The sequence below is a fragment of the Shewanella gelidimarina genome (assembly GCF_023283945.1).
GTDB lineage: Bacteria > Pseudomonadota > Gammaproteobacteria > Enterobacterales > Shewanellaceae > Shewanella > Shewanella gelidimarina.
In genome coordinates, this window is sequence record NZ_JAKIKW010000020.1 from 1 (window position 1) to 57,671 (window position 57,671).

Sequence of the window (57,671 nt, forward strand, 5' to 3'; positions counted from 1 at the left end):
ACCATCTTTCATGTGTCGCCGAAGACGCTAGGTCGTTGGCTTGAGGAGGCGTATTCTACACTCTCCAGTGTCAGCGTCAAGTGCTTATTTTAAGAAGTTTTTCGAGTGATGATTTCTTAATCAGAAGTCAAACTCGAAGCCCTTAAAGCGCTTGTCACCTGAATCAAATCTCCGAAGAGTTTTAACTCTCTAACACTGCTGCAAGTCCCGTGCTACCTAAGTAGTTGGCCTGCTGTGCCGTGTCAGTGGGTGCGAATTATAGGGAATTCCTCAGCAAGCGCAAGGGCCTTTCTTAATAAAAGTGAAACAATCACGCCAACCGCATGGTTATCAAACGATACGTACAAAAAAGGGGCTGAAAGCCCCTTTTTTACCATTTATATCACTAGATTAGTTACCAAAGAAGCGGGATTCTTGTTTAGCTTCTATAGCACCATCATTAGTTTCTACTTCAAAGTTGATATGCGTCATCGCTCTGGTGAGATCAACAGGGTCAACAGCGATACTGATCGGAAGCGTTAATACCTCCCCGCCATTTAAAGTCACTTGTTGTGGGCCAATCCATTCATAGTTAGTTAAGCCTTCCACTGTCATATTATAGATATGAGTACTTTCGGTCTTATTAAGGATCTTTAGCGTAAAGGTGTTCTCAATTAAACCTTGGTCAGTTTCTCTAAACAATAGGTTACGGTCACGGATAACATCAATGCGGATCGGAGCAATTGTCGCTGTGGCATATATAAAGACTAAAATCATCACCGATAGGATGACACCGTAGCCAACAAGCTTAGGACGTAAGACTTTCTCTTTTACCCCTTCTAACTTGTTCTCAGTGGTATAACTGATTAAACCTTTGTCGTATCCCATGCGTTGCATCGTGGTATCGCAAGCATCAATACATGCACCACAGTTAATGCACTCGTACTGTAGACCGTTACGTATATCGATACCTGTTGGGCAAACCTGCACACATAAGTCACAATCAATGCAGTCACCTAAGCCCATCGCTTTATGGTCCGCTTTGCGTGATCTTGGCCCTCGCGTTTCACCGCGCTGAGTATCGTAGCCCACTATATAGGTATTTTTATCAAACATAGCAGCTTGAAAACGGGCATAGGGGCACATATGGATACACATGATCTCGCGCATCCAACCCGCGTTACCGTAAGTCGCGAAGGTAAAGAAGATCACCCAGAAATAGATCCCACCACTGGCACTTAAGCTGAATACTTCTAAGTAGACTTCTCGTGTAGGCACAAAGTAGGAAACAAACGTCATTGCGGTTAATAACGATACCAGCAACCAAGCCGCATGTTTTGCCGTTTTACGCCAAAGCTTATTAAAGCTCCATGGCATCTGGTCTAGCTTAATACGTTTATTACGTGCGCCTTCGAGCTTCTCTTCAAACCAAATAAAGATAAAGGTCCAAACCGTTTGGGGGCAGGTATAACCGCACCAAACCCGCCCTAGATAGGTGGTAATAAAGAACAATCCAAAGGCTGCTATCATCAATAGCGCGGCGAGCAAAGTGAGGTCTTGTGGCCATATAGTTAAGCCAAACACATGAAACTTTTGCTCTGCTAAGTTAAACCATACCGCTTGCCTATCTCCCCAAGGGATCCATGGCAGCAGTAAAAAGAACAGCATCGCGACCCAACCTAAGCGTCGACGCAGTGTGCTCCATAAGCCTTCTACAGCCCTTACATAGATTCGATTTCGAGGATTAAACCTATCTGCTTTACTAGCATCTGGTTGATGGATTTTGATTCTTTCTACTTTTGAAAAATCTTTTTTATTTTGCTCTTCGTTCATTTTGTAGCCTTACAGCTTTAATATTGCTAGAAAACTAGCTTATTATAACGCTTATAATACAAGTTATTCACCTATATAGGACTAATTGATGAAAGGCTGGATTTTAATAGCGTTAATTGGCGGTATCCTTTATTACCTCTATACCGAAACAGACACACTTGATGAACCGGTTGCCGAGGTTCAGGCTATTTATCAACAAGCTGAGGACAAACTTGATAGCATGACTGGCACACAAATGAAGCGTATTGACGATAAAGTTAACCTCTTAACGACTGATATAACAGAACGACTATCGGTTACAGAGCAACAAGCCCTAAAACTCATTAGCCAGTCACAGGTAAAACTAGATGACTATAAAGAGCGCTATTGTGGCAACGGTGCAGATAGGCACAGTAGCTTTAGTAAAGAAAACCAAACTTATCTATGCGACAAATTGAATTAGACTGCTATAGCCTAACCAATAAGCCATTGCGATAGATCTCAGTTCACGCATTAGCGATTAATGTTAATTGACCTGAGATCTGATTCCGCCTAGCCTTTACTCATTACTGTTATATAACGAAATGAAAAGGCTAGCTGCTCATGACTGAAAAAGTATCTGATATTTTTGACCCCGCATTATGGGATGTCGTTCCTGGATTTGATTTCGAAGATATTACCTACCACAGAGCTAAAGCTCAGGGAACCGTTCGCGTTGCGATAAACCGTCCTGATTGCCTAAACTCGTTCCGACCAAAAACGGTAGATGAACTTTACACAGCACTCAACCATGCTCGCCAATGGTCTGATGTAGGCTGCGTGTTAATTACCGGCAACGGCCCATCAGCTAAAGGGCAACACTCTTTCTGTGCTGGCGGCGATCAACGGATCCGTGGCAAAGATGGTTACAAATACGAAGGAGCTGAAGAGGGTACGCCAGATGTCGCTCGAATGGGCCGCCTCCATATTCTTGAAGTACAGCGCCTAATACGCTTTATGCCTAAAGTGGTTATTGCTGTTGTACCTGGTTGGGCTGTGGGCGGAGGGCATAGTTTGCACGTGGTCTGTGACTTAACTTTAGCGTCAAAAGAGCACGCGGTATTCAAACAGACAGATCCTGATGTTGGTAGCTTTGACTCTGGCTACGGCAGCGCTTATTTAGCCAAGATGATTGGCCAAAAACGTGCTCGAGAAATCTTCTTCCTTGGTTTTAACTACACAGCAGAAGAAGCCTTCGATATGGGTATGGTTAACCGGGCTATTCCTCATGCAGAGCTTGAGACCGAAGCGTTAAACTGGGGGAAAGAGATAAACTCCAAGTCGCCAACGGCTATGCGCATGCTTAAATATGGGTTTAACTTACCTGATGATGGTTTAGTGGGGCAGCAACTTTTTGCTGGTGAAGCAACACGTTTGGCTTACGGTACAGCTGAAGCCCAAGAGGGACGTGACGCATTCTTAGAAAAGCGTGAGAAAGACTTCTCATCATTCCCATGGCACTACTAATTGACAGATTGAGCAATTAATCAGAGATGATGTAAACCCATCAATACATTAAGAATGTTGATGGGTTTATACCTAAAAAGACTTTCCAATCGAATATTCCGATCAAACTTATCTATATAAACCCCCTTCAATTGCAAATGATAACCATTATCATTTAGTTAACTTTTAAAGGAGTCCCCTCATGATCAAGACTATGACCTTTGCAATTATTCACTTTAGCGTCGCTTTCACAGTGACTTATTTGCTAACCGGCAGCGTTATCATTGGTGGTGCAATAGCCTTAATAGAGCCCGCTATTAATACCGTAGTGTTCTATTTCCATGAAAAATATGGAAAAGTATTGAGTCTAAAAATACCTTACAAAGCGCCACGGCATAATCGAGTGCGACATAAATGCTTTTTAGTTTTTATCTGAATTGTTCAAACCCAATTTATTTGCCAAAGGTGCTATCGCCCCACCTTGGATAAACACAGAGAACAGCACGATAAAGAACACCATATGCACGATGTCGAGCGAGCCTGGAACACCCGCCGCGGCAGGAATTAATGCAAATACGATCGGGGTAGCCCCTTTTAAACCAATGGCCGAAATAAACAATCGCTTCTTCCAGCTCGCTTTTACAAATGGCAGATAACAAAGCTGTACAGCCAATGGCCTTGCAACCAACATCAGCAATATTGCAGGTAATAATGAACTCACAAATACCGCTGCGAGCGACTGCGGGAAGATCTGTAAGCCCAACACAATAAACATCAGTGCTTGAGCTAACCAAGACAAGCTATTAAGGAAGTGTTGATTAACCGATTGCCCACGCTTAATACCATTGCCTATCACTACACCCGCGATATAAGACGCTAATAGAATATTACCGCCGAGCATTTCAGCGCCATAAGTTGCCACCACAAAGCTTGCGAGCACAAAAACAGGGATAAGACCGAACTCGGAAAGATGAATTCGATTAAGTAACGTAACAGCCACCTTAGCCACCAGCCCACCGACGATTATCGCCACCGATATCTGTGTTACTAATTCAAGCGCAATTTCAGAGGCTACTACCGTTTTACTCGCAGAAAGAGCCATATCGGTTAAGAAGATCACCAGTAACATAGCGACCGGGTCATTAGTTGCAGATTCAAATTCCAATATGGTGTCAGTTTGCTCTTTCAGCTTTAACTTTTTAGATTCTAAAATAGAGAATACGGCGGCGGCATCTGTCGATGACACGATGGCCGCAAATAGCAGGCAGGTGATAATATCGAAATCAAGCAGCCAATATAAAATGACCGCAAAAAATATTGTGGTAAACAATACTCCAAAAGAAGCCAACACACCGCCTTCTTTATAGGCCACTTTGATCTTATCGGTTGATGTATTGATGCCACCAACAAAGACAATAATATTCAGCGCCAGCCCACCAATCCAAGCCGTTTTACCTAAGTCATCATAAACAAAGTTGAACTCACCATTGCCTAACACTAAGCCCACGCCCATAAAAATAAGCAGTGATGGGATCCCCAATGTTCTTGAAGGGTGATGCAGTAATATTCCGACTAAGATCAAAATAGACATACCAATCATGATCATTTCAGTCGTCATAAAACGTCCTTAAGTAAGTCGAGCTAATGAGAGTGTTAAAACCCAGCGCGTGCGGTGAGCGAAATATAAATCCGCTTTATAACCATTTATGTAGCTTAGTAGACGAACTTGCAATAACCGAATAGGTTGCAAATATCTGCTAATAATTAATGCGGCCAACCGAGTACTGTCATAAAAGTTTAACAATAAATTTATCAAGCATTCTTCAACGCTAAATATACTACAAAACACTGGGTTAACCCTTAAATTAAGCTTAACGCTAAGTGAACCCCATGAAGCACACCAGTAAGTTAAGTCACCAAAACCAACAGCAACACATACCAAGCCCTCAAAAGTGGTTTTAAAATAGCATTTAAGAAAAGTCGTCTTAAATGTTATCAATCTAATAAAGCCCCTGCATTTTACTCAAGTAAAGCTCATTTACATTTTCAATTCAGCTTTTACATCCATAAAACACTGTCACCTAACTGTCATATATCTCTGTCTTAATGCAATCGCCTTCAGTGAGGCACTAATTTAGTTTCGTATTTAGACTATACCAATTGCATTAAGTATCTGTTCATTCAGTGGGAATTCAAAGCGCTGAAGGCAAGCCGGAAACATGAAGCTAATAGTTATTCTATATCGAGAGTTTTCGACGCAGCATGCGGCGCTTTGAAACCCACCCTAAGGGAAGCGCTCACGCATTCCACTTCTGCTTTGCATTGGCTCACAAGGGAATAACCATTCTCTCGTCAATGCGCTTTGAATTGAAAAGCGTGAGCGTTTCTGAATTGACTAAATACCAAATGCAATTGGTATTACAACAGAGTAGGAAAAGTAATGAAAAAAGTTATTAGCTTATTAACCGCTGTCGGTTTGATGGTATCGCCACTGGTTCAAGCTGGCACTGTTACCGTATCGGGTTCAACTTCAGTAGCACATGTAATGGAAGTGCTAGCAGAGAATTACCAAATTACCACGAAGAACAATGTTGAAGTGCAGAGCACAGGATCTTCAGCGGGGATTCGCGCCGCTAAAGATGGCACCAGCATGATAGGCATGTCATCACGCAACGTAAAACAAAGTGAGCTTAGCAGTGACACCAAGAAAATTGTTATCGCACGAGATGGCATCGCAGCGGCGGTTAACAACGCCAACCTAGTAACCAGTTTAACCCAAGCTCAAATTTCTAAAATCTATCGCGGTGAAATTAAAAACTGGAGTGAAGTTGGCGGTGAGTCACGCCCTATTGTGGTCGTTACTCGTGAAAATGGATCAGGAACTCGCGGGGCCTTCGAAGAGATAATGAAGCTACAACGTAACGTCAACGGTCATAAAGTTACCGCTATCACCCCTAAAGCCCAAGTCGGCAATGGTAACGGCATGATCAAGACCATTGTGGCTAACAATCCATATGCCATAGGTTATATCTCATTAGGCAGCGTCGATGACAGCCTACGTGCAATCGATGTGGATGGTATTGCCGCAACAGATGACAACATAGCTAAGGGTGACTATCAAATCGCTCGTCCCTTCATTGTGTTAATGGATAAGAACGCACCGAGTAATGCGCAAGACTTTATTAAATACATCTTGTCTGATGACGGACAGAACATTGTCGCGAACGAAGGTTATATCCGCGTTCAATAAGCTTACAAGGTCATAAAAAAGAGCAGCTTTGCTGCTCTCTATTTAGTTAATTGATCAGCCAATTATTTATAAGCCGTAAGATATCGAGGCCAAGTGATGAGCACTGCCAGTAAAGCCCGAGCGCAAGGACTGCAACTCGCCCCAGCAAAAAAACATGATTGGAAAGAGCTCTTTTTTCATCTGTTATTTCTAGCCAGTGCCATGATTGGCGTGGTGTCCGTCGCCACCATTGGTTGGTTTGTATTCCAAGAGGGACTGCCTGCCTTTAAAGAAGCTGGCGTACTCAACTTAGTATTTGGTCGTGAATGGTTGCCACCAGCCCTTTACGGCATTTTTCCGATGATAGTTTCGACCCTCATATCAACAACGGGTGCGGTAATCATTGGTGTACCCATTGCGATTCTAACAGCGGTTTTCTTAGCGGAGCTCGCCCCTAAGTGGTTGGCTGATATTGTGCGTCCCGCTGTCGAACTATTAGCTGGTATTCCTTCAGTTGTATACGGGTTTTTCGGCCTCGTTATTATCGTTCCTGCTATCGAAGTCATCTTTAACATTCCAGCGGGTAATACCATTCTTGCCGGGATCATTGTATTAGCTATCATGATTTTGCCCACCGTAATCACCATCTCAGAAACCTCGCTACGCGCGCTACCTCCTGTGTATAAAGAGAGTGCATTAGCGCTTGGCGCATCGCATATTTACAGTATTTTCAAAGTGCTTATACCTGCGGCACGCAGCGGTATATTCACTGGCGTAGCGCTCGGTGTTGCCCGCGCAATTGGCGAGACGATGGCCATTATTATGGTGATGGGTAACGCGCCAGCCATGCCAGGGTCGATACTTGAGCCCGCGAGAACATTAACGGCCAATATCGCGATGGAGATGTCTTATGCCACAGGCATTCACTCCAGCGCCCTTTACTCAACAGGTATCGTGTTATTGGTGTTTATCGTTTTACTTAACGCTAGTTTGTTATATCTAAACCGAAAGAGGAGCGACTAATGCTTCAAGATAAGCGTATGTTTAACAGAGGCGTGCAAGACAAATTGCTGTTTGCCGCAATTTGGGCTGCAGCAGCCATCACGATTTTGTTCCTACTCTGGGTTGTTTGGCACATTTTAAGTAATGGCTTGGCCTATGTTAGCTGGGAGTTCATCACTGGCTCCTACACCCGTATTGGTGAAGCTTCGGGTATTTGGGCAATGATAGTATCAACCGTATATATGGTGGGTCTGTCACTCAGCATCGCCGCGCCTATCGGCATTATGACGGCCATATACTTAACCGAATATGCAGCTCCGGGCAGTAAAGTGGTTAAAACCATTCGTTTCTGTACTGAATCACTTGCTGGGATCCCATCCATCGTTTATGGCTTATTTGGTATGACTTTCTTCGTCACGACTTTGGGGCTGGGCTTCTCTATTCTTTCAGGCTCCTTAACACTGGCGATGTTGATATTGCCTGTGATTATCCGTACCACAGAAGAAGCACTCCTCGCGGTCCCTATGAGCTACCGTGAAGGCGGCTATGCTCTTGGTAGCTCAAAAATCTACACCATCTGGCGCCTAATTCTCCCCAGTGCCTTACCCGGTATTGTCACCGCAGTAATCTTAAGCACAGGCCGAGTTATCGGTGAGTCTGCTCCGGTATTTTTAACGGCGGGAATGGTGACGCAAATACCCGAATCGGTTCTTGATTCGGGCCGAACCTTAACCGTTCACCTGTATAAGCTCACGCAAGAACTCTTTACCCAACATGAGTGGGATCAGGCTTATGCCACCGCAACAGTGCTGATTGTATTAGTGCTGCTGCTCAACATGACCACCAAATTCATTGCTACACGTCTAAGCAAATCTTAAAAGGCTATCCCTATGAATAAGCTAGAAGTGAACAACTTAAACCTATTTTACGGCGATAACCATGCGCTAAAAAATATCTCAATGGCAATACCATCACGCCAAGTGACCGCGCTTATTGGTCCCTCTGGCTGCGGAAAATCAACACTGCTTCGCACTCTAAATCGCATGAATGACTTGGTCGCTGGCGTGAAGATTGACGGTGACGTGATGTTTGAGGGAAACAATATCTATAAAGATGTTGATGTAAAACAGCTTAGAATGCGCGTGGGTATGGTTTTTCAAAAACCAAACCCATTTCCAATGAGCATTTTTGAGAATGTCGCTTTTGGACTAAAAGCCCAAGGTGTCAGAGATAAACGGGTATTAAATGAAGCAGTAGAGGAATCGCTTCGTAGCGCGGCCCTTTGGGATGAAGTCAAAGACAGACTCGACTCACCAGGCCAAGGTTTATCTGGTGGTCAGCAACAAAGACTGTGTATTGCCCGAGCCATAGCAATGAAGCCAGAAGTGATCTTGATGGATGAACCCACCAGCGCACTAGACCCAATTGCAACTCATAAAATTGAAGAGTTAATGGATGAACTGCGTAAAAAATTCACCATAGTGATAGTGACCCATTCTATGAACCAAGCAAAACGCATCTCAGATAAAACCGCTTTCTTCTGGATGGGTGAGTTAGTCGAACACGGTGAAACAAGCCAGATATTTAATCATCCGCTAGACAAACGGACTCAGGGTTATGTCAGTGGAGAGTTTGGTTAAGCTCGAATTTTAAATTTAGACGCCCACTTTCTTACGTGGGCGCAGCAATTCCTCGCTTTATCCCCACTGAACAGATTATTTATCATTAGATAAGGATCTACTTAACGTACTAAAAAGCTAACACTTGATAAATTAAACCATTATTGTAAATTCTGTCATTCCGCTTGTGACCAACGTCAGCAAGCACTTCTTTTCAGCCATAAGTTGATATCGACAGAGTCAACACAGTGTTTTTAGGGTGTATATGCAGGTCGAAATCTATAACAATAAATCACTTTGTTCAGAAACCAAGCACCTTTCTCAAGCATTACTCATCTTACTCTCTAAAGGGCTCCCTCTGGATCAGCTCCCGCAAGTAAAGGAGTCTATATTGGCAGGCAACGAGTTCGAATTTAAGAACTCTTATATTATTCGCTTATATAAGAAGCCCCTTAAACCGTAAAAACGAGTACAAAAGGGTCATCTACAAAAACCTACCCCCCCTCTAACGGGTTAACTTTTGCCGAGTAACTTGTTTAAATTTTGTTAATAAGTTAGCTTCGAGTTATGGGTTAATCATATACAGGGGTTAGAACTTATATGGAAAGAATCAGAGAAGCTCAAGAACACTTAAAAAGTGAGTTCGAAATCTATAATAATGCGGCAGCTAAAAAGCTCCCTCCTCTCGATATTGATTGCCCAGAAAAACTCGAAACCATGCTTGAGTTTGTCACTCGCAGAGAGTCATTAAAACAAGCTAAAAAACTCAGCTCTCCACCCGCTGGAAAACTCAAAGCGGCAATCGCTGACACCTTGTTACTGCTGGACAATTTCGATATAAAAATAGCAAAAGAGAAAGGGGCTGCTGAAAAGTAGCTCAAAGCGTTTTATCTACATTAAAAAAGCCTCCTAAATTTAGGAGGCTTTTTTTGTTTATGAGTATTTAACCGGGCTTACTCTACGGTGACGGACTTAGCCAAGTTACGTGGCTGGTCAACGTCAGTCCCTTTGATTAATGCCACATGATATGACAATAACTGCAAAGGAATAGTGTAGATAAGCGGTGCCATAAACTCATCGCAATGAGGTACCGGGATCACCTTCATAGTATCGTCTGACTCAAACTCAGCGTCTTTATCAGCAAACACATACATTAAACCGCCACGAGCACGGACCTCTTCAACGTTAGACTTTAGCTTTTCAAGTAGCTCGTTGTTGGGTGCCACGACGATAACCGGCATATCAGCATCAATCAGCGCAAGAGGACCATGTTTAAGCTCACCCGATGCATACGCTTCGGCGTGAATATAAGAGATCTCTTTCAGCTTCAACGCACCTTCCATCGCAATCGGGTATTGATCGCCGCGACCTAAGAAGAGTGCATGGTGCTTATCTGCAAAATCTTCAGCCAGTTCCGCAATAGCATCATCTAAACTTAATGCTTGTTCGACTTTAGCCGGCATAGATTGCAAGCTTTGTGTAATATCTGCTTCCATCTGCTCAGACATACCGTTATGGCGGCCAATCACGGTGGTTAGCATTAACAAGCCTGCGAGTTGCACCGTAAACGCTTTAGTAGATGCGACACCAATTTCGACGCCCGCTTTCATCATGTAAGCCATATCAGACTCACGCACTAAAGAGGAACCGGCTGCATTACAGATAGTCAGTGTGGCTTTGTAGCCCATCTCTTTGGCTAAACGCATTGCCGCTAATGTGTCAGCTGTTTCACCAGACTGTGAAATAGTCACTAATAAACTATTCGGGAACAAATGCGATTTACGGTAACGGAATTCAGAAGCAATTTCGACGTTACAAGAAACACCCGCCCAATCTTCTAACCAATAACGCGCCGCCATACCCGCATGGTAGCTGGTACCACAGGCAATGATCTGTACGTGCTTAATATCTTTTAAGAATTCAGCGGCATTTTCACCAAATGCTGAATCTAGAACTTTACCACCTGCAATACGGCCTTCAAGCGTATGGGCAATTGCTGTTGGCTGCTCATAGATCTCTTTTAGCATGTAGTGACGATATTCACCTTTATCACCCGCATCATGGGTAACTTCAGACTCTTTCATTTCACGCTCAACGGCGTTGCCATCAACATCAAAGATATTAACTTCACGACGAGTCACTTCAGCAACATCACCCTCTTCAAGGAACGCAAACGAGCGAGTCACTGGCAGTAACGCTAGCTGATCAGAAGCGACAAAGTTTTCGCCTAAGCCATAACCAATTACCAATGGGCTGCCACTGCGTGCCACAACCATGCGCTGGCTGTCACGACGGTCGATAACCACAGTACCGTAAGCACCTTCTAACTGTTTAACTGTTACTTGAACCGCAGCAAGTAAAGTGTCATGAGTTTTAAGTTCATGGTGAACTAAGTGACAAATAACTTCGGTGTCGGTATCAGATGCAAAGGTATAACCTAAGCCTTTAAGCATGACGCGCAGTTTATTGTGATTTTCGATAATACCGTTATGAACCACGGCAATATCACCTTCTGACTCATGTGGATGCGCATTACGCTCACTTGGCTCACCATGAGTAGCCCAACGCGTATGAGCAATACCAGTACCGCCTGTCAGCGGCTGCTCTTCCAGTGCTGATGATAATTCCTGCACCTTACCAACACGACGAGTACGGCTTAATTCACCATTATGAAGTACAGCAACACCTGCTGAATCATAACCGCGGTATTCAAGTCGTCTTAATCCTTCAACTAGAATTTCTGCAACATCCCTTTGCGCTACTGCGCCTACTATTCCACACATATTGATTACCTAGACTCTCTAACGAAGAGTTAATTTGAGATTAAAAACTAAAAATTGAATTCGAAAATGGATAACCTCAGTTATCCCACATATGGCGCAAGAATCACTCGCACGCCATGTTTTGAAATACTTTCAACCGCATCGCTTGGTAGCTTGTCATCCGATACAAGCACACTAATATTGCTCCAAGGCAGTTCTAAATTGGGGATACGTCGACCCAGTTTTTCAGATTCAAGCATCACTACCACTTCGCGTGAAACTTCAGCCATCACCTTACTAAGGCCGGTTAACTCATTGAAGGTGGTAGTGCCACGCTCAAGGTCAATACCATCTGCACCAATGAACAGTTGGTCAAAATTATAGGAGCGTAAAACCTGTTCCGCTATTTGGCCTTGAAATGATTCTGAATGCGGATCCCAAGTACCGCCAGTCATTAACAGCGTAGGCTCATTTTCGAGATCGTGTATCGCATTGGCGAGAGTGAGAGAGTTAGTCATGACTAACAATCCACGCTTAGCATTTAACTGCGCAATTAAGCCTGAAGTGGTACTGCCGCTATCGATGATAATGCGGTTATGATCTCTTATCAGTTCAGCTGCAACCCTAGCGATAGATAGCTTATTCGGTGCGATTTTGGCACTAAATTGCTGAGTCACTTCATCAGGTACAGCTACCGCGCCGCCATAACGCCGAAGCAAGAGGCCTGTTTTTTCTAACGTGCCGAGATCTTTACGAATGGTGACTTCAGAAGTTTCAAAACGTAAGGATAACTCTTCAACACTCACCTCGCCTTGCTCATTAAGCAGGCTAATAATGCTGTGACGTCGTTGTTGAGTGTTACGTTTATTCATAATTTGGCATTTAAGTTTCGTTTCGAAAGGTGGATTATAGACAAACGAAACTTAAAAGCCAGTTTTGAAACTTATAAAATCTATATAAGCTGAATTTTAGTCAAAAAAAAGCCCCTATCTTTCGATGGGGGCTTTTATTGTTATAAGAGAGCTTAGAACTTAGCTTCTAATGCCAAGCTAAAGTTACGACCTTCACCCACAGTGACATCAGTGTTAGTGCCACCGGCTAGATAATCAACATCGAATAGGTTTTTCACGTTCATACGTACGCTAACATCGCTACCCATTATATCCATGGTATATGCCGCGCCCATATCGAAACGAACATAACCGTCTTTACTGATGGTGTTGCTGGTATTAGCAAAACGCTCACCCACATAGATAGCACCAAAGTTAAGGGCTAATGCTTCTGTCATCTCATAACGCGTCCATACGTTGGCTGACCACTCTGGTGCATCAACAGGTGTCATGCCATCTAAATTCTCTTTATCGCTGGCACCAGTTTCATACTGTGCGTCTAAATACATCATAGAGCCGGTCATAAACCACTTATCACTCACTTGGCCTTGAGCACCCATTTCAAAACCTTTATGACGTTGCTCACCTTCTTGAGTGGTCATATAGATATTGCCATCAGCATCTGGCGTTTCTAGCTCTTGCTGAACAGTCACATTTGAAACAGTAATATCAAATATGGCACCGGTTAATAGCAAGCTGCCATCAAACAGTTCCCACTTAGTGCCAATCTCATATTGCTCACCGTATTCAGGGTCAAGATTCATGCCGTTGCTAGCATCTTCATCGTTATTCACAATCCCTTGCGGAGTGAAGCTCTTAGAGTAGTTTACGTAGATACTGCCATTTTCAGCAGGTGAATAAATAACACCAAATTTAGGTGAAACGGCGTAACTGTCGCCACCGTCACCATCTTTCTTTTGTTCGTCATAACGCATACCGGCAAGGACTTGCCATTCATCGTTAATCGTCACGAGATCTTGAACATAGAAGCCATAATGCTTATAGCTACTCTCGTATAACGTTTCATCGCGATTATAATCAAGATCAGGCTTAGGTAACGGCTGACCAGGCATCACAGTTTGTTTTTTCGTGCCTGACTCTTTTAACTGACCATAGTAGTAATCAAGCATGTTGGCGCCAATAAGCAATTGATGCTCAACATCACCTGTATATAAGTTACCAGTGAAATCGACATAACCTGTTTTATGTTGCCAATCATCATAGCGATCGAATGGACTAACAGTGTAACCATCAGTAAATGGGTCTTCTGAACCACTCATCAGTGATGGAGATGAATCTAAACGTTGGCGATTAAACTGTTGGTCGTTATAGCCGGCCTTAACTTGCCAATCATCAGTTAGATAATAAGTTAAATCAGCCCCCATATTAGAGATGGTATTATCGGTGAACGCCCACGGCTGATCCCAAATAATGTCACTGCCACCAATCAAATCACCGCTACTGTCTAACCAGCCACCGCGATCAATCCCCGTTTTGTCTTGGGTATGGTCATATTTAACCGACAGCATTAAGTCATCAGTAATATCAAACTCTAGGTTTAGATAGCCTAACCAACGATCACGTTCCTGATTAGTACCATCTTGGTATTCACGCCAGTATTGAGTGTCCTGCTTAACAAGCACAGTACGATAACGAATCGTTTCTGATTCATTTAAGCTGCCACCGGCATCAATTTGAAAACGGGTAGAACCGTGTTCATCAGTGTCAAAACCAACGTCTAGCATCGTTTCCGTTGTTGGCTTCTTGCTCACCATGTTAATCAGTCCACCAGGGCCTGATTGACCATAAAGCATGCTTGAAGGGCCTTTAAGTACTTCAACTTGTTGCAAGGTTTCAATGGGCTGTACGTAGTGAGACCATTGCTGTTGACCGTTGATCAAATAACCTGAACCTGACGACAACTCAAAACCACGGATGCTAAATACTTGGCGGTTCCACTTTTCACTGCCTCCCGTCACACTAGAATCGTTAACCAGTACTTCACCTAGGTTCGTCGCTAACTGCTCATCGGTAACAAAATCTGGAATAACGGTTACCGATTGCGGAGTGTCAAGAATATCGATATCACCACGCATTGCGCCTGAAGATGAGCCCACTTTATAGTCGTTAAAACTACGTCCAGTAACCGTAATACGCTCGATGTTGCTCTCCACAACAACGTTAGATTCTGCTGTAACTTCTTCAGCAAAAGTAGTTGATGATGCTAAAGCAGCAACAACGGCAAGACCGATACGAGAAAACTTAAAAGACGTCTGAAAAGACATAGCCAACCCCAAAAATGAAACCTAAATGTAATAATTGGGCGTAATATAAATGAGAATTGTTTTTATTTAAGCTTCTTTACACTCCTTTACAAAGGCAAGTGACACCCATCAAGCAAAGGTCGAAAAACAACCAGGTAAAAACAAAGTGCACAACATAAGTAACCAAGCGTTACAGAGGCTTAAACCAATGACTAGGGGAATAGACTTATAGCGTATAACGAAGTAAAGAGGATTTTAGGATGCAGCCCCTAAGTAAAAAGCGACCTTGATGGTCGCTTTTTGGCAGGAGATGTTTAGTTACTTCTTCGAGCGTTTTACTGGTCGTGCCCAATCCGATATATGACGCTGCTTAACACGGGTGATAACAAGCTCACCAGCAGCAACATCTTTGGTAATGGTTGAACCTGCACCCAAGGTCGCGCCTTTACCAATAGTCACCGGTGCAATAAGTTGGGTATCGCTGCCAACAAAGACGTTGTCTTCGATAACCGTTAAGAACTTATTAGCGCCATCATAATTACAAGTAATAGTACCTGCGCCAATATTTACGCCACTGCCTATCTGCGCATCACCAATATAAGCCAAATGACCCGCTTTAGAGCCTTTACCTAATACGGCTTTCTTGATCTCAACGAAGTTACCTACATGGGCATCTTCTTTTAGTTCAGCACCTGGGCGTAAACGAGCAAAAGGCCCCGCACTCGCACTAACACCTACTTTGGCATTCTCGATAATAGAATAAGGTTTAATAACAGCATTATCACTAATGTCACAATTGATAAGAATTGCACCAGCACCAATAGTCACGTTATTACCAATAGTCACTTTGCCTTCGATAATCACGTTGATATCAATCATGACATCCATACCAACAGTAACATCACCACGGATATCAATGCGGGCAGGATCACGCAGGTTAGCGCCTTCAAGCATGAGTTTTTCAGCAGCACGTACTTGGTAAGCACGTTCTAGTTGTGCCAGCTGCACGCGGTTATTAGCGCCTTCGACTTCTACCGCAGATTCAGGCTGAGCGGTCGTAATTGCCACACCGTCTTTATGTGCCATAGCAACTATATCAGTAAGATAGTATTCACCCTGTGCATTGTCTGATGACAATTGGCTCAACCAAGATTTAAGTTGCTTACCGGGAGCTGCCATAATGCCGGTATTGATCTCATTGATAGCTAACTGTTCTGCAGTAGCATCTTTCTGCTCAATAATGCCAACCACTTTATCCGCTTCGCGTACGATGCGACCATACCCCATTGGATTGGGTAGGTTAACGGTCAGAATAGCGAGACCACCGTCTTCTCGCGCTGCGAGCAACGAATCAAGCGTAGCGGCTTGTATTAATGGCACGTCACCGTAAAGGATTAACACAGTGTCATCATCAGCTATATTGTCATTGGCCTGTGCCACAGCGTGGCCTGTACCCAATTGCTCTGCTTGTAAAATCCAATTAAGCTGTTGTTCGCCAAGCTTAGCTTGTAGCTTATCCGCACCATAGCCATAAACAAGCTGAATAGCGTCACTGCCAACGTCATGAGCGGTATCAATCACATGTTGAACCATACTCTTATGAGCAATTGGGTGAAGAACTTTGGGAAGATCTGAACGCATGCGGGTTCCCTTGCCTGCGGCCAAAATCACGACATTCAGTGTCATTACTAAATCCTTGAGCTGATGCTTGTTTAAAAAATTTGGAACGCTAATTTTAAGCTAAATACCCGCTAAAAGCGACTCTGTCTTAGGGACTGTTGATCTTTCACGGTTGTTTTTGCCGCCGTTTATTGGCAATTTTGACAAGGCGGAGGCGATGTCGTTTAGTCATTCTCCACAAATTGCCTACAACACCGTAAAAAATAGCCAAGAAGCGCGGCCCTTAGAGTTCGTTTCAATGCTTTTAGTCTTTTATGACTAGAGTGCGTTACGCGCTATGACACTTAGCCAGCTAAGCGTCATAGCTCAAGCCTTGTATTAAAATCATTCTTCTTTACGGGAAAGAGTAGAACAAAAACTAAGCTCGAAAGATCAACAGCCTCTAATACCGTAATAATTAAAAGGTCAGCGTTTTGTCAGCCGTTAACACCCACTGAGCAAGATCATCCATAGTCGCCACTTCACAGCCATCAATCACCGTTAATTCAGTTAATCCACGCGCATGCATACATGAACCACAAAACTTAACTTCCGTTTTTTGTGCAATGATAATCTCAAGCATTTGCTGAATGTTATAACCTTCGGCTGGATTCTGTTTTGGCAGTACAGCTGTAATAGCATCTGACAATAAAAACAGACTCACCTTCGCTGTAGGACTCTCTTGCTCATTGAGTTGTATCGCCAAACGCAGTGCGTTAAATAGCTTCTCTGAACCATAAGGGGCGTCATTGACAATAATGAGTACGTGTTGCATAGATAGATTCTCTAGCATTAAATTAATCGCCAGAGGGTAGCATTCAAACGGGAGAGAGGGTTTTACTTGGATCACGTTCTAATATTATCAGATATGAGACGGCATAAATGACGACCTACAACGAAGGTTCTAGCCTTCGTTTCGATTTTTTATATGCTCTGATCTTTTCGTTTTTTCCGAGAGTGAGCTTGCGAGCGTTCCGTTATCCGTCAGCGAAGGGTTCGCCTTTGCTTCTCCTAGAATCTGCTTTTAACCTTTTTTAAAAACAACGTCAATTTTTTTCCATCCATGGAAAATTTACATAAGTGTTCTGACCTCCAAGGACGGAGGGAATACCTATAAATGTATGGAACATTTATGGCCAAACACAAATCCCCTCCTTTGGCTATCCATGCCAACCGGGGATAAGTACATTCCATGTACAAAAAAGGCGCCCTTAGGCGCCTTTTTTCATCAAACAATAACCTTATCTGGCAATGTTTTTCTTGATGGTTTCAACAACGCGCAATTGAGCAATAGCCTGAGCTAGTTCAATCGCAGCGGCTGCATAGTTGAAGTCAGCGCCAGCATCTGCCATAGCAGATTCTGCACGACGCTTGGCTTCTTCAGCAGCCTTCTCGTCAATTTCATCGGCACGCAATACCACGTCAGCCAATACTGAAACAGAAAAAGGTTGAACTTCCAGGATTCCACCCGAAAGATAAAACACCTCTTCTTTCCCATCTTGCTTGACGATGCGTGCCATGCCAGGTTTGATATGTGTCAGTAGTGGCGCGTGACCAGGCATAACACCTAGATCACCTTCTGAACCAGTCACTTGTAGATGTGCTACAAGGCCAGAATAGATGCTACTTTCTGCACTTACTATATCAAGTTGTACTGTCATGGCTGCCATCAGTTCTCCTTAAACTAGTGTTCTTCACCAACGTTTTCACATCAGTACAGAATACTCAGTTATTTTTTGTTGGCTTTCTCAACGGCTTCGTCGATTGAACCAACCATGTAGAACGCTTGCTCTGGAAGGCTGTCAAACTCACCTGCTAGAATACCCTTAAAGCCACGAATAGTGTCTTTAAGAGAAACGTACTTACCTGGAGAACCAGTGAATACTTCGGCTACGAAGAAAGGCTGAGAAAGATATTTTTCAATCTTACGAGCACGAGATACAGTTGTCTTATCTTCATCAGATAATTCATCCATACCAAGAATCGCAATAATATCTTTCAGCTCTTTATAGCGCTGAAGTACAGTCTGCACACCGTTAGCAACATCATAATGCTCTTGACCAACAACCAAAGGATCTAATTGACGTGAAGTCGAATCCAATGGGTCAACCGCTGGGTAAATACCCATAGAAGCGATGTTACGTGACAATACAACAGTCGCATCTAAGTGAGCGAAGGTTGTTGCTGGTGACGGATCCGTTAAATCATCCGCAGGTACGTAAACGGCTTGAACAGAGGTAATAGACCCTGTTTTAGTCGATGTAATACGCTCCTGAAGTACACCCATCTCTTCAGCCAATGTTGGCTGGTAACCTACTGCTGATGGCATACGGCCTAGCAGTGCAGATACTTCAGTACCTGCTAAGGTGTAACGATAGATGTTATCAACGAAGAAAAGAACATCTTTCCCTTCGTCACGGAATCTTTCGGCCATAGTCAGACCAGTAAGTGCCACACGTAGACGGTTTCCTGGAGGCTCGTTCATCTGACCATAAACCATGGCCACTTTGTCGAGAACACCAGAATCTTTCATCTCGTAGTAGAAATCGTTACCCTCACGAGTACGCTCACCTACACCAGCGAAAACTGATAAACCTGAGTGTGCTTTAGCGATGTTGTTAATAAGTTCCATCATGTTGACGGTCTTACCTACACCAGCACCACCAAACAAGCCAACTTTACCACCTTTAGCAAACGGACAAACAAGGTCAATAACCTTGATACCCGTCTCTAAAAGTTCAGTAGAGCTTGATTGATCTTCGTATGAAGGAGCTTCACGGTGGATCACATAGCGATCTTCTTCACCGATTTCACCACATTCATCAATAGGCTCGCCCAATACATTCATAATACGGCCAAGGGTTTTATCCCCAACCGGAACAGAAATTGGTGAACCAGAGTTTACGACCTCAAGACCACGACGCAGACCATCTGAAGTACCCATAGCGATGGTACGAACTACACCACCACCAAGTTGTTGCTGAACTTCCAGCACCAAGCCTTCACTTTCGATCTTTAGAGCGTCATATATCTGAGGTACGGCATCTTGTGGAAACTCAACGTCCACAACCGCGCCAATGACTTGGACAACAGTACCTGTGCTCATGATAAATCCTCTAAAACTTGTATTCGTTACCTAGCCTAAACGGCTGCAGCGCCAGCAACAATTTCCGACAGTTCCTGCGTAATCGCAGCCTGACGAGCCTTGTTATAAACTAACTGCAAGTCACTAATAAGATCACCAGCATTGTCGGTAGCAGACTTCATAGCAACCATACGGGCTGCTTGTTCAGACGCAATATTCTCAACAACACCTTGGTAAACTTGCGACTCCACATAACGAACCAATAAAGTATCCAAAAGTTCTTTTGGATCTGGCTCGTATAGGTAGTCCCAATGATGAGAAATCTCATCCTCTTCTGACTTTGGCAAAGGTAGCAGCTGCTCGATCACTGGCGTTTGGGACATAGTATTAACGAATTTGTTAAATACTACATACAAACGGTCCAGCTTGCCTTCGTTGTATTCTTCTAGCATCACACGTACTGTTCCGATCAGGTCAGCGAGCTTTGGAGCGTCGCCTAAACCAGATGCTTGAGCAGGTACTATTCCGCCAAAATTAGTGAAGAACTGTACGCTACGAGCGCCGATTGGGCAGAATTCAACTTCTACACCAGCTGCACGTTGCTTCTTCACGTCTGCGACAACCTTTTTGAAAAGGTTAACGTTCAGACCACCACAAAGACCACGGTCGGTTGACACTACAATGTAACCAACACGCTTAGTCTCTCTCACCTCTAAATAGGGGTGTTTATACTCGAGAGAACCTTGCGCTACGTGACCGATCACCTTACGCATATTTTCTGCATATGGACGACTTGCAGCCATGCGTTCCTGCGCTCTGCGCATTTTGCTGGCGGCAACCATTTCCATAGCAGACGTGATCTTCTGAGTGTTTTGAACACTCGCGATCTTGGTTTTAATCTCTTTAGCGTTGGCCATCTTAACTCTCCAATCTGGACCTGAGGTGCCTTACGACACCTCTTTCGATTACCAGGTTTGGGTTTCGACGAACTTGTCCAAGCTAGCCTTTAACTCACCTTCGATATCGGCATTATAGTTGCCAGTATCGTTAATGGTCTTCATAAGGTCAGCATGTTCGCTGTTCATGAAAGAGAGCAAAGACGCTTCGAAATCACCAATCTTATTAAGCTCAACGCTCTTTAAGTAACCTTTTTCAGCTGCGAAAATAGACACAGACTGATCAGCGATACTCATAGGGGCATATTGCTTTTGCTTCATAAGTTCAGTAACACGCTCACCATGCTCAAGCTGAGCACGTGTTGCATCATCTAAGTCAGATGCAAACTGTGAGAACGCTGCAAGCTCTCGATACTGTGCAAGTGCGCTACGAATACCGCCTGACAGTTTCTTGATGATCTTAGTCTGAGCCGCACCACCAACACGAGAAACAGAAATACCAGGGTTAACAGCAGGACGTAGTCCAGAGTTAAACAGGTCTGTTTCAAGGAAGATCTGACCATCAGTAATCGAAATTACGTTAGTCGGTACGAATGCAGATACGTCACCCGCTTGAGTTTCGATAATCGGCAATGCTGTCAAAGAACCTGTTTGGCCTTTAACTTCGCCTTTAGTGAACTTCTCAACATACTCAGCGTTAACACGTGAAGCACGTTCTAACAGACGAGAGTGAAGATAGAATACATCACCTGGGTATGCTTCACGTCCTGGTGGACGCTTAAGTAGCAATGAGATCTGACGGTAAGCAACTGCTTGCTTAGAAAGATCATCATAGACAATCAGTGCATCTTCACCGCGGTCGCGGAAATACTCACCCATTGAACAACCAGAGTATGGAGCCAAATATTGCAGAGCAGCAGCTTCAGAAGCTGTAGCAACAACAACAATGGTGTTCGCCAAAGCGCCATGTTCTTCTAGCTTGCGTACCACGTTAGCGATTGTAGAAGCCTTTTGGCCTACAGCTACGTATACACACTTAATGCCAGTATTTTTTTGATTAATGATTGAATCGATCGCTAGAGCGGTTTTACCGATCTGACGGTCACCAATAATCAATTCACGTTGTCCACGACCGATTGGGATCATAGAGTCAACGGCTTTATAACCAGTTTGCACTGGTTGATCTACTGACTGACGTTCAATAACACCTGGTGCGATAACTTCAACAGGAGAGAAACCATCGTTGTCGATAGGTCCTTTTCCGTCGATTGGCTCACCCAATGTGTTGACTACGCGGCCTAATAGACCACGGCCAACTGGGACTTCCAAAATACGACCAGTTGTTTTAACTTTATCGCCTTCTGCCAAAGTGGCATAAGGACCCATTACTACGGCACCGACAGAATCGCGTTCTAAGTTCAACGCGATTGCGAAACGGTTACCAGGCAGCTCGATCATTTCACCTTGCATCACATCGGCTAGGCCGTGGATGCGGATGATGCCGTCACTTACTGCAACGATTGTACCTTCGTTGCGAGCTTCACTAACGACTTCGAACTGCTCGATCCGCTGTTTAATCAGATCGCTGATTTCAGTGGAATTCAGTTGCATGCTCAAACTCCCAATTACGACTGCAGCGTATCAGACAGACGCGAAATTTTTCCGCGGACCGAGCCATCAATGACTAAGTCTCCTGCCGTGATAATTACGCCAGCAATAAGGCTGGCATCTATGCTGCAATTCAGCTTAACTTTGCGTGCTAGACGTTTCTCTAAAGAAGCGCTCATGGCCTGTTGTTGCTCAGAGGTTAGCTCTGTAGCTGAAACGACGAACGCTTCAACTTCTTTCGCATGCTCATGTTGCATCTCAACAAATAGTTGAGCAACAGCTGGTAGCACTACTAAACGACCGTTTTCAGCCATTACCTTTAACAGATTATGAGCTTGCTCATTGACCTGCTCACCACAAACTCCAATAAAGAGTTCTGCAAGCTGGTTACTGGCTAAAGAGCCAGCCAATAGAGACTGCATAGTTTCGTTTTCACTAACTTGTGCGGCAAAATTAAGCATTTCTGCCCAATTCTCTATTGCATCTTTTTCAAGAGCAAATTCAAAAGCTGCCTTTGCGTAAGGACGAGCGATGGTGGTTTGTTCAGCCATAACTCCAACTCCTTATTTAAAGTTCAGCAACTAGTTTATTAACTATGTCACTGTGGGCGGCTTCATCAATCGAACGTTCAAGAATTTTTTCAGCGCCGGCAATAGCCAGTACAGCGACTTGCTTACGCAGGTCTTCTTTTACGCGATTACGTTCAGCTTCAATTTCTGCATAACCTTGCGCGATAATCTTAGCGCGCTCAGTATCAGCTTCGGCTTTAGCTTCATCAACGATTTGAGCTTTACGCTTATTAGCTTGCTCAATAATTTCGTTAGCAGTCGCTTTTGCATCTTTGAGTTGATCAGTGGCTTTCGCCTGTGCCAACTCAAGGTCTTTCACGGCACGGTCAGCATCAGCTAAACCGTCGGCAATCCTTTTTTGACGTTCTTCGATGGCATTCATCAAAGGAGGCCAAACAAACTTCATGCAAAACCACACGAAGAGTAAAAAGGCAACCGTCTGACCGAGTAGGGTAGCGTTGATATTCACAACAGCCTCCTATTAAGTTTAAAGACAGAAGCGTTTATTAAAGCATTGCACCAAGAGGGTTAGTAAAGAGCATAAATAATGCAATACCAACACCGATCATAGTTACGGCGTCTAAAAGACCCGCTACGATGAACATTTTAACTTGTAGCATAGGAGCCATTTCTGGTTGACGCGCAGCGCCTTCCAAGAACTTACCACCTAGTAGGCCGAAACCGATAGCAGTACCTAATGCACCCATACCAATCAACAGAGCAACAGCAATAGCTGTCATGCCTAATACAGTTTCCATCTCTATCTCCAATATTCTAAATCGTTGTTATTAATGATTTAGTTTAAAAATTTTACAGCATTCCTTAATGATCTTCATGCGCCATGCTTAAGTAAACAACGGTCAACATCATGAAGATAAACGCCTGTAAAGTGATAACCATAATATGGAAAATTAACCAACCTAGCTGTAATGTTACACCTAGAGTAGATAATGCCCAGTTAGCACCGTACATCAACGCAATAAGGATGAAAATCAACTCACCCGCATACAAGTTACCAAACAAACGCAGTGCCAATGAAATTGGCTTAGCGATCAAAGTAACTGTTTCTAGCAGAAAGTTGACGGGTATCATTGCCCAATGGTTAAAAGGCTGCATGGTCAGTTCTTTAACAAACCCTGAAATACCCTTGACCTTAATGCTGTAATAAATAATCAGCACAAACACACCTAAAGCCATACTAAAGGTTATGTTTAAGTCAGTCGTTGGTACAACTTTCATGTAAGGGATACCAGCAGCAAGTGCTAGTGATGGGATCCAGTCAACTGGAACCATATCCATGAAGTTCATCATGAATACCCATACAAAAATCGTTAATGCCAACGGAGCAATAACAGGATTGCGGCCATGGAAGGTTTCCTTAACGCTACTGTCAACGAACTCAACTATCATCTCGACAAAACACTGAAGTTTGCCGGGAACACCGGTAGTTGCTTTCTTGCCAACGCTACGGAATAGCCACAAGAACAAAACACCAAGCCCAACCGAAAAGAACAACGAATCAATGTGCCATGTCCAGAAGCCTTCACCAACACTTAAGTTGGTAAGGTGGTGCTGGATATAGCCCTGCGGTGTTAACGCTTCACCAGTTGCAGCCATGATTCATCCCACTTAACTTTGCTTGAAATATAAAGGAGCTGTCCAATGCATCACTAACGCCAGGGTGTAACATACAAAAAGAGGCATAAAACCAATTTCAATATTGATAAACACAAACGAAAACATTGCTATGGTTAACAGCATCTTTACCGCTTCCCCCCAGTAAAAAGTCTTAACAACTTTAGCTGCGGAGCTTGCTCCCGTATGGGAAAAAGCGAGGGTTGCGAATACAAAATTAGGGAGTACAGCAATAGCACCACCTGCTAATGCAGATATACCATACTGAGCTCCCCACATGGCGAAAAAGAAAACAGAAACACTTCCAGCCACCGCCGCCTGTATCAAAACTAATTTATAGGCTGACCAACGGCCACGACGTGCTAAAACCTTGCTCAATTTATCTTCTCCGCATTATAACTTCCTGTTTCGATGACCGGACGACATATATCCGTATAAACCCGAGGTACAAAAAGCTTGCGAAAGTATACCGTTTCGGGGTTTCAAAGCAAGTTTAACCGCTAGAAAAAGGAGACTTTTAGCGTGATCTACGCCAAAAGTCTAAAAGTGGAGGATTAACAGATGTCACAAAATTACATAATATTGTCGTAACGTCGGTTTTTTAGCGGATTTTACTGATAATACCCTCTAATTCAGCCAAATTTTGATAGTTAATTACCATTTTTCCTTTACCTTTCTTATTATGGGTAAGAGAAACCTTGGCACCTAGCCTTTCAATTAATTGACTCTCTAGACGGACTACATCGTGATCTTTAGGTGCTTTTTCGACGATTTCAGTTTGATTTAAGGTTTGGTTAACTAATCGTTCGGTTTCGCGAACAGTCAGTTCTTTAGAAACGACCAATCGAGCCAAATTTGTCTGCTCATCACCTTCAATAGCCAGCAAAGCACGACCATGGCCCATATCAATATCGCCATACTCCAACATACGCTTAACATGCTCATTGAGACCGTTTAAACGCAGTAAATTGGATACTGTGGCACGTGACTTTCCTACAGCATCAGCAATTTGTTGATGTGTAAGATTGAACTCTTCAATCAAACGATTTAATGCAATAGCTTCTTCCATCGCATTCAAATCTTCACGTTGAATATTTTCAATCAAGGCTATCGCGACTGCAGCTTCGTCAGCGACTTGTTTAACAATACAGGGTATCTTTGCCAGTCCAGCAAGCTGTGAAGCGCGCCAGCGACGCTCACCCGCTATAATTTCAAAGTTTTCAGCAGAGACTTTACGTACCACAATCGGTTGGATAATCCCTTGAGCACGAATAGACTCAGCAAGTTCTTCAAGCGCTTCGGCCGACATGTCTTTTCGAGGCTGATATTTGCCAGGTTGAAGCCTATCAATATCTAAGGTGATCAGATCATTATTTTTAATATCTTGCTCACCTTCAAACGTTCTAGGTTCAAGTCGCTTGCTGGCAGCATGGCTAGTACTCAATAAAGCATCAAGCCCTTTGCCTAAACCTCTTTTCTTCACTGTCATTTCTCTTCCTTAATCCTGCTCAGCCAGTTCCAATTGCTCTGCTCGGCGAATAATTTCACCCGCCAATGCCAGATAGGCTTTTGCTCCTGCGCTCGATTTATCGTAATACATTGCTGGGGCACCAAAACTAGGCGCTTCAGCAAGACGCACATTTCTTGGGATCACAGTGCGATAAACTTTATCACCAAAATGCTGTTTGAGTTGATCGGATACATCGTTAGACAAACGGTTACGAGGATCATACATAGTTCGTAAAATCCCTTCGATGTGCAAACCATTGTTTACCATAGAACCTAACTTAGTGATGGTATCCATCAACGCGGTTAAGCCTTCTAATGCGTAATACTCACACTGCATAGGGACCAATACAGAATCAGCCGCAGACATGGCATTAACGGTCAGCATGTTGAGTGAAGGGGGGCAGTCGATAAAGATATAATCGTAATCATCTTTAATCGGCGCAATAGCATTACGCAAGCGAACTTCTCTGGCGAAAAACTCCATCAGCTTAATTTCAGCGGCAGTTACATCGCCATTGCCTGCAATAAGATCATATTTTCCGCTAGTGTTTCGGCAAACAACTTCTTCGAATGACTTCTCTTCAACCAATAATTCATAGGCGGTATTTTCGACGGTATATTTGTCGATACCACTGCCCATGGTTGCGTTACCTTGCGGATCGAGATCGATCAGCAGCACACGACGTTTAGTTGCAGCTAGAGAAGCCGCTAAATTAACACAAGTTGTTGTCTTTCCGACGCCACCTTTTTGGTTGGCTACGGCAATCACTTTACCCACAATATCACCCTGTAAGTCACTGTTATTATATTCCGGCCCTCTCTCATTGGCTGTCTAAAAATGAGGGGGAATTAATGCGCATATTTTATATAATTGCTTGAAGCGCTGAAAGATTGCAACCGTTCAGTACGTTTTATCGCTAATGGTTCAAAAAACCATCGTTAAAGATGGTCTAAACCACGACATCAAGCGAGTATATTTCCAGTTTGGAGAGGCAGCTTAGATTAACTAACCTTGACTACACGCAGCAAATGACGCTGCTCATCAAGCTTAGGAACAACAAGTTCAATCGTCTCAGCAACCGCAAATCCTGCGGGCAAGTTTGCCAACTCATCCTGACTTAACTGGCCCTTTAACGCATAGAAACAGCCATCAGCTTTTGGCAAATGGTGGCACCATTGCAACATGTCTTGAATCGAGGCAAATGCACGGCTCAATACACCATCAAATAACTCTTCAGGTTGATACGCTTCTACGCGGCTCTCAATCGATGAAATATTATTGATCCCAAGTTCAAATTGAACCTGCTTTTGAAAACGAATGCGTTTGCCTAAACTATCAAGCAATACAAATTCTTTATCAGGATTTAAGATCGCCAACGGGATCCCCGGTAAACCAGGGCCGGTACCTACATCAATAAAACGCGATCCTTGCAGGTGTGGCGAAACCACTAAGCTGTCCATGATATGTCGAATGAGCATCTGCTCCGGATCACGTACAGAAGTCAGGTTAAATGCCTTATTCCATTTATTGAGCATGCCAACAAAGTCAACAAGTTGCTTTTTTTGCTGCTCGGTAGCCTCTAGGCCAACTTCAGCCATGTATTCGTTTAACTGGGCAAATAACACTGGTAGTGTCCTCAAAACAATTTAAATCAGATATTCATCGGTATGATGAAGCGCAGAAAAGATGAAAGGAAGCCTCAGAGCTTCCTTTCATCGTGCATAACAAGGTTATTTAGGCGCTTTTTCTCAGTAAACCGCGTTTTTTCAAATGAACTAACAATATTGAGATTGCAGCTGGCGTCATACCTGGGATACGTGACGCTTGGCCAACCGTTTCAGGTTTGTACTCATTCATCTTTGCAATGACCTCGTTAGACAAGCCCGGGATCTCTTGATAATCGAGATCCAGCGGCAACCCCGTCGTTTCGTTACGGATCGCTTTATCAATCTCGTCTTGCTGTCGCTGAATGTAACCAGAATACTTAACTTGGATCTGTACCTGTTCAGCAGCACGTTGATCTTCGATACCTGGACCAAATCCGTCAATGGACATCAATGTTGGGTAATCTAGCTCTGGACGACGCAGTAGATCTTCAAACGTGGCTTCGCGTGCAATCGGGGTTTTTAAATGTGGATTTAACACATCAACAAGCGGTGATTTAGGGTGGATCCACTGACCACGTAAACGCTGTAGTTCCGTTTCTATCGATTCCACTTTTTCACTAAATAGCGCCCAACGATTGTCGTCAACTAAACCGAGTTCACGGCCTTTTTCCGTTAAACGAATATCGGCATTGTCTTCACGTAGCAGCAAGCGGTATTCCGCACGGCTAGTGAACATGCGATAAGGTTCTTTAGTGCCTAATGTCGACAGATCGTCAACCAACACCCCAAGGTAAGCTTGGTCACGACGAGGGCACCAAGTGTCTTTGCCTTGAACTTGCAATGATGCGTTCATGCCGGCTAATAAGCCTTGTGCACCCGCTTCTTCATAGCCTGTGGTGCCGTTAATTTGTCCCGCAAAGAATAAACCATTGATGGTTTTGGTCTCTAATGAATTTTTAAGATCGCGTGGATCAAAATAATCATATTCGATTGCGTAGCCAGGACGCATGATATCTGCGTTTTCCATGCCTTTTATCGAACGAACCAAGTTGAGTTGCACGTCAAAAGGTAAGCTTGTTGAAATACCATTAGGATAAATTTCAGTGGTATTTAATCCCTCTGGCTCAATAAATATTTGATGCGAATCTTTATCAGCAAAACGATTAATTTTGTCTTCGATGGAAGGGCAGTAACGTGGGCCAATACCTTCGATAACTCCCGAATACATTGGGCTACGATCCAGTCCTGCACGAATAATATCGTGGGTTCGCTCATTGGTATGAGTGATATGACATGAGACTTGTTCTGGATGCTGGCTAACGTCACCCACAAACGACATAACCGGTAAAGGATTATCACCTTTTTGCTCTGTCATTTGAGAAAAATCAATGGTGTTTGAGTCTATCCGTGGTGGTGTTCCGGTTTTTAAACGACCCACTCGAATAGGTAACTCACGCAGACGATGAGCCAGAGCAATCGCCGGAGGATCGCCAGCTCGGCCGCCGCTGTAATTTTCTAATCCTATGTGGATCTTGCCGCTCAAAAAAGTGCCCGTCGTTAACACGACTGCAGGCGCTTCGAACGCTAAACCCATTTGAGTAACGACACCCACCACGGTTTCATTTTCAACAACAAGATCGTCTACCGCTTGTTGAAAAATACGTAGGTTGGATTGGTGCTGTAAAATCTCTTGGATCTTGTGTCGATAAAGGGCTCTATCCGCTTGAGCACGAGTTGCTCGTACTGCTGGGCCTTTGCTCGAATTTAATGTTCTAAATTGAATGCCCGCAAAATCCGTGGCAATTGCCATGGCTCCGCCAAGCGCATCAATTTCTTTAACCAGGTGTCCCTTTCCGATGCCGCCGATAGCTGGATTACAGGACATCTGTCCCAAGGTATCTATGTTGTGGGTTAGCAAAAGTGTTTTGGAACCCATTCTGGCAGAAGCTAACGCAGCTTCTGTTCCAGCATGACCACCACCAACAACGATTACATCAAACCGTTCATGAAAATGCATTCGACAGCCTTCGATTGTTAAAAGGATAAAATTCTGTTTCTGAGCGGATCATTTTAGCATTTGCTTTGCCTAAGGTGAACGATCAATTTTGCTTGTTTTGATCAACACCGATCTGCTTAATAGATCTTAAGATCTTTAGATAGATCTCTTATTATGTTTATTATTAAGGGCGGCTTTTTCGGTGGATAACCCGAATTCCTTATTAGAATCATGAGTTAATGAGCGATCAAACCTGTGATTAGATCGCGATCAAACTCACTTAAGCTTGGGGATAGATCGGCTACTTATCCACAGGGTGGATCATTGACCAGATCGGGGGTGAATTAATACAGAGGTTAATCAGATCTAAATAATAGGTTATCCACATATTTGTTATTTTTTAACTTAATATGTGGATAAGTATGATCTAAACTGTGAGTGGTTTAAAAGTTAATAGGTAAAAGCGATCAAGAAAAGGATCTTAAAGTTGATCTTGCCAGCCGCTTAGCCAAGCTAGGGCGGGTTCTTCTGGAATTGGATCGTACTGTACATCGATCTGGATCTTATCCACAAAAACTTGTGCACCGCATAAGGCCAGTGCTTCCACTAATTTTTCGGGGCCTTGGCAAAAAGTATCGTAACTTGAATCACCAATCGCACATAACGCAAACTGGGTGGTCAGCAGATCCGGTTTTTTAGCTAAGATCTCGTCCATAAACGGCACTATATTGTCTGGAAGATCGCCTGCTCCATGTGTTGAACAGGCGATCAACCATAGCGATTTTGGGTCCAGATCATCCAAATTAGGAGCCAAATGTACGATAGTTTCATGGCCTAGATCGTTCAATTGTGCCGACATTTCATCAGCAACATACTCTGCACTTCCTAGTGTTGTGCCTACTAATAGTTCTACTTTTGCCATATATGTTCCTGATCTCATCTTCAACTGAGCTATTTAGTACGTATTTAACGCATAAGATCGCCACTAATCTATCTCATTTATCGTTACGATCTGCGTTATGTTTGCGCTAATCATAAGGTATAAGCCGATTTTTACTAAGCAGATTACCGTTTAATATGTGTAAATGGAGACTGAGGCATTGTCAGTTAACTAAAGTGAAAACGATATAATAGGGTCTATTAAAGTGTGCGCATCGACTAGGATAGGTGAGTACTGGCTTGATTTTAATGGAATTGAAGCACTCAATCTGGGTTTATATGAGTTGCCTAGCAAGAGAAATAGCAGTGCTAATAATTGGGTTCATAGAGTGAACGTATTAGCTTTTTATCGCATATAGCAGCTAGTTTACGTCAGTGTTATTGGTCACTTTCCACAGGGTTAAAGCTCATTATTTCTGCTTTTACGGTGCGTAAACGTAGGGCGTTATCATGCTATCTATCTCTTTAGGTGTAACTAAAAAAACGCCAATCGCGAGTCCCTATGGGTAGGTAACGCATCAGATATTCGGCGCCGATATGGCTGTCAGGTATGATTTTATTGTGCGGTTCAATGTCGGATGATCAGTAATCCACTCGGCTTAAGTCATTGGCAGCAGGTATTAATCAATGCTTCTTGGCTGTCTACCTGTTCGATGAGCTCAGTGTTGAGCACAACATCATACTGATTAGCTCTTTCTCTCCAGTAGTTAATAGTGATTCAGCTAAACAATACCGATAGTCTACCGTCACCGAGTTACTGTGAGCATGGCAGATCCGAGGAGCAATAGAGGGCCTTGCCTCTAAAATACTAGATTCTCGCTGAGCGTTTATATTTTTATAATGATTGGTATGGAATTGATTTTAATGAATAAAAATCTGTCGAGTCACGAATAACATCGACAGCTTACATTAATATTAGACGTTAAGATCTTAGACCTTGAGATCTTTCATCAGATTTTCTAGCACATCGGCTTGGCTGTTTAAGGTTTCTATTTCGCTGGCTGTCTGAGTCACCATTAAGGCAACACTTTCTGAACCTGTTCGCACCAGATCCACATCGGAGGCGATATTGTCTGCCACGGCGCCTTGTTCTTCGGCTGCTGCGGCAATTTCAACACTGCGATCGGCGATATATTGGTTCTGACTCGTTATTTGGCTGATGTTCTTACTCACCGACTCCATGAGGGACTCACTGGTTTCGGCTTCCGCGACCGTCTGCTTCATCACTGTAATAAGGCCCTGACTGTTACTCTGCAGTGCCTCGATCATCTTCTGAATTTCTACCGTGGCAGTTTGTGTTCGACCGGCCAGGGTGCGTACTTCATCCGCGACAACAGCAAAACCTCGTCCCTGTTCACCCGCTCGAGCGGCTTCGATAGCGGCATTGAGTGCGAGTAAGTTTGTCTGCTGAGAGATGGCATTAATAGTGGAAACTACATCATCTATCTGTGAGGCACTCGAGTCCAAATCTGCCACGGCACCGGATGCGGCATTAATTTCTGAGGTCAGTTTTTTAATTGCTCTCTGAGTCGACTCTACCTGAGATAGTCCTAATGTTGCGGTTTGGGTAGCATCACTGGTTTGAGTTGAAGAATCATGGGCATGACTCGCCACTTCACGAATAGAGGAGGCCATCTGTTCGGTTGCACTGGCCAGCGAATCGATACGTTCTTGCTGTTGACTGGTTAATGTGGCGTTTTCATTACTACGTTGACGCAACTGAGAACTGATCTGTTGAATAAGGGCGATGGCTTCCTGAGTGGTTTTTACCAATACATGTTCACGTTCCGAAACTCTATCGATCGTCTGAGCAATAATGTTGAATTCATTACGCGCTGGCGCATAAGCAATACGGGATGCGAGATCGCCATCGGCCAGACGCTTAACAGCATCGTAGATATTAAAGAGGGCACCCCCCATAAATGATCTAATATAATAATAACTGATGATAATAAAGCCGATACAAAACAGGATGATGGCGTAATGGCCAAGACCTAAGGTAGAGAAAATTCCTGGTAGCGCTTTGGCGCTTATAGACACGTTTGTATTGGGAACTTTAGTGGCGTATGCCCCCTGATTTCCAAGCTTGAGGTTACTGTTAGCGAGAATACCCGACAGCTCATTTTGACTTAATTCTGTTTTAGATATCAGATTAGATACCAAGTGAATTTCTTGCTGTAATTGTTTATTTTTCTGATCTTGTTCGGCACTGATTAAAGTGAGGCTAACGATAAGTATTGCCAGCAGCGAAGAGAAAAACAGGATTAAAAAATTTTCCTGTAATTTGATATTTACCAGAAACTTGTCTATCCAACGGAAAGCGACTTCTTTCATTATGATCATCCTAAATTTGGCGTGATAGTTGGCTGGCCATCCGGGCTCAAATTATATTGCTTAACAGTAAGCAGCACTTTGTCTACTTGTTGTTACAGCTTATTAAAATAATTTGAAGGTATTTATCTGGCCATCTCTTTTATCACTTTCGAAAACACTAAGGCTGGGGGAATGAGGTCATCGCTGCCCTCAGCGTATGTTCTTTATCGACCAAACTCGCCAAATATTGAGGGAGTGTTCGCTAATAAAAAAAATAGTTATAGGTGAGTCTTCAGTAAAACGGGTGGGAAAATTTTATAGTTTTGTTTTTGTGGGAGTTGTATCTGAGGATCATGACGGCAAAAAACGAGAATTGACTACGAGAGATTCACTTCCGTAGTCATCTACAACCGGCTGTGCCGGTTTATCAATAATATTACTTAGCTCATGGTTTGAACTTGAGAGGCCAACAACCAGATAGCGAGGGCAAAGAATATAAAGCCCATAAACTTATTCTGATTCGCCCTGAATTTCTCATTTTTCAATAGTGGTTTACCCAGGCTTCCAACCATAGCCACAAGCAGTAGGTTAAACAGTAATCCCATCACATTGAGCAATAAGCCCAATGCTAGCATCTGCTCACCCGAGCTTGCGCTCAACTGAGTTGAAACAAACTGTGGTAGAAACAATACAAAGAAGATCAGCGCTTTGGGGTTTAACAAATTACTCATCACCGCGCGGCGATATAACTGTTTAGCCAGATTATGTTGTTGTTCTATCTCTGGTGCTTCAGCAGCAGAACTGCGCATGCAATCCCAACCCATCTTCAGTAGATAGGCGGCACCTAAAATGCGTAATAACTCTAGTGCCATGGGGTTCATAGCCACTAAAGCTGACACGCCCATAGCCGCAAGAAAAGTCAAAATAAGGCCCGATGTGGCATTACCTAAACTGGCATACACGCCCACTTTTTTACCATAGCTCAAGCTTGAGCTGGCGATGAGTAACATGTCAGGCCCAGGAATTAACAGCAGGGCGACTACGGTGGTTAAATAAAGAGGAAGTAAAGCCAGATCGATCATCATTAATGCACTATATAAAAGGAAAGAATCAAACAAGGCGCGGATTCTACAGTTATCCAACATGAATGAAAGTCATGCAGTGTTTAAATGAGAGGTACAGTTGGCAGGCTTTGTTTACGGGAGTACAAGCCGCTATAGGCCTGGCGCGACTCTGGTCGATATTTTTAATAGGATTGAGGCTGTATTTATTCTTTTTTGCATCACTTTAGTCAGCTAACCATTTGCGAATTACCTTTTTAAAATGGAGAGTATTCAATATAATAGTGTTCCACTTTTGTTTAATAAAATGAAGTTTTCAATGCGTAAAAATGGTTTTACTCTTATAGAGTTAGTTGTAACTATTATTATTTTAGGCATACTTTCAGTGATCGCAGTACCACGTTTCATTGAACTACAATCAGACGCCCGAATTTCATCTTTAAAAGGCTTAAAAGCCGAGATGAATGGCGCTATGAGTGTGCTATATGCCAAGTCAGTTTTACAAGGCTTAGAGAGCAAGCCTAAACCCGCTCCAGGTGAAGATAACTTTATTATTATCGATGGTGATCAAATTGATTTGGTTTACGGTTATCCAGCCGCTGATGCTGCTAATAGCTGGAGTAAACTGATCATGGCTAAGTTTGAAGACTCGGTTTTTAACTCCGAACGACCAGCTGATTGGTATTTTAATAATAATCCAGCCAAGCCATTTATCCGCTTTATGCCACAAACTAAGAAATTCAGTGGTGATAATTGCTACCTCAAGTATACCGAGGCACAAAGTCCTACCACGCCACCAGTATTTGAGATTGTCGATTCCGGTTGTTAATACGACTCACGTCAATTAGTCACTAATGTTGCTGCATCTTTCCAAAGGGAACTGGGTAGAGTTGTGCCGTTCCCAGGTTATATTTACAGCGTGGGCACCGCTGGTTTCGATTCAGTTATGCCAATCTAATTTAAGTTTACAAATCCCATGGTATTTATCTTATCGCCTCTATTGGACTCTCGCAGCCACAGCATGAGTTGTTTCCCCATTTCTTTATGCTCAATATAGGCCAATCCGTTGCTATAGCCATTTTACTTGGGGCTTTAGCGTCCTCTTTTGCTACTCTATGAGGCAACATCACCTTTTACCTTGAATGTAATATGAAATTAGATGAGATAATGACCACTCTGAGTCGTGGCGACTTAACAAAACTCCCTATTGATGCTTTGCAGGCGGCTAGGCTGCAGTGGTCTGAGTTGCTGCCGGTTATCGATGAATTGATGCAGAGGTTTATCGTTAAAGAGGAGCTGACCGATCCTGAGTCCAACCTTCTTTTCTTCGGGTTATGCCTTATTGTCGATCGTAAGCAATATAGTTGTTTTGATTCGCTGATCAATCTCACTAACAAGGACGACTGTAATAGTCCGTTAGAAGTGCTACTCGGTGACTTTATCGCTTCAGATCTTTCCACTGCTTACTACATTTTGGCCGAGGGTAAGCCTGAGCAACTTTGTTTCTTAGTTAATTCAGATCAAGCGGGCGAAATCGTTAAGATGTCTGCCTTAAGTGCACTCTTTTCTCAACTGCATACCGGCCAAATTGATAGAGAGTCACTTAATCAAAGTGTTCCTGGCTTTATCGAAAATCTGCTCAAAAGTAATCACTCAATAGCACTTTTTGAATTGATTAATCTGTTAATTTCTAATGAGTTTAATCAATACCATAGCCAGTTTGTTGGTTATGTTAAAAGCAAAGTGATAGACGAAGGCCCTGCAGAGAATCAGTGCATCATCGATTGGGATAATCAGTCTATCGGTTATTCAGAGTGGGAAAGTGGTCTAATTAGCGGGGATTATGATGTTATCGACTCCCTAAGTCAGTGGGCGGGTTTCAACTCAGAATCTGATATGAATGATGATGACCTCATGGCGGTTTTTGATGACTTGATGAACACGCCAAAGGAACTCGACGAGAGCTATTTTGAAAACCTTGAGCCTAAAGAACCCTTTATTGCCGATATTCAAGCTGGTCGCAATGACCCTTGTCCCTGTGGCAGTGGTAAGAAATACAAGAAGTGTTGTTTGAATTAGACCGCTGATAAACAAAGAGTTGGTTGTTGGTTTAATTTATCGGGTAAGCGTTTGATAGGCTATGGTGAACCGTGGCCTCATTGGTATTATCCGAATGTGCAGATGCTTCTGCGAGATGCCGGTTTTTTATTTAATAAGAGTCTTCCCTGTGGGCTCTGCCAAAACATCTGATGTGAATGGATTTACAAATGCCGTGGTGACAGGGATGTCATAGAACGGCCCTGTTTTGGAAGCTCGCAGCCGCATCTGCACTTGCTATCTAAAAGCGGTGTTTCTTCCAATTAGTTAACTATTTGCTAGTTTTGCAGCATCTTTCCATAGATAGCTAGGCATAGGTTCATGCAACTCCCAAGTTATATTCATAGGTTGTGAGCCGCTAGTTTCTGCCAAATTAACCCAACCTAAGTTTACAAATCCCATCGTATTTCCATTCTCGTCCTTATTGGACTCTCGTACCCAGAGCATGAGTCTTTTACCTATTTTTTTATGCTGAATATAGGCCAGTCCTTTGCCTTTATCTGGTCTGGCTGAGTTCTGAGTTTGCCAATGGAAGTGAGTAGGGCTCATTGCATAATCGTGATAAAGCGTTGTTGGTGAAAAATGTTGATCCGACTTTTGCAAAGTAACAAACAAGAGTTCGACATTGAGCTCTTGTAAATTGAATACTCCTTCGCGACTCACCGCTTGTTTTTCGAAACTTGAACCTCCTAATCCCGTAATAATTTGCTCTCGTGTATAGCGAGCATTAAGCTGAATTGGGCAGGGAAAGTCTGCTTCAAGTTTTTGAATTCTGGTATCGTTATTATCAAGTAAATAATTGATAACCTGTATTAATTCACTTTGATATTCAGGATGATAAAGTGCAGATAAGCTTTCAGATAAGGATTTATAACCTAGTTTATCACCTGCACAATTCCAAAAATCATAGTGACACATCAAAGCCATTTTTTGCTCTATTGGATCGTCATTATCTATCCACTTAAAGTTATTTATTGCTAGTGAACGAATAAAAATTAGGTAAGTTCTAGCATCACAGCTCATTAAGCTGTTGCTAATGGCTTTGTGATAATTTTCGGCGATTGGGGTTTCATCTACTTTTTCTATTAATTTTAGATCGCTTAACAAACGAGTCCACCCTCCACCATCTTTAGGCTTTTTCTTATAAATATCATTAAGCTGAATATTAGGATTAAATTTTAACAAATTACTCAACGTTAGCTTTTGATTTGTATGATGTTGAAAATTATTAATATATGATTTTAATCTTTGCTGGTTTAATGTTGCTTTCCTAATATTTTCTAAGATTATCTCTTTGGTTTTTTTCTGCAGTTCAATGTGGCATCCAAGTGGAAGGTGCGGAAAACCGTGCTCTATTTCGTTGCTTATGGCGGTATGTGTCTTTCCTATTAGGGCTCTGAACTTCTGTGAAAAATCATATTCGGCTCTAGCATTACCGACAAAATCCAATACAGTGACACATTCTTTGCCATCGCTATGGCGTAAGCCTCGGCCTAGCTGTTGCAAAAATATAGTTAAGCTTTCTGTTGGCCGTAAGAAGAGTAGGGTATCTATTTCTGGAATATCGACGCCTTCGTTGAATATATCGACAACACAGAGAATATTAATATTTCCTAATTGCAGATCTTGTCTTACAGCATGCCTTTCAGAAGCATTTTTGCTGGTAAGTACCGCGCTCGGTATTCCTTTAAGGCAAAACTTTTCAGCCATATATCGAGCATGATCTTGGTTGACACAAAAAGCCAATGCACGCATTTCTAAAGGCTTAGTTACAAGCTCATCAATATTTTGAAGTATTTTCTGTAGCCGTTGATCATTTTGGGTATAGAGCTGAGTCAACTCACTTGGGTTGTAACGGCCATTTTCCCACTTAACCTGTCGTAGATCGGTATTATCGTCTATGCCAAAATATTGAAAAGGGCATAAATGCCTTAGATTTATTGCTTCAGGTAATCTGAGTTCTGCTGCTATAACACCACCAAAATCATCCAATATACTTTTGCCATCATGACGTTCGGGTGTAGCGGTGAGTCCGAGCAAAATAGTGGGGGTAAAATGGTTGATGAATTTTCGATAACTATCAGCTGATACATGATGAACTTCATCAATCACAATAAAATCATAATAATCTGAATGTAGCTTTATAGTGTCTATTTGATTATTAAAGCTCTGAATTGATGCAAAAAGTTGATTGTATGAATCTGGTTTATATTGTCCTACCCATAACTCGCCAAAATTAGGCTGTTTTAGTACAGCTCTAAAACTTTCGATTGCTTGTTTTAATATCTCTTCTCTATGAGCAATAAATAGAATTTTTGCTGTAGGGTTATTTTGATAGAAACGTTTGAAATCAAAAGCTGATATCAGCGTTTTTCCGGTACCTGTAGCGGCGACTATCAGGTTCCTATTTCGACCATGAATATTCCGCTCAGCATCTAATCGTTCTAATATTTCAATTTGATGTTGATGAGGGGCTAAATCGAAAAATACGGTACTTGAAAGATCTTTATCTCCACGACCAACACTAAGTGAACGCTTTAGCTTGCTACTCGCTTTATCTGAACCATCGAAAAACTCAAATTCAGGTTGCTGCCAGTATGTTTCAAATGTACTGAATGTCTTCTCAATTATGTGTGGGATTTCTTGATTGGTTATCTTTAAGTTCCACTCGAGTCCATTAGTGAGTGCTGAACGTGAAAGGTTAGATGATCCAATATAGCCAGTATGAAATCCTGAATTTCGCATGAATAGATAGGATTTAGCATGAAGACGTTCTTGGTTATGGTTATAGCTTAATTTAACTTCGGTGTTAGGTAACTTAGCTAGCCATTGAACGGCTTTAAGATCCGTTGCCCCCATATACGATGTCGTAATAATTTGAAGTTTATGTTTGTTATTACTCGTAAAAGTTCGAAGTTCATCCATGAAAATTCTGAGACCGGTCCATTTAATAAATGAAACAATCCAACAGATTCTATTGGAAGATAATATTTCACGCTTTATTTCACTTTCCAGTGAAATTCCTTGGTTACTACCGCAGAATAACTCGCTTTGTGTGAGGCCGGTAAGTGGAGTTATTTTATCAATATGTGCGGATAATTTGGCAGCAACAGGATCTTGTTTATCAAAGATGGCAGTAAGCAGCTTTGCCGGTTGGGCTACGGTGTAATCTGATAAATCTAAATTATCGACCTTTTCCTGAAGCCAATAGATAAGCTCATTAGCAAGCTCTATTTGGGCTAATGGTGAGTCTTTTGTATGTTTTGATTCAGATATTGCGAGATGAAAAACATGAACTAATGCGCGAGTTAACCAAAGAGTTTGCTCGGTTGTATCCATCTTTCTGTCTGACACGTAAAAATTTTCTTTATCCAACTTATCACTGATCACTTTAGTTATAAGTTGCTCATAAATACCTGTTTGCATTGGAAAACTCTAACTACCTCAATTGATATTAACTATGCCAGGAAAGCAATTGATTGCAAGTTGTTCTTAGCAAGGTAAATTTAATATTTACTAATGCTCAATTTATAAGTTAATTGCCAAATTTAGTTAACTACGCGCTATCATAGTTTTTACTCTTACCGTTTAGAATTCATCTATGCCCACTCCTCAAAATCTCAAGTTACCTATCGACTCTCTCTATCAAGAGTTTAAATCTGCCATTAAAGACCATCACTTAGTGGTTGAGTCTGACACCGGTTCGGGTAAATCGACGCGTTTACCGCTTTGGTGTGCTGAACCCGAGAGTGACGGCAGTAGAAGGCGAGTGTTGGTGGTGGAACCTAGGCGAGTGGCGTGCTTGGCGTTGGCTAGTTTTGTCGGCGAGTTAGCTAAAGGCTCTTTATCAAAAGGTACTAGTCCGCTAAACGTCGGTTATGCCATCCGTTTTGATTCAACCGTGGATGAAAATACCGATATTGCCTTTGTGACGCCGGGCATCGCGTTGCGTTGGCTGTCTATGGACGGGTCGTCACTGCAACACAATGGTATAGATGAGAAAGCGGGGTTGGCTTGTTTCGATACCATTATGATTGATGAGTTTCATGAGCGCCGTTGGGATACCGATTTACTGTTAGCATTACTTAAAAAGCGGGATCAACATCGTTTAATTCTCACTTCTGCGACGATTGACGGTGCAAGGTTGAATGACTACTTGTCTGATTCTATTGGAATAAATTCAAAAAGATTGTTGGCTAAAGGTAGAATGTTTCACGTGGAACTATCGTACCAGTCGGCAACGGATAGTCAGCAGTTACCGGATATATCGAGTTTAGAGCAAAAGGTCAAAACCGCAGTGACATCATTGTTGGGTAAAACTACGGGTGACATTTTGGTGTTTTTACCCGGTAAACGTGAAATCCAATCTTGTTTACAGGCTTGCCAATCCTTACTGCCATCTCTATCGGCTTCATCAACGTCATTAAGTAGTGGCTCAGCTAATATTGATTTGGTCGCCCTACATGGTGGTATTTCTGCTACTGAGCAACAGTCGCTATTAGCCAGTGCGCTTACACAGCGAGTTATTTTTGCCACCAATATCGCTGAAACCTCTTTGACTATTCCTGGCGTGACCGCAGTGATTGATTCAGGTCTTGAGCGGCGTACACATCAACGTAATGGTCGAACGGTGTTGTCGTTGGCCCGAATATCAAGAGCCAGTACTGAGCAACGAAAAGGGCGTGCAGGTCGAACACAAGCAGGCCTATGTGTGCGTTTATGGGGTGAGCACGCGCCATTAGAGGCGATGACACCACCAGAACTACAACGCGAAGAGTTGGTTGAACCTATGTTGGCTGCTGCATGCAGTGGTGTGCGCTTAGCTGAATTAACCTTTGTTGATGCGATTAACAGTAAACCGCTAGCGATAGCAGAAAGCCGTCTACTTGCGATGGGCGCGATTGATCAACAGGGTAAAGTCACCGCTCATGGCAGAAAATTATTTCCGTTGCCGATAGATACTCAGTTTGCGCATTTGATTAGTGCCATGCCAGATGATGAATGCACCGAGTTAATGGTTGATTTGGCCGCCGCGATTAGTGTGCCGCAACGTTTATATCAGCCACCCGTCACTGAATACGATATTAAGTCGCTGCATGACTGGGAGCCTCTGGGGTGTGATGCCTTAACTCTGGTTAAAATCGTGCGAGAGCCTGCCGTCGATTTCCTTAATATCGAGCATCATGCGGTTAAAGAGGCGCGCAGGCTGGCGAGTCAGATTCGGCAGGGGCTAGATCTGCCAAAGCTGAACAAGGCCGCGGTGTTAAATCGTCAGTCAGATGCGCTGCGAACGCGGTGGTTGTTGGCGGTTATCAAGGCGCTGCCAGAGTTAGCTTTTATTCGACGTATTAAACGGGTGCAAGCGTTAGGGAATGGTTTTAGTGAAGTACAAATTGGTCGTGATAGCCGCTTTAGTGCTGAACTTAAAGATTTTGCCGGTAAAGATGCTGCAATCGCGGCGGCGGTGGTGTTTGATCAACACTCTATCGCGGGTAAAGGGGTTAAGCAGACATTGAACTTGGGGTCTGTAATGGCACCCATTTCGACACAGTTACTCTACCAAGCTGGATTAGGCGAAGATAAGTTGGCCGAAAATAAAGAACGCTCAGCGACGCGTAAAGTGCTTATAGAGCGTCTCTATGCTGGCAGAGTGATAGATTCTCGTTTTGAGCGGGCATCGGGTGAACAGGCTACTGAGGCTATTGCCCGCAGCATTATACAAGGGCGTGAATTGTCTGGTGTTGCTAAGCGCTTAACGGCTGATATTGCGGCATGGAATATATGGTTTGCTCTGGGAAAAACGGCAGAATTTGAAAATGAGATTAAACAGCCTTTAGTGTTGGATACTTACCTTAAAGATAAGCTGGTTCAATTAGGGGTTGAGAATTTTGAAGATTTAGGTCTGCTTGAGGATGATGATTTACTGTTTGACGGTATCCCAGATTGGCAGCGTGAAGAGTTTGATCACCTCTATCCTGCGTTACTGCAGTTACCTGAGCTTAAATTAACGGTGAGCTATGAACCTAAACGCAAGCTGGTGATTGTAGATTATGTAAACGGGGGGCGTAAGCAGGGGCCAAAACGTTGGGAACTACCGCGCTGGACAGGCTGGAAGATCCAATACCGCAAAGCGAGTCGTGTTATTGAGATCAAGTAATATTGGCGTAGATCTTCGAGTAAAGATCTATACGACTAATTGATGATCTTAACGACTGGTAATCCACTTTTACACAGGTTGAAATATCTAAAGTTTTTTTTCTGAGTATAACTTATCAAGAAAGATCTATTTTAAGCATTTTTTTGAGGATATTTATTAGAGTTCATTTTTATTTAGTTGTTAAGTAACAACGACTTATATCGATAAGTCGCTAAAGTGTAGATCTGTTTTCTGATCGTGTTTGCTTGTTGATATCTCTGTTGATACTTGTATTTAACGATCTTACTTTTAGTGGTCTATAAAGGGAGGTTTACAGTTGGCGATCAATTGCGATCGCGATGTAAATATAGGCTTACATTGAGGGTATTAAATAAGGGCTATAACTTTAAATAAAAGCTTGATTCTGACTTGTTATTATAAATAAACAGATTTTAAGAAACTAAATCTAATTTTTAAATCTTTTGACAATTATTATTGTTTAAGTTGTTGAGTTTATGGGGTTTATTGGTTGTTTGTGGCTATAAAAAGAGATGTGTTATCTTGGTTGATTAAAAGGCAGACCCTATCGTTCGATGAGCCTGCCAGCTCGAGCTTAATTGAAGAGTATTTTAGAAGCGAAGGCCGATAATTAAGTAAAATGAGTCTACATTATTGGCTGACAAAGCGTACCTTTTGATACCAACTCCTGCATACCAAGACTCATTGATATTGAAGTTTCCTTGTATGCCAAAATACGGATCTATCTCTTCGTTGGAGTCTTCAATGATCTGAACGGGTTCTGAACCAACTATTACGCTTTTTTGATCACTTTCCCAATATATTGCGCCGAGTTGTAATGAGGTGCTAAAACTCTCTCCTTGCCAAAAGGTATATTGGACATCAAGCCCTGTACCTCTAGCTAATACAGGTCCTATATCACTTACATCTTGATGGTTGTTATTGAGTAGATTCATCTTGGTTATAATGTTGGCGGTGGCATATCCCATGTCTATATAACGAGCCGTTAATTTCCAGTCGGTTGTAAATTGATAGCCTAGGCCTAAGGACCAGCCGGAGTCACTGTGGTCAATGCTGAGTACATCTGTGGCTTCCAAGTGCTGATTTCTATCGAAATCAGCACTGAATTGACCAAGCTCAGTTTCAACAAACCAAGCTGAAGCATGGGCTGTTGAACTGAGGCTACATAACGCGATTACCGCCACTTTATAGCCGAACCTACGCCAGAAAGCGGCTAATAGAGTGAGCAGAATAGATATGTTACTGGCTGAACCGCCAGAGCTGCTATTTTCAACGATGACCTCTTTATAGGCATTGACAGTCACTTCTACTTGTCCCATGGCTTGGCTTCCACTTTCGTCGGTAATGGTGTAGTTAATAATATCGAGTCCATCAAATCCTGCCTTAGGGCTATAAAGGAGCTGATTATTGGTGATGGTTACCGTACCAACTTCAGCTTCAGCTTGGGTTATTTTCAAAGCTTGATTATCAATATCGGTATCATTGAGTAAGGCATCAATCACGATATCGTCTTTATCAGTCGTACTTGCTTGGTCATCATTAGCAATAGGCGAAGTGTTAGCGATAACCTCTATTTTTACTTTAGCGAAAGCGGTTCCACCCTTGTTATCATCGACTGTGTAGTTAACGATGACTTGACCTAGATAGGGTGCCGGTGACGTATAAGATAGCTTGTCATCCTGTATAGATACTTGGCCAATATTGGCACTAACATTGATAATAGTAAGTGGGTCATTATCATCATCAGTATCGTTAGCGAGTACATCAATAATGACTTGAGTGTCGGCTAACATTGTTATGGTATCTAGGTTGGCGATAGGTTGGGTATTACCGAGTTTATTAACGGCTACTCCACCAGGATCAACAATTTTGCCATTCGCTAGTCCATCATCATCGTTGGCTCCACCATCTTCGATGGTGAGTTGTACACACCAATGACCAAGAGTTAGACCTGGTGTCCAAAGTGTTGCACCAGGTGGCGGACAGTAGCCAGCTTCTCCTTGTGCAGATAATAAGGTGTTCTTATCATCTTGGCTAAAATCTACCCATCCATTGGGTGTGAATTTTCGGTAAACAGCGTTAAGCGGCAGTGGCTGGTATTGTGGGATAACAATATTGGCACTCTGACCGACAACCGATAAGTCATAGATAATAAAGTCGAATATTCCGCCTATATTCTCAGCAGTATTATCCTCCCCTAATAGCTGTTTTACTTCCTCTGGAGTTAGGAATGAACCGCCTGACTCGTTACCTGCTGTGTATTGTCCTTTACGAACGCATAGGCTGGGATTAGTCTCTTTTAGGTATGTGTGGTCATTCACTAACTTCTGTTGCAGCAAGTTACAGTCTGAAATATTGTCCAAATAGTTTGGAATACCGTCTCCATCAGAGTCCTGACGGCTTTCTAGATTATCTGGTAGTAGGTCATTATCGCTATCTTCCTCACCTAATTCAGCTAGTTGTTCTACTAAGTCTAAGTACACTTCTTTGGTCGATGACTTTTGTTCGGTTGCATCGTCTGTCACGACAACAGTGAATGAATACACTCCAGCGGTTAAGTCATTAGGGTTAAATATCCACTGGTTATTCTCTGTAGCAAGGCTGGTAATAGCATTATCACTCGCCTGCCAACTGTACTGATGGCCGTCATTTGGATTTGCGTCAAACACACTAGCATTGAGAATTACGGGCTCACCAGAGATAAGGATAATATTGGTCAACTCAGAGTCTTGAGTCACGCTCAAGCTAACTTCTGGTGCAATATTGGCCTCTGTAATTAACACTTCGGTGCTTGATTGGCTTGCGCGGTTAAGGTTTTCATCAAGGGTTATTATCAATGTTTCATCAGTTTCTACTTCGCCATCAGCAAAGATATCGAAACTAATTTCACCTTGAGTACCTTCTGTAATTACTGCTTCACCGTTAGCTAGATTATGATCACCTGCATCAGCAGTTCCCGATACACTGTATGGGATGACTAAAGGATAGGTTGCCGCCGGACCATTTAAATATATTTTAACCGTTTGCTCTGAATTTTCCGCCGTAACTCTGTTCCTACTGAGTGAAATAAGTGGGTGGATAACCAAAGTTTGAGCCGCTGTAACAATATTCCCTTCACTGTCTTCTGCTTGCCAGTAAACCTGATGGTTTCCTGGTGCAAAGTAGTTGTCCTCATCTAATAGCTTGACTGAAATAGCATTCCCTAATCTATCCGTTGCAGTCGCAAACCCGAGTTCTACTTTTGTGAATAGGCTTTGAGCATTAAGCTCTATATCGCTAGGGAGTGTAAGCAGTGGAAGCTCGTTGTTATCACTTGGTTTGATGGTTAATCGCAGTGTCGATTCGGCAGTGGCCTTATTGCCATCTTCTATCATGTAGCTAATGTTAATCGCGCTTAAGGTTCCTTCTATAGCCTGATAAACGAGTTGATTATTATCAATGGTGACCGAACCTATGTCGGCAGAAACACCAATGAGTTTGAGCTCGTCTTCATCAATATCGTAGTCATTACCCAACACTGATAAAGTGTAAAAATTGCTGCTAGTACTGACGACACTAACTTCATCTGGCATGGCAACTGGATCGTCATTCACGGGTGAAACCGTGATAGTTACAGTAGCAACTTCAGAGTCTGCTTCATTGTCGCTGGCATAGAAGGTAAAACTATCTTCGCCGTGGAAGTTTTCTTCTGGTTGATATAGCCAAGATTGGCCATTTGTTTGTAGTTCTCCATGGCTGGTTGAGGCGACTAAGGTGTATGTTAGTGAGTCTCCATCTTTATCTTCAGCTTGGGGGTCTATAGCTAAACTAGTGTCTTCTTCTACTGACACAGTGTAATCGCTAGCGCTTGGCACTTGGTTGTTGCTGATGACTTCAATAGCAAAGCTATTAAGTGAGCTGGTAAGTTTACCGTCGCTCACGCTTAGAGTTATAGCGTCCACTATACCGACATCTTCAATTTCTGGTGTACCCGTTAATGATCCGGAGTCGCTATTAAGCGTTAACCAAGCCGGTTTATTAGTTGCACTAAAGGTTAATACATCACCAACATCGTTATCAGTTGCTATAGGGGTGAAGGTATACCGTTGGCCGACAATTACCGATGAATTTGGAACGCCTGATATTTCAGGTGCTTCATTAACATTCACGACGGTAATGGTAAATGCGGCTAAGCTGTCACTGGCACCGCTGTTATCACTCACGGTGATCACAATATTACTGTGAGTCCCCACATCGTCATTGGCCGGCGTTCCCGTTAGGCTACCGTTTTCGCTGTTAAAGCTTGCCCAACTAGGTTTACCGCTGATCTGGAACGTGAGGTTAGTACTGTCTATATCATGGGCAGCAGGGCTGAAACCATAGCTTGCACCTTGATTAACTGTCGTGCTTGGCGAGCCTGTAATCGTTGGGGCATCGTTAACCGGGCTAACCGTAATATTGATGGTAATGCTAGCAGTGAATAAACCATCGCTAACATTAACAATAAATGAGTCGTTGCCATTGTAGTTAGCTGTCGGGCTAAAGTTAATGCTGGCCTGATTGTTGTTACTCACTATAGAAGCTGAACCATTGCTTGGTATGGTGCTTAGACTCCAAGTGAGGGGGTCGCCATCCATATCGCTGGCGTTGAGACTTAGGCTGAATGGCGTTGGAACACCATCTTCGCTTAGCGTAACGCTGGTGTTTTCGCCTTGGCTAATTATAGGTGAAAGGTTATATATCTTGTTCGAGCTAGCATTAACAATATCTCCGGTATTTGAGGCATCATCCGTTAGCGTGAGGAACAGCGTAATGGTTGTCTCTGATAGGCTTGATACATCAATATTGTCTACAGTTTGAACCGTTGAGCTTATGGTTCCTGTTCCGGTAACACTATTGACTCCATCACTGATGCTGTAGCTGTATTGAGTACCAACTTCAGCGCTAGAAATATCAAAACTCAAAGCGGTTTCATTACCAGTATCAATACGACTTTGATTGATTGATACGCTATAGCTGGACGGTGCCTGAGTGTCGACTTCAATGCTGCCTATCTCTGTAATAATCTGGTTATTACCTGCCAAATCTCTCACTGTGATGCTGACATCATAGGTGTCATCACTGAGCGTGTCGTCTATTTCATTGTCAGTCCAGTTACCGCTGTTGATGTCACTGAAGCTGTCTGGTGTATAGGGACCGTATACTGTCCCACCAGAGTCTTCCAAGGTGAAGGTGAGTGTAGCCAAACCTCCAACATCGGTAAGGGTGCCGGTGACTTCTGGGGTGGTGTCCTTGGTGAGCAGAGCTGTGATTGTGGCGTCTGGGGCTATATCATCATGCACGGTAGTGGCGACGGCTACGCTGGCAGAGGTATTGCCGGCTTGATCGCTGGCGATGGCGACAAAATTGAAAGGACTATTTTCATTTTGAGTAAAGGATATGCTCCAGCTGCCAGCCACAACGTAAGATTGGAACATTAAAGAATCGTTATCGGCGATACCGTTATTGTCGTTGTCTGGATAAAGGCCAATGATGATGCCGTCTTCTGTGTGGTTACCGACAATAGTAAACGCGGTACTGGTTTGATAGAGATCGACCAGTGGTGCGGTGATAACTGGCTCATCTGGTGCGGTTGAGTCCTCAAGGAAGTTGCCAATGGCTAAGTCACTCTGATTACCTGAAATGTCGCTAACTCGCAGCACAAAATAGTTATCACTGTCCTGAGTCAGGTTGGCATTGACTGACCAGTTACCGTCACTGACCGTATCGCTTGCGAGCGGTGTACTGTTGTCGGCAATGCCATTGCCATCGCCATCGGCCAGTAGACTGACAGTGATGCCATCTTCACCATAACCACTTTGGCTCAATGTGAGCGTATCTGCATTGAGTGTTTGCGCTACCTGTTCGGGAGTGGGTGCACCAGGTGCGCTTGTGTCCACCAGCAAGTTGACCTCTGTCAGTGCGGTGAACGTTAGGATGGCAGCGTTACCATTGCTATCTTGGGCGGTATCGCTGTTGCTCTGCACTGAGCTGAGCGTAACGCCATCAGTGTCGTTATCACCACTGACGACGACATAGCTGAAGGTGAGAGTCGTGCTGTTATGTCCACTGGCGTATGTCGCTGTGCGGCTGACTCCGCCAATATCAAGTGTGGCGGTGCTGTTGCTACCACTTAATAATACCGAATCGTCGAAATTCACCACAGCCGTGATGGTGTCGCCAGCTTTGAGGTTGCCGGTATTGAGGGAAGCTGAAGTTATCTGTGGCCCTAGTGCATCTTTTTCAACGGTACTGACAGAAGGGGTGGCGCTGTTGCCGTTGGGATCGGTAAGGATCGCTGAAAGCGTTAAAGTGCCGTCACCTAACGAGCTGACATCAATATTGCCAAAATCCATGGTGTATTGGTCAACCAATAAACCTGAGCCGTTGACCGTCCCTGTGCCGCCACTTGAGCTGATGCTGTAAGACAATAAAGTGTTTAATTCGGCTACATCGGTTTTGATAGTGAAATTGTTAGCATTGGCAGCATTAATCGCAGAATCAATCCAGATAGCGAAGCTGCTTGGTGGTGAAGTGTCCTTATCGGCAGTATCTATTACTGCTGGTGCGGCGTTGCCTGCCGGATCCGTCAAGACGACCGATAAGGTCAAAGTGCCGTCTTGTAGGCTGGTTGCGTCTATCGCTGTGATTGACTCGTCTGTACTGGCAAGGGTGCCGTTACCTGAAGTGGGCGTTCCGCCACCTGAGCTGGTAAGAATGTATTGATAATGGCTGTTTACTTCGCTATTAGTAAATTGAAAGCTAACCGCAGTTTGATTGTCATTAAATACGGGATCTTGGTCTAGGGCGACACTTTGGCCTGTCGGCTCTGCTGTATCTACAGTGATGGAGAGAGGGGCGCTCATGGGAGATACGTTGCCCACGCCATCTGTTTGAAACGTGACTAAGCTATGATCGGTATCGCTTAGTGTTGGCATCACTAAACTCCAGCTACTTGCACTCACTGAAGCTGTGGTGTTCGGTTCGCCGCCATCAAGGGCGCTGTTATTATTGAGATCGGCAAACAAGGTTAAGGTTGAGCCCGTTTCACCTGCGCCGCTCATGCTTGGCGTGTTATCGCTGGTGAGGTTATCTGAATCACTATCACCTAAATCTGATCCCACTGCCAAATCGATTCCTGTGGGGGCTGCTGGTGGCGTATTATCGAAGGTAATTTGGTTATCTGTGCTGCTACTGGCTTTATTGAGCGCGCCTGAGCCGTCTACCGCCGCTGAACTTGGGATGTTAGCATTGATATCTCCGTCGCCAGCAGTAATGGTTGCGGTTACTGTGTAACTAGCACCGCCTCCAGAAACACTGGTGACGCTAGCTGTCATTCCTGAATCGAGTGTTAGGTTAATATCACTGCTATCAAAGCCTGTCACTGATTCGCTAAAGACCACATCAAATACAATCGCTGGATTATTGGTGGGATCTCCCTGTCCACTGGCCTGATTGATGGTGACTGTGGGTTGTGCATTGACCGTCAAGGTCATGGTGTTATCAGCTGCTGCATCGCCCATACCATCATTGACATTAAAGCTGAAACTGGAGCTTGTACTGCCATTTGGGAAGTATTTTAGCAAGCTCGCATCAAGATTAGCCTTACTCACCGTTGCGTTAGTGGCTAATGCTGACTCGGCGTTATTGATGGTGTTACTGCTATCGGTATCTAACCAAAGTGAGCCATTTACTGGCGCAGCAGTTATGGTTATATGATTAAGAACACTGCCTTCTAGATCGCTGTAACCAAAGTCTGCAGTCGCAATGGTTAACGTTGTATTCTCATTTGGGGTGAGCGTGTTGTTTGTGCCAACAGGCAAATTGTTAACGGCACTGACAATGATCGTGGTGTCGATATTACCACTGCTACCACCATCGCCGTCGGTGAGCACGTATCTAACGGTGCGAGTTGACTCGGTAGGCGCGACATTATCGCTATTTTCATAGGTGATAGCACGAACAAGTGATTGGACTAAGGTGGGTGTTGCATTGCTATTGAAGGTGACTATTAGATCGTTGCCTTCGGATATAGCATTGGTGAGTGTGCCTATATTAGTCGCGCTTATTGTAATACTGGCACTGGCTAAGCCCGTGGTGGTGACACTGTTATCGAAGCCGATAATATCTTCACTGGCATCTTTATTGGTAGGGATTGTAATGGTGAGGCTACCGGTATTGAAATTAACTGAATCGACATCGGTAATCGTCGCGTTGTTGCTGCTATCGATATTCTGCGCACCAGCACCCTCGCTGTAGTTAAGGTTATCGCCGGCTAGATTAGTTAAGCTGGGACTATCGTTAACCCCTGCTACAGTGACGGTGATATCGGCATTACTTGAGGTGCCACCATCACCATCATTAATAGTCAGGCGTACATTGCGGGGGCCGGTAGTAGGGTTATCGTTATCACTGTTTTCATAGGTGAGTGCTTGCACTAAAGTTTGCACATGTACTGGGGTGGCTGAGGCATTTAGGTTAATAACAAAGTCATTACCTGCAGCAATATTATTGCCTAAAGTGCCGATGACGCCGGGGCCTGTTATCAATACATTGCTGCCCGCAGCTGTTCCAGCCAATGAAATGGTGCCAGCGGTATTTATGGAGAGAGTATCTTCGGCAGCATCTTCGCCTGAAGTGATAGTGAGAGTGATGTTACCGCCATTGAGGTCGCCGCCGTCGGCATCGGTAACCGTCGCAGATGTAGCTTGATCGAGTGATTGTGCTCCATCACCTTCGGTGTAGGTAAAGCTGTCGCCGTTAAGGTCGGTTGTGGTGGGGGCTGTGTTGGGAGTGACCGCTACATCGACATCAATATTGTCAAAGTTAACGAGTATAAATCCAGCAGCATTTAAGTTGTTAATTACCCTTATTTCGTCGATATTATCGAAATGACTAGTCGTTGGCGTGAAAGTGTTAAATCCTGAAAGGCCGGTTTGATCCCAAGTTTCACTGCCTATTAATCCGTTGTCTTTATAGGCAGATATAGAATAAATATCATCGCCCCCCGCCCACTCCATCTGAAAGGAGACCAGGCTAAATTCGCTCCCATTTGTAGTTTGAAAAGTGACCGCGTTAGAGCCTTGGGCATTATCAAAATTACCTATAGCTCCTCCATTTATCAACCCGATGAACTGGGCCCCTCCACCATTCACATCTTGATCAAAGGTGAAATCCCCGTCTATATAGGGTTGACCAAGGTTTGCATTTACACCAACCCCATCAAAAGTGACATCTGCAGCCGCTTGCGCTAAAGGAGTAAAAATGGTGGTTATACATATAACGCAGAAAAAAAATTTTAGCCTGTCCATGGTAATTCCTTGAGTGGAGTGCGGGGCAGCTAACTGCCCTGTGAGCGATGTCCGTTAAATCTAGCCTTAGGGTCTGGGGGGATATAACCCTTGCAGTGCGATGATAAAGTTCACCACCTGGTAGGGTTGCACATTGTTAACGGCTGTATTGCCGCCGGTATTTTGGGTGTTAGTCTTGAGTTCGGCTGTGGTGTCTAGTTTGGCCTCAAACGCTTTCATTTTACCAGTGGCCTCTGTGGCATATAAAGGTGTTGCTCTTGATGCTGAGATCCCTATGGCTGGCACGTTACCAATCGGGGTGGTCTCAGTGGCGTTGTCGCTTGAGGCGGGAATCGAAATACTTAATGTGCCGGTGATTTTGGTTTCGGTATCGACTATCGGGTGGGCGTGGTTAGGCATTTGTGCCAGTTGTAGCGTGTTGTATTCTGAGCCATTCTTCTGCCCCATAATTCGAGTGGTTAACCCTGGGCCAGTGCCTTGGCTCATCGGTGTGCGGCCACGAAAATCAGGTAAACCAAAAGTAGTACGTCCATCACCACCAAATTGGGTTGCTAATAATGAATATAATGCTGAATTTTGTGAGATGGCAATAATTGCACCATCGCATTTTGCATAATTTCTAGGGGCATAGTTAAACCCCACCATCTTGATTTCACCGATAAATGGTTCCGACATTGTCTTTCTCCAAAACTTGTTATTTTCATTCCTTTGCGTATGTTGGGTACGAACCATTTACTACATAAAAATGACCAAACATGAGCGGTTTACAACTTACTTCACTTGAGCTTGTTACTCATAATGAAGCCGATGTTCCTTTTTTATCGCGGCTATATGCCAGTGTTCGTCAGGCTGAGTTTGCGGCCGCCAACTGGTCAGAGTCGCAATTAAATGTCTTTTTATCTGAGCAGTTTAATGCCCAGTACCGCTATTATTGTCAGCATTATTGCACCGACAGCTTTAATATTATTTACTATAAAAACCAAGCTATTGGCCGGTTATTTGTTGATTACTGGCTTGATGAGCGGCAAGATATCCGGATTGTCGACATCTCTTTATTACCTGAATATCGTGGTTTAGGTGTAGGCACTCACCTTTTTGAATTATTGTTTCAACAAGCGATAAGCCTCGGTGTTACAATATCGATTCATGTTGAGCGCAACAATCCCGCTATAGTTTTGTATGAGCGGCTTGGATTTTCCTTAAAAACTGAGACTGATGAGGTCTATCTGCTGATGGTGTGGCGTCATCAATAATGTGTGTTTGTTATGGGATAGCGCTCAGACCACGATTAATGACAATTTCATAATCGGTTGCTGAGGTAGCAGTACAAAAAAGGGGGTGTTTGCCAATTTTAGGGTGGCTAAAAGTGTAATTACCTTGAGGAATTCGTTCGGGCGCTATATCGGTGAGATGAGTGCTAAAGCTTTCATAGTCAGTGCTATGAGCTGCTCCAGCTATGACTGTACTGATAGTGAGTGACAGACTATTACCTTTGCCATCCTCTATGCGTAACTGCTCGCCTTCCATTGCTTTAAGCATTAGAAAGTTAAACTTATCTAAGCTGTGTATCATCTAGATTCCTTTCTATACGATATGACATCCATTGTGATCTGTGTTTTTTTGTATTTTTATATTTTTATTACGTAAGTTTAGGGGATTACCTAAACTGTAATTGACTATAGATTGTAAAATGGAATGTTGCAAATATGTAGAGCGAACGTGTTGGCGTTCGCTTTATTTGAAATGGAATATGAGGTGGGTAGGGTTATTTACCAATACAAAAAGAGCTAAAAATCTTTCCTAATAGGTCATCTGAAGTAAATTTACCGGTGATCTCCGATAATGCCATTTGAGTCATGCGTAGTTCTTCGGCCAACAATTCGCCTGCTTGATAGACTTCGAGTTGCTCTTTACCTAATTGTAGATGGCTGCTAGCAAGGTCGAGTGCTTCTAAATGGCGACGACGTGCGATAAAGCCACCTTCTAGATTACTTTGATAACCCATTAAGGATTTTAGGTGTTGTTGCAGCGTTGCTACACCTAAGCCTGTTTTAGCCGATATACGGTGAACGGGGTGTCCTGCTTCTTCGGTAACATCCAATGTTTCGCCCGTGAGATCGGCTTTATTGCGGACGACTGTTATGCCTAAGTTTTTGGGCAGGCGATCGATAAAGTCTGGCCAAATTTCATGAGGATCAACGGCGGTAGTCGTGGTGCCATCAACCATAAACAATACTTGATCGGCGGTTGTTATCTCGTCCCATGCGCGTTCAATACCTATTTTTTCAACGGTATCGACAGTATCACGCAAGCCAGCGGTATCAATGATGTGCAGTGGCATGCCGTCTAGGTGAATATGTTCGCGCAATACATCGCGAGTGGTACCCGCTATTTCGGTGACAATAGCGGACTCTTTACCGGCGAGAGCATTGAGTAAGCTTGATTTACCTGCATTAGGACGGCCTGCAATAACCACTTTCATGCCTTCACGGATGATAGAACCCTGTTTTGCACTTGCTTGCACTGAATCGAGCTGAGTGATGATCCGGTACAGCGACGCTGCGACTTTGCCGTCAGATAAAAAATCGACTTCTTCATCTGGGAAATCAATGGCAGCCTCAACGTATAAGCGTAGGTTGGTGGTTTGTTCGACAAGTTCGTGTACTTGGGTCGAAAATTCGCCCTGTAGCGAGTTTAAAGCGCTTTTAGCCGCTTGTTCACTCGTGGCATCAATTAGGTCGGCAATCGCTTCTGCTTGCGTTAGGTCAAGCTTGTCGTTCATAAAAGCTTGCTCGCTGAACTCACCGGGCCTGGCGATACGTAACCCTGTGGTTTCCATCACACGCTTAATGAGCATATCAAGCACGATTTGGCCACCGTGACCTTGAAGTTCTAGCACGTCTTCACCGGTAAATGAGTTAGGGCCTTTAAAATATAAAGCGATACCTTGGTCGATAACCTCGCCTTGGTCATTTTTAAAGTCACAGTAGTCGGCATAACGGGTTTTAGGTATGCGCCCAATTACAGCCATAGCCACATTGCTAGCTAAGTCGCCAGACACTCGAATAATACCGACACCGCCACGACCTGGAGCGGTCGCTTGTGCCACGATAGTATCTGTTGTCATTACTGTGTTTCCTAGTTCAAATATGAAAGGTGATTAACAAAAAGTGTTTCTCATTAAATGAGAAAAGCGGCTGATACCGAAGTATCTAGCCGCTTTGCTTAGTTGGAACTAAGAGTTATTTTAACCCTTTCTTCGCCAAGCCAGCATAGATAATCTTCTGCTGTGTAATCGCGACTAAGTTACCTACCAACCAGTATAGAACCAGACCCGCTGGGAACCATAAGAAGAATACGGTAAAGATAACCGGCATCCACTGCATCATCTTAACTTGCATTGGATCCATAGTCGGTGCCATTGGCTGCATTCTTTGCATCACAAACATTGAGATACCCATTAGAATAGGCATCACATAGTATGGATCTTGTACTGATAAATCAGTAATCCATAACATGAATGGTGCATGACGTAGCTCGTAACTTTCTAACAATACCCAGTATAGAGCGATGAAAATTGGCATTTGTAGCAAGATTGGTAGACAGCCACCCATAGGGTTAACTTTCTCTTTCTTGTACAGTTCCATCATCGCTTGACCCATCTTCTGACGGTCATCACCCATGCGTTCTTTCATTTCCGCAAGTTTAGGCTGTAGATTACGCATCTTCGCCATAGAGGTGTATTGCGCTTTAGTGAGTGGATATAACATGCCACGAACGGTAAGCGTAATAAGGATAATTGCCACACCCCAGTTGCCCACAAATGATTGATAGAACATCAATAACCAGTGAATTGGAATGGCTAGCCACCAAAGGAAACCGTAGTCAACAACCAGATTTAATGATTCAGAGATAGCCGATAGCGCTTCTTGATCTTTAGGGCCGACATAGAACTGGGCTTTAATGGTCTGTTCGCTACCAGGTGCAATGTCATATAGCGCGCCACGGAAACCGATGTTAGCTAATCCGCCCGCGCTTACGCTTGAGAAGATAACGTTTTTATCAGTTGCTGGTGGTACCCAAGCAGAAACGAAATAGTGTTGTAGCATTGCTGCCCAACCACCAAGAGTCGATTTGTCTAGGTTCTTATCAGCCATATCGTCGAAGCTGTATTTCTCATAGCGTGTATCTGCTGTTGAGAATGCGCCACCACGATAAGTCGGCATCATCATGCTGCTTTCGCTTTTCTTGATGCTGTGCTTGATTTGGCCATACATCTGAACTTGAAGCTGCGCACTAGAGCTGTTGTTGATTTGGTAAGCAACATCAACATTATGTTTACCACGGTAGAAGGTAAACATTTTAGTGTAAGTCACACCGTTAGGTGCTAAGTAGGTTAATGGCACATTTAATGTGTCTTGGCCTGCTGCTAAGTCAAAATCACGGGCTGTGCTATCGAAATGTGCACGACCTGTAGTACTGCTGTCGATACCATCACGACCAATTAGACCACTTTGAGCGACATAATAGATGTCATTAGTTTGCTCTAGCAGAACAAATGGGTCTTCAGCTTCTTCTTTAAGTTTATGAGACAGCAAAGCTGAATAAACGATGTCACCGCCAATTGGATCAATTCTGATTTCAAGTTGGTCAGTGGTCACAGTGATGAGTTCTTTAGAAGCGGTAATCACTTCTGGTAATGCTGAATCAGCATTTGGAACATCTGAACTATGAGCATCGGCGACAGTAGACGCCGCTACTGAAGATTGAGTTTGCGCTACAACCGGTTGAGGAGCTTGATCCGTTTGCCATTGTTGCCAAAGTAAAAAGCTGACAAAAAGCAGACCGATAAGCAATATATTGCGTTGAGATTCCATAGCCTATTTATCGCACCTATTTTTTTTGTGAGGGACGGGGTCTTCACCACCCGGATGTAAAGGGTGACATTTTAATATGCGTTTCGCTGCAAACCAACATCCTGTCACAACTCCATGTAAGCGAATGGCTTCAATGGCGTAATGTGAACATGTTGGATTGAACCTGCAACGAGGTCCCAGCATGGGACTTATGAGTACTTGGTAGCCACGAATAATCGTAGTTGCTAGCCATTGTAACGGCGAGAGAGTTTTCGCCATAGCTTTTCTACCAATTTTTTGAGTTCTGCACTTTCCATATCAAGTACGCCATTTCTGACGAGCACAACGATATCTACAGCGGGGAGATCATGCTGATGTAAACGAAAATTATCTCTAATTACACGTTTAATACGGTTTCGTTGATGAGCTTTCTTTACATAACGCTTAGCAATCGTTAGTCCTAAACGTGGATGTTGTTCAGAATTAGGAATAGCAAGTAAGGTTATTTCAGCGGAAGACGCTTTGATAGGTTTGGTAAAGACAGATTTAAATTGCGCGGGAGTTAACAAACGTAACTCCCGCGTAAAGGTATAGCTGGTCACTTGCATCTCTACTTAAGCAGAAAGACGAGTGCGACCTTTAGCACGGCGACGTGCGATAACCTTGCGGCCACCTACAGTAGCCATACGAGCGCGGAAGCCGTGAGAACGCTTGCGCTTCAGGTTGCTAGGTTGAAAAGTACGTTTACTCATTATGGCAATCCGTCTTTGTTAGGTTAATAAACCTTAGTCTCTAGAAATTAGAGGTAAGGGCAAAAAAGAGGCCGAATTGTAATCACTTTAATTGAGCACGTCAATACGCAATCGACTTAAGTGATTAAATAATGCCATCTTCGTTTTTTCCTCGAACATTAAAAACTACTATAAATTGTGGATAACTCTGTGAGTTACCACTATATCTAGTGGTTCCGCTGATCTAAAAGCAGATCGAAGTTAATCTATTATAGATCGTTCTGGATCGCTTTATAAAGCTGGATTTGAGGGTTTTTGCACTATTTTTGATCGCAGCAGATCCCTTAAGATCGAGATCTTATCGATTGCCTTATCTATCTGGGGATAAATATATTTAAAGGATAGCGATCAGCGTGATCTCACTATAGAATACACCTCTTTTGTAAGATGTTTTGGGGATAAGTACGTGGCGGTTTCACTTTGGCAACAATGTATCGCAAGGCTGCAAGATGAGCTTTCTGCTCAGCAATTCAGTATGTGGATAAGACCGTTACAGGCAGAGA

Annotated in this window: 44 protein-coding genes and 1 pseudogene (1 of these 45 running past the window's edge); 13 read left to right on the forward strand and 32 right to left on the reverse strand. The window is 43.4% G+C overall.

Going from position 1 to position 57,671, the window contains the following annotated elements:
- Positions 1-390: 390 nt before the first annotated feature.
- On the reverse strand, positions 391-1,812 hold the full coding sequence (ccoG, locus tag L2729_RS15905) for a cytochrome c oxidase accessory protein CcoG (RefSeq protein ID WP_248989147.1): 1,422 nt from the start codon (positions 1,810-1,812) through the stop codon (positions 391-393).
- A gap of 88 nt (positions 1,813-1,900) precedes the next feature.
- Here ccoG and L2729_RS15910 point away from each other — a divergent pair, with 88 nt between their 5' ends.
- The 3 genes and pseudogenes from L2729_RS15910 to L2729_RS15920 all read left to right on the forward strand — a co-directional run bounded on the left by L2729_RS15910 (position 1,901) and on the right by L2729_RS15920 (position 3,675).
- Complete coding sequence (locus tag L2729_RS15910) at positions 1,901-2,254, forward strand: hypothetical protein (protein ID WP_248989148.1); 354 nt, start codon at positions 1,901-1,903, stop codon at positions 2,252-2,254.
- Positions 2,255-2,394: 140 nt separating this feature from the next.
- Positions 2,395-3,297, forward strand: coding sequence for a 1,4-dihydroxy-2-naphthoyl-CoA synthase (locus tag L2729_RS15915; RefSeq protein WP_248989149.1), 903 nt, complete (start codon positions 2,395-2,397; stop codon positions 3,295-3,297).
- Between the two features lie 181 nt (positions 3,298-3,478).
- Positions 3,479-3,675 (forward strand): annotated as a pseudogene (locus tag L2729_RS15920) (DUF2061 domain-containing protein).
- A gap of 22 nt (positions 3,676-3,697) precedes the next feature.
- Here the strand turns inward: L2729_RS15920 and L2729_RS15925 are convergent.
- Positions 3,698-4,894 (reverse strand): potassium/proton antiporter, encoded by a 1,197-nt coding sequence (locus tag L2729_RS15925; RefSeq protein ID WP_248989150.1) that lies wholly within the window; start codon positions 4,892-4,894, stop codon positions 3,698-3,700.
- 822 nt (positions 4,895-5,716) lie between these two features.
- Here L2729_RS15925 and L2729_RS15930 point away from each other — a divergent pair.
- The 5 genes from L2729_RS15930 (at position 5,717) to L2729_RS15950 (ending at position 10,002) form a co-directional block, all read left to right on the forward strand.
- Entirely contained in the window at positions 5,717-6,526 is an 810-nt protein-coding gene (locus L2729_RS15930; protein ID WP_248989151.1) for a phosphate ABC transporter substrate-binding protein, read from the forward strand.
- 96 nt (positions 6,527-6,622) lie between these two features.
- A complete protein-coding gene (gene pstC / locus L2729_RS15935) occupies positions 6,623-7,528 on the forward strand; it encodes a phosphate ABC transporter permease subunit PstC (RefSeq protein WP_248989152.1) in 906 nt (301 codons plus the stop codon).
- A gap of 17 nt (positions 7,529-7,545) precedes the next feature.
- Entirely contained in the window at positions 7,546-8,385 is an 840-nt protein-coding gene (gene pstA / locus L2729_RS15940) for a phosphate ABC transporter permease PstA (RefSeq protein WP_428848256.1), read from the forward strand.
- A 12-nt stretch (positions 8,386-8,397) separates the two neighbouring features.
- Complete coding sequence (pstB, locus tag L2729_RS15945) at positions 8,398-9,147, forward strand: phosphate ABC transporter ATP-binding protein PstB (protein WP_248989154.1); 750 nt, start codon at positions 8,398-8,400, stop codon at positions 9,145-9,147.
- A 579-nt stretch (positions 9,148-9,726) separates the two neighbouring features.
- A complete protein-coding gene (locus tag L2729_RS15950; RefSeq protein WP_101089516.1) occupies positions 9,727-10,002 on the forward strand; it encodes a hypothetical protein in 276 nt (91 codons plus the stop codon).
- 77 nt (positions 10,003-10,079) lie between these two features.
- Here the strand turns inward: L2729_RS15950 and glmS are convergent, their stop codons facing one another.
- The 21 genes from glmS to L2729_RS16055 form a co-directional block, all read right to left on the reverse strand.
- A complete protein-coding gene (gene glmS / locus L2729_RS15955; RefSeq protein ID WP_248989155.1) occupies positions 10,080-11,909 on the reverse strand; it encodes a glutamine--fructose-6-phosphate transaminase (isomerizing) in 1,830 nt (609 codons plus the stop codon).
- Positions 11,910-11,989: 80 nt separating this feature from the next.
- Positions 11,990-12,760 carry a DeoR/GlpR family DNA-binding transcription regulator gene (locus L2729_RS15960; RefSeq protein WP_248989156.1) on the reverse strand — a complete coding sequence of 257 codons (771 nt, stop codon included), beginning with the start codon at positions 12,758-12,760 and terminating at the stop codon, positions 11,990-11,992.
- A gap of 152 nt (positions 12,761-12,912) precedes the next feature.
- Complete coding sequence (locus tag L2729_RS15965; RefSeq protein ID WP_248989157.1) at positions 12,913-15,063, reverse strand: TonB-dependent siderophore receptor; 2,151 nt, start codon at positions 15,061-15,063, stop codon at positions 12,913-12,915.
- Between the two features lie 297 nt (positions 15,064-15,360).
- The gene (gene glmU / locus L2729_RS15970) at positions 15,361-16,728 is read right to left on the reverse strand and encodes a bifunctional UDP-N-acetylglucosamine diphosphorylase/glucosamine-1-phosphate N-acetyltransferase GlmU (RefSeq protein WP_248989158.1); all 1,368 of its coding nucleotides are present in this window, start codon (positions 16,726-16,728) and stop codon (positions 15,361-15,363) included.
- A 391-nt stretch (positions 16,729-17,119) separates the two neighbouring features.
- Positions 17,120-17,476 (reverse strand): DsrE/DsrF/TusD sulfur relay family protein, encoded by a 357-nt coding sequence (locus L2729_RS15975; RefSeq protein WP_248989159.1) that lies wholly within the window; start codon positions 17,474-17,476, stop codon positions 17,120-17,122.
- Positions 17,477-17,942: 466 nt separating this feature from the next.
- A complete protein-coding gene (locus tag L2729_RS15980) occupies positions 17,943-18,371 on the reverse strand; it encodes a F0F1 ATP synthase subunit epsilon (protein ID WP_248989160.1) in 429 nt (142 codons plus the stop codon).
- A gap of 59 nt (positions 18,372-18,430) precedes the next feature.
- Entirely contained in the window at positions 18,431-19,807 is a 1,377-nt protein-coding gene (atpD, locus tag L2729_RS15985) for a F0F1 ATP synthase subunit beta (protein ID WP_101089523.1), read from the reverse strand.
- A 35-nt stretch (positions 19,808-19,842) separates the two neighbouring features.
- On the reverse strand, positions 19,843-20,703 hold the full coding sequence (gene atpG, locus L2729_RS15990; RefSeq protein WP_248989161.1) for a F0F1 ATP synthase subunit gamma: 861 nt from the start codon (positions 20,701-20,703) through the stop codon (positions 19,843-19,845).
- Between the two features lie 48 nt (positions 20,704-20,751).
- The gene (gene atpA / locus L2729_RS15995) at positions 20,752-22,293 is read right to left on the reverse strand and encodes a F0F1 ATP synthase subunit alpha (RefSeq protein ID WP_101089525.1); all 1,542 of its coding nucleotides are present in this window, start codon (positions 22,291-22,293) and stop codon (positions 20,752-20,754) included.
- A gap of 14 nt (positions 22,294-22,307) precedes the next feature.
- Positions 22,308-22,841, reverse strand: a complete 534-nt coding sequence (atpH, locus tag L2729_RS16000) for a F0F1 ATP synthase subunit delta (protein WP_248989162.1) — start codon at positions 22,839-22,841, stop codon at positions 22,308-22,310.
- A gap of 16 nt (positions 22,842-22,857) precedes the next feature.
- The gene (gene atpF / locus L2729_RS16005) at positions 22,858-23,328 is read right to left on the reverse strand and encodes a F0F1 ATP synthase subunit B (RefSeq protein ID WP_101089527.1); all 471 of its coding nucleotides are present in this window, start codon (positions 23,326-23,328) and stop codon (positions 22,858-22,860) included.
- A gap of 37 nt (positions 23,329-23,365) precedes the next feature.
- Positions 23,366-23,617 (reverse strand): F0F1 ATP synthase subunit C, encoded by a 252-nt coding sequence (atpE, locus tag L2729_RS16010; protein ID WP_011639455.1) that lies wholly within the window; start codon positions 23,615-23,617, stop codon positions 23,366-23,368.
- Positions 23,618-23,681: 64 nt separating this feature from the next.
- Positions 23,682-24,476, reverse strand: a complete 795-nt coding sequence (gene atpB, locus L2729_RS16015; protein WP_101089528.1) for a F0F1 ATP synthase subunit A — start codon at positions 24,474-24,476, stop codon at positions 23,682-23,684.
- 12 nt (positions 24,477-24,488) lie between these two features.
- Entirely contained in the window at positions 24,489-24,872 is a 384-nt protein-coding gene (locus L2729_RS16020; RefSeq protein ID WP_101089529.1) for an ATP synthase subunit I, read from the reverse strand.
- 223 nt (positions 24,873-25,095) lie between these two features.
- Entirely contained in the window at positions 25,096-25,983 is an 888-nt protein-coding gene (locus tag L2729_RS16025; protein ID WP_248989163.1) for a ParB/RepB/Spo0J family partition protein, read from the reverse strand.
- Between the two features lie 9 nt (positions 25,984-25,992).
- The gene (locus L2729_RS16030; protein WP_101089531.1) at positions 25,993-26,781 is read right to left on the reverse strand and encodes a ParA family protein; all 789 of its coding nucleotides are present in this window, start codon (positions 26,779-26,781) and stop codon (positions 25,993-25,995) included.
- 224 nt (positions 26,782-27,005) lie between these two features.
- Positions 27,006-27,629 (reverse strand): 16S rRNA (guanine(527)-N(7))-methyltransferase RsmG, encoded by a 624-nt coding sequence (gene rsmG, locus L2729_RS16035; protein WP_248989164.1) that lies wholly within the window; start codon positions 27,627-27,629, stop codon positions 27,006-27,008.
- A gap of 109 nt (positions 27,630-27,738) precedes the next feature.
- Positions 27,739-29,628, reverse strand: a complete 1,890-nt coding sequence (gene mnmG, locus L2729_RS16040) for a tRNA uridine-5-carboxymethylaminomethyl(34) synthesis enzyme MnmG (protein ID WP_248989165.1) — start codon at positions 29,626-29,628, stop codon at positions 27,739-27,741.
- A gap of 460 nt (positions 29,629-30,088) precedes the next feature.
- Entirely contained in the window at positions 30,089-30,529 is a 441-nt protein-coding gene (mioC, locus tag L2729_RS16045; protein ID WP_101089534.1) for an FMN-binding protein MioC, read from the reverse strand.
- Between the two features lie 947 nt (positions 30,530-31,476).
- Entirely contained in the window at positions 31,477-32,880 is a 1,404-nt protein-coding gene (locus tag L2729_RS16050) for a methyl-accepting chemotaxis protein (RefSeq protein WP_248989166.1), read from the reverse strand.
- Positions 32,881-33,299: 419 nt separating this feature from the next.
- Positions 33,300-33,944: a LysE family translocator gene (locus L2729_RS16055; protein ID WP_248989167.1), complete on the reverse strand. Its 645-nt coding sequence runs from the start codon at positions 33,942-33,944 to the stop codon at positions 33,300-33,302.
- Between the two features lie 283 nt (positions 33,945-34,227).
- Here L2729_RS16055 and L2729_RS21730 point away from each other — a divergent pair, with 283 nt between their 5' ends.
- Both L2729_RS21730 and L2729_RS16065 read left to right on the forward strand, forming a co-directional pair.
- Positions 34,228-34,749, forward strand: coding sequence for a type II secretion system protein (locus tag L2729_RS21730; protein ID WP_283104258.1), 522 nt, complete (start codon positions 34,228-34,230; stop codon positions 34,747-34,749).
- Positions 34,750-35,069: 320 nt separating this feature from the next.
- Complete coding sequence (locus tag L2729_RS16065) at positions 35,070-35,999, forward strand: DUF1186 domain-containing protein (protein ID WP_283104259.1); 930 nt, start codon at positions 35,070-35,072, stop codon at positions 35,997-35,999.
- A 285-nt stretch (positions 36,000-36,284) separates the two neighbouring features.
- On the opposite strand, the gene L2729_RS16070 is transcribed toward L2729_RS16065, so the two are convergent.
- Positions 36,285-39,443 carry a DUF3427 domain-containing protein gene (locus tag L2729_RS16070; protein WP_248989169.1) on the reverse strand — a complete coding sequence of 1,053 codons (3,159 nt, stop codon included), beginning with the start codon at positions 39,441-39,443 and terminating at the stop codon, positions 36,285-36,287.
- A gap of 175 nt (positions 39,444-39,618) precedes the next feature.
- Here L2729_RS16070 and L2729_RS16075 point away from each other — a divergent pair, with 175 nt between their 5' ends.
- Positions 39,619-42,174: a helicase-related protein gene (locus L2729_RS16075; RefSeq protein WP_248989170.1), complete on the forward strand. Its 2,556-nt coding sequence runs from the start codon at positions 39,619-39,621 to the stop codon at positions 42,172-42,174.
- 608 nt (positions 42,175-42,782) lie between these two features.
- Here the strand turns inward: L2729_RS16075 and L2729_RS16080 are convergent.
- Together L2729_RS16080 and L2729_RS16085 are read right to left on the reverse strand one after the other, a co-directional pair.
- A complete protein-coding gene (locus tag L2729_RS16080) occupies positions 42,783-51,521 on the reverse strand; it encodes a tandem-95 repeat protein (RefSeq protein ID WP_248989171.1) in 8,739 nt (2,912 codons plus the stop codon).
- Between the two features lie 66 nt (positions 51,522-51,587).
- The gene (locus L2729_RS16085; RefSeq protein ID WP_248989172.1) at positions 51,588-52,196 is read right to left on the reverse strand and encodes a phage tail protein; all 609 of its coding nucleotides are present in this window, start codon (positions 52,194-52,196) and stop codon (positions 51,588-51,590) included.
- An 80-nt stretch (positions 52,197-52,276) separates the two neighbouring features.
- Between L2729_RS16085 and L2729_RS16090 the strand changes: the two genes are divergently transcribed.
- On the forward strand, positions 52,277-52,774 hold the full coding sequence (locus L2729_RS16090) for a GNAT family N-acetyltransferase (RefSeq protein WP_248989173.1): 498 nt from the start codon (positions 52,277-52,279) through the stop codon (positions 52,772-52,774).
- 10 nt (positions 52,775-52,784) lie between these two features.
- On the opposite strand, the gene L2729_RS16095 is transcribed toward L2729_RS16090, so the two are convergent.
- From L2729_RS16095 to rpmH, 6 genes are all read right to left on the reverse strand, one after another.
- A complete protein-coding gene (locus L2729_RS16095) occupies positions 52,785-53,093 on the reverse strand; it encodes a DUF6916 family protein (protein WP_248989174.1) in 309 nt (102 codons plus the stop codon).
- Between the two features lie 193 nt (positions 53,094-53,286).
- Positions 53,287-54,648, reverse strand: a complete 1,362-nt coding sequence (mnmE, locus tag L2729_RS16100; protein ID WP_248989175.1) for a tRNA uridine-5-carboxymethylaminomethyl(34) synthesis GTPase MnmE — start codon at positions 54,646-54,648, stop codon at positions 53,287-53,289.
- Positions 54,649-54,763: 115 nt separating this feature from the next.
- Entirely contained in the window at positions 54,764-56,398 is a 1,635-nt protein-coding gene (yidC, locus tag L2729_RS16105; protein ID WP_101089163.1) for a membrane protein insertase YidC, read from the reverse strand.
- Between the two features lie 3 nt (positions 56,399-56,401).
- On the reverse strand, positions 56,402-56,656 hold the full coding sequence (gene yidD, locus L2729_RS16110) for a membrane protein insertion efficiency factor YidD (protein ID WP_248989176.1): 255 nt from the start codon (positions 56,654-56,656) through the stop codon (positions 56,402-56,404).
- Complete coding sequence (gene rnpA / locus L2729_RS16115) at positions 56,623-56,979, reverse strand: ribonuclease P protein component (RefSeq protein ID WP_101089174.1); 357 nt, start codon at positions 56,977-56,979, stop codon at positions 56,623-56,625. The genes yidD and rnpA overlap by 34 nt, the downstream gene beginning before the upstream one ends.
- A gap of 12 nt (positions 56,980-56,991) precedes the next feature.
- Positions 56,992-57,129 (reverse strand): 50S ribosomal protein L34, encoded by a 138-nt coding sequence (rpmH, locus tag L2729_RS16120; protein ID WP_101089165.1) that lies wholly within the window; start codon positions 57,127-57,129, stop codon positions 56,992-56,994.
- Between the two features lie 445 nt (positions 57,130-57,574).
- Here rpmH and dnaA point away from each other — a divergent pair, with 445 nt between their 5' ends.
- Positions 57,575-57,671 carry the 5' portion of a chromosomal replication initiator protein DnaA gene (gene dnaA / locus L2729_RS16125; RefSeq protein ID WP_102038657.1) on the forward strand. It continues 1,289 nt past the right edge of the window, so only the first 97 of its 1,386 coding nucleotides appear in the window; the start codon lies at positions 57,575-57,577; the stop codon falls past the right edge of the window.

Coding starts and splice junctions, on each gene's coding strand:
- ccoG (WP_248989147.1), bottom strand. CDS start 1,812: ATGAACGAAGAGCAAAATAAAAAAGATTTTTCAAAAGTAGAAAGAATC.
- L2729_RS15910 (WP_248989148.1), top strand. CDS start 1,901: ATGAAAGGCTGGATTTTAATAGCGTTAATTGGCGGTATCCTTTATTAC.
- L2729_RS15915 (WP_248989149.1), top strand. CDS start 2,395: ATGACTGAAAAAGTATCTGATATTTTTGACCCCGCATTATGGGATGTC.
- L2729_RS15925 (WP_248989150.1), bottom strand. CDS start 4,894: ATGACGACTGAAATGATCATGATTGGTATGTCTATTTTGATCTTAGTC.
- L2729_RS15930 (WP_248989151.1), top strand. CDS start 5,717: ATGAAAAAAGTTATTAGCTTATTAACCGCTGTCGGTTTGATGGTATCG.
- pstC (WP_248989152.1), top strand. CDS start 6,623: ATGAGCACTGCCAGTAAAGCCCGAGCGCAAGGACTGCAACTCGCCCCA.
- pstA (WP_428848256.1), top strand. CDS start 7,546: ATGTTTAACAGAGGCGTGCAAGACAAATTGCTGTTTGCCGCAATTTGG.
- pstB (WP_248989154.1), top strand. CDS start 8,398: ATGAATAAGCTAGAAGTGAACAACTTAAACCTATTTTACGGCGATAAC.
- L2729_RS15950 (WP_101089516.1), top strand. CDS start 9,727: ATGGAAAGAATCAGAGAAGCTCAAGAACACTTAAAAAGTGAGTTCGAA.
- glmS (WP_248989155.1), bottom strand. CDS start 11,909: ATGTGTGGAATAGTAGGCGCAGTAGCGCAAAGGGATGTTGCAGAAATT.
- L2729_RS15960 (WP_248989156.1), bottom strand. CDS start 12,760: ATGAATAAACGTAACACTCAACAACGACGTCACAGCATTATTAGCCTG.
- L2729_RS15965 (WP_248989157.1), bottom strand. CDS start 15,063: ATGTCTTTTCAGACGTCTTTTAAGTTTTCTCGTATCGGTCTTGCCGTT.
- glmU (WP_248989158.1), bottom strand. CDS start 16,728: ATGACACTGAATGTCGTGATTTTGGCCGCAGGCAAGGGAACCCGCATG.
- L2729_RS15975 (WP_248989159.1), bottom strand. CDS start 17,476: ATGCAACACGTACTCATTATTGTCAATGACGCCCCTTATGGTTCAGAG.
- L2729_RS15980 (WP_248989160.1), bottom strand. CDS start 18,371: ATGGCAGCCATGACAGTACAACTTGATATAGTAAGTGCAGAAAGTAGC.
- atpD (WP_101089523.1), bottom strand. CDS start 19,807: ATGAGCACAGGTACTGTTGTCCAAGTCATTGGCGCGGTTGTGGACGTT.
- atpG (WP_248989161.1), bottom strand. CDS start 20,703: ATGGCCAACGCTAAAGAGATTAAAACCAAGATCGCGAGTGTTCAAAAC.
- atpA (WP_101089525.1), bottom strand. CDS start 22,293: ATGCAACTGAATTCCACTGAAATCAGCGATCTGATTAAACAGCGGATC.
- atpH (WP_248989162.1), bottom strand. CDS start 22,841: ATGGCTGAACAAACCACCATCGCTCGTCCTTACGCAAAGGCAGCTTTT.
- atpE (WP_011639455.1), bottom strand. CDS start 23,617: ATGGAAACTGTATTAGGCATGACAGCTATTGCTGTTGCTCTGTTGATT.
- atpB (WP_101089528.1), bottom strand. CDS start 24,476: ATGGCTGCAACTGGTGAAGCGTTAACACCGCAGGGCTATATCCAGCAC.
- L2729_RS16025 (WP_248989163.1), bottom strand. CDS start 25,983: ATGACAGTGAAGAAAAGAGGTTTAGGCAAAGGGCTTGATGCTTTATTG.
- mnmG (WP_248989165.1), bottom strand. CDS start 29,628: ATGCATTTTCATGAACGGTTTGATGTAATCGTTGTTGGTGGTGGTCAT.
- mioC (WP_101089534.1), bottom strand. CDS start 30,529: ATGGCAAAAGTAGAACTATTAGTAGGCACAACACTAGGAAGTGCAGAG.
- L2729_RS16050 (WP_248989166.1), bottom strand. CDS start 32,880: ATGAAAGAAGTCGCTTTCCGTTGGATAGACAAGTTTCTGGTAAATATC.
- L2729_RS16055 (WP_248989167.1), bottom strand. CDS start 33,944: ATGATGATCGATCTGGCTTTACTTCCTCTTTATTTAACCACCGTAGTC.
- L2729_RS21730 (WP_283104258.1), top strand. CDS start 34,228: ATGAAGTTTTCAATGCGTAAAAATGGTTTTACTCTTATAGAGTTAGTT.
- L2729_RS16065 (WP_283104259.1), top strand. CDS start 35,070: ATGAAATTAGATGAGATAATGACCACTCTGAGTCGTGGCGACTTAACA.
- L2729_RS16070 (WP_248989169.1), bottom strand. CDS start 39,443: ATGCAAACAGGTATTTATGAGCAACTTATAACTAAAGTGATCAGTGAT.
- L2729_RS16075 (WP_248989170.1), top strand. CDS start 39,619: ATGCCCACTCCTCAAAATCTCAAGTTACCTATCGACTCTCTCTATCAA.
- L2729_RS16080 (WP_248989171.1), bottom strand. CDS start 51,521: ATGGACAGGCTAAAATTTTTTTTCTGCGTTATATGTATAACCACCATT.
- L2729_RS16085 (WP_248989172.1), bottom strand. CDS start 52,196: ATGTCGGAACCATTTATCGGTGAAATCAAGATGGTGGGGTTTAACTAT.
- L2729_RS16090 (WP_248989173.1), top strand. CDS start 52,277: ATGAGCGGTTTACAACTTACTTCACTTGAGCTTGTTACTCATAATGAA.
- L2729_RS16095 (WP_248989174.1), bottom strand. CDS start 53,093: ATGATACACAGCTTAGATAAGTTTAACTTTCTAATGCTTAAAGCAATG.
- mnmE (WP_248989175.1), bottom strand. CDS start 54,648: ATGACAACAGATACTATCGTGGCACAAGCGACCGCTCCAGGTCGTGGC.
- yidC (WP_101089163.1), bottom strand. CDS start 56,398: ATGGAATCTCAACGCAATATATTGCTTATCGGTCTGCTTTTTGTCAGC.
- yidD (WP_248989176.1), bottom strand. CDS start 56,656: ATGGCGAAAACTCTCTCGCCGTTACAATGGCTAGCAACTACGATTATT.
- rpmH (WP_101089165.1), bottom strand. CDS start 57,129: ATGAGTAAACGTACTTTTCAACCTAGCAACCTGAAGCGCAAGCGTTCT.